This window comes from Sphingomonas sp., assembly GCF_036388435.1.
In the GTDB taxonomy this organism is placed as follows: domain Bacteria; phylum Pseudomonadota; class Alphaproteobacteria; order Sphingomonadales; family Sphingomonadaceae; genus Sphingomonas.
Map to the genome: position 1 here is coordinate 1 of NZ_DASVRV010000041.1, position 57,671 is coordinate 57,671.

Annotated in this window: 45 protein-coding genes and 1 tRNA gene (1 of these 46 running past the window's edge); 19 read left to right on the forward strand and 27 right to left on the reverse strand. The window is 70.1% G+C overall.

Translation table 11 applies throughout. From position 1 onward, the window contains the following. From VF592_RS08390 to VF592_RS08400, 3 genes are all read right to left on the reverse strand, one after another. On the reverse strand, positions 1 to 456 hold a 456-nt coding region (locus VF592_RS08390), incomplete at its 3' end, for an MBL fold metallo-hydrolase (RefSeq protein WP_331005214.1). A 5-nt stretch (positions 457 to 461) separates the two neighbouring features. Next, positions 462 to 896, reverse strand: coding sequence for a VOC family protein (locus tag VF592_RS08395; protein WP_331005166.1), 435 nt, complete (start codon positions 894 to 896; stop codon positions 462 to 464). Then, a complete protein-coding gene (locus VF592_RS08400; protein WP_331005167.1) occupies positions 893 to 1,627 on the reverse strand; it encodes an alpha/beta hydrolase in 735 nt (244 codons plus the stop codon). Before VF592_RS08400 ends, VF592_RS08395 begins: the two co-directional genes overlap by 4 nt. Positions 1,628 to 1,739: 112 nt before the next feature. On the opposite strand from VF592_RS08400, the gene VF592_RS08405 reads away from it, so the two are divergent. After that, on the forward strand, positions 1,740 to 5,108 hold the full coding sequence (locus VF592_RS08405; protein ID WP_331005168.1) for an amidohydrolase family protein: 3,369 nt from the start codon (positions 1,740 to 1,742) through the stop codon (positions 5,106 to 5,108). 209 nt (positions 5,109 to 5,317) lie between these two features. After that, positions 5,318 to 6,580, forward strand: coding sequence for a hypothetical protein (locus VF592_RS08410; protein ID WP_331005169.1), 1,263 nt, complete (start codon positions 5,318 to 5,320; stop codon positions 6,578 to 6,580). On the opposite strand, the gene paoC is transcribed toward VF592_RS08410, so the two are convergent. The 6 genes from paoC to VF592_RS08440 form a co-directional block, all read right to left on the reverse strand. Continuing rightward, positions 6,540 to 8,771, reverse strand: coding sequence for an aldehyde oxidoreductase molybdenum-binding subunit PaoC (gene paoC / locus VF592_RS08415; RefSeq protein ID WP_331005170.1), 2,232 nt, complete (start codon positions 8,769 to 8,771; stop codon positions 6,540 to 6,542). The two genes, VF592_RS08410 and paoC, sit on opposite strands and share 41 nt — an antisense overlap. 3 nt (positions 8,772 to 8,774) lie before the next feature. Then, positions 8,775 to 9,725, reverse strand: coding sequence for a xanthine dehydrogenase family protein subunit M (locus VF592_RS08420; protein WP_331005171.1), 951 nt, complete (start codon positions 9,723 to 9,725; stop codon positions 8,775 to 8,777). Beyond that, complete coding sequence (gene paoA, locus VF592_RS08425) at positions 9,722 to 10,360, reverse strand: aldehyde dehydrogenase iron-sulfur subunit PaoA (RefSeq protein ID WP_331005172.1); 639 nt, start codon at positions 10,358 to 10,360, stop codon at positions 9,722 to 9,724. The genes VF592_RS08420 and paoA overlap by 4 nt, the downstream gene beginning before the upstream one ends. 145 nt (positions 10,361 to 10,505) lie before the next feature. After that, positions 10,506 to 11,849: an SDR family oxidoreductase gene (locus tag VF592_RS08430; protein ID WP_331005173.1), complete on the reverse strand. Its 1,344-nt coding sequence runs from the start codon at positions 11,847 to 11,849 to the stop codon at positions 10,506 to 10,508. A 19-nt stretch (positions 11,850 to 11,868) separates the two neighbouring features. Then, positions 11,869 to 12,858: an SDR family oxidoreductase gene (locus tag VF592_RS08435; RefSeq protein ID WP_331005174.1), complete on the reverse strand. Its 990-nt coding sequence runs from the start codon at positions 12,856 to 12,858 to the stop codon at positions 11,869 to 11,871. A gap of 121 nt (positions 12,859 to 12,979) precedes the next feature. Beyond that, positions 12,980 to 16,078 (reverse strand): TonB-dependent receptor plug domain-containing protein, encoded by a 3,099-nt coding sequence (locus tag VF592_RS08440; protein WP_331005175.1) that lies wholly within the window; start codon positions 16,076 to 16,078, stop codon positions 12,980 to 12,982. Positions 16,079 to 16,382: 304 nt separating this feature from the next. On the opposite strand from VF592_RS08440, the gene VF592_RS08445 reads away from it, so the two are divergent. The 6 genes from VF592_RS08445 to dacB are packed head-to-tail and all read left to right on the forward strand — an operon-like array spanning position 16,383 to position 25,014. After that, the gene (locus VF592_RS08445; RefSeq protein WP_331005176.1) at positions 16,383 to 18,752 is read left to right on the forward strand and encodes a penicillin acylase family protein; all 2,370 of its coding nucleotides are present in this window, start codon (positions 16,383 to 16,385) and stop codon (positions 18,750 to 18,752) included. Then, on the forward strand, positions 18,749 to 20,362 hold the full coding sequence (locus VF592_RS08450; RefSeq protein ID WP_331005177.1) for an N-acyl-D-amino-acid deacylase family protein: 1,614 nt from the start codon (positions 18,749 to 18,751) through the stop codon (positions 20,360 to 20,362). Before VF592_RS08445 ends, VF592_RS08450 begins: the two co-directional genes overlap by 4 nt. Beyond that, positions 20,359 to 21,396: an N-acetyltransferase DgcN gene (gene dgcN, locus VF592_RS08455; RefSeq protein WP_331005178.1), complete on the forward strand. Its 1,038-nt coding sequence runs from the start codon at positions 20,359 to 20,361 to the stop codon at positions 21,394 to 21,396. Before VF592_RS08450 ends, dgcN begins: the two co-directional genes overlap by 4 nt. Beyond that, positions 21,354 to 22,346 (forward strand): N-acetyl-D-Glu racemase DgcA, encoded by a 993-nt coding sequence (gene dgcA, locus VF592_RS08460; RefSeq protein ID WP_331005179.1) that lies wholly within the window; start codon positions 21,354 to 21,356, stop codon positions 22,344 to 22,346. The genes dgcN and dgcA overlap by 43 nt, the downstream gene beginning before the upstream one ends. After that, positions 22,343 to 23,584: a dicarboxylate/amino acid:cation symporter gene (locus tag VF592_RS08465; RefSeq protein WP_331005180.1), complete on the forward strand. Its 1,242-nt coding sequence runs from the start codon at positions 22,343 to 22,345 to the stop codon at positions 23,582 to 23,584. The genes dgcA and VF592_RS08465 overlap by 4 nt, the downstream gene beginning before the upstream one ends. Beyond that, positions 23,581 to 25,014 (forward strand): D-alanyl-D-alanine carboxypeptidase/D-alanyl-D-alanine endopeptidase, encoded by a 1,434-nt coding sequence (gene dacB / locus VF592_RS08470; protein WP_331005181.1) that lies wholly within the window; start codon positions 23,581 to 23,583, stop codon positions 25,012 to 25,014. The genes VF592_RS08465 and dacB overlap by 4 nt, the downstream gene beginning before the upstream one ends. Here the strand turns inward: dacB and VF592_RS08475 are convergent. The 8 genes from VF592_RS08475 to VF592_RS08510 all read right to left on the reverse strand — a co-directional run bounded on the left by VF592_RS08475 (position 24,988) and on the right by VF592_RS08510 (position 36,793). Further along, entirely contained in the window at positions 24,988 to 26,025 is a 1,038-nt protein-coding gene (locus VF592_RS08475; RefSeq protein ID WP_331005182.1) for a serine hydrolase, read from the reverse strand. The genes dacB and VF592_RS08475 overlap by 27 nt on opposite strands. Then, on the reverse strand, positions 26,022 to 27,320 hold the full coding sequence (locus tag VF592_RS08480; RefSeq protein ID WP_331005183.1) for a serine hydrolase domain-containing protein: 1,299 nt from the start codon (positions 27,318 to 27,320) through the stop codon (positions 26,022 to 26,024). The genes VF592_RS08475 and VF592_RS08480 overlap by 4 nt, the downstream gene beginning before the upstream one ends. A gap of 120 nt (positions 27,321 to 27,440) precedes the next feature. Then, complete coding sequence (locus tag VF592_RS08485; protein WP_331005184.1) at positions 27,441 to 28,403, reverse strand: response regulator; 963 nt, start codon at positions 28,401 to 28,403, stop codon at positions 27,441 to 27,443. A gap of 326 nt (positions 28,404 to 28,729) precedes the next feature. Next, positions 28,730 to 31,039, reverse strand: a complete 2,310-nt coding sequence (locus VF592_RS08490; protein ID WP_331005185.1) for a glycoside hydrolase family 2 protein — start codon at positions 31,037 to 31,039, stop codon at positions 28,730 to 28,732. Further along, entirely contained in the window at positions 31,036 to 32,154 is a 1,119-nt protein-coding gene (locus VF592_RS08495; protein WP_331005186.1) for an arabinogalactan endo-1,4-beta-galactosidase, read from the reverse strand. Before VF592_RS08495 ends, VF592_RS08490 begins: the two co-directional genes overlap by 4 nt. Then, a complete protein-coding gene (locus VF592_RS08500) occupies positions 32,154 to 35,114 on the reverse strand; it encodes a TonB-dependent receptor (protein WP_331005187.1) in 2,961 nt (986 codons plus the stop codon). Before VF592_RS08500 ends, VF592_RS08495 begins: the two co-directional genes overlap by 1 nt. Before the next feature lie 87 nt (positions 35,115 to 35,201). Next, positions 35,202 to 36,266, reverse strand: a complete 1,065-nt coding sequence (locus tag VF592_RS08505) for a FecR family protein (protein ID WP_331005188.1) — start codon at positions 36,264 to 36,266, stop codon at positions 35,202 to 35,204. After that, the gene (locus VF592_RS08510; RefSeq protein WP_331005189.1) at positions 36,263 to 36,793 is read right to left on the reverse strand and encodes an RNA polymerase sigma factor; all 531 of its coding nucleotides are present in this window, start codon (positions 36,791 to 36,793) and stop codon (positions 36,263 to 36,265) included. Before VF592_RS08510 ends, VF592_RS08505 begins: the two co-directional genes overlap by 4 nt. A 218-nt stretch (positions 36,794 to 37,011) precedes the next feature. On the opposite strand from VF592_RS08510, the gene VF592_RS08515 reads away from it, so the two are divergent. After that, positions 37,012 to 38,010 (forward strand): M48 family metalloprotease, encoded by a 999-nt coding sequence (locus VF592_RS08515; protein WP_331005190.1) that lies wholly within the window; start codon positions 37,012 to 37,014, stop codon positions 38,008 to 38,010. 89 nt (positions 38,011 to 38,099) lie between these two features. Here the strand turns inward: VF592_RS08515 and VF592_RS08520 are convergent, their stop codons facing one another. Continuing rightward, complete coding sequence (locus VF592_RS08520; RefSeq protein WP_331005191.1) at positions 38,100 to 39,875, reverse strand: SLC13 family permease; 1,776 nt, start codon at positions 39,873 to 39,875, stop codon at positions 38,100 to 38,102. 236 nt (positions 39,876 to 40,111) lie between these two features. On the opposite strand from VF592_RS08520, the gene VF592_RS08525 reads away from it, so the two are divergent. After that, positions 40,112 to 41,041 carry a mechanosensitive ion channel gene (locus tag VF592_RS08525; protein ID WP_331005192.1) on the forward strand — a complete coding sequence of 310 codons (930 nt, stop codon included), beginning with the start codon at positions 40,112 to 40,114 and terminating at the stop codon, positions 41,039 to 41,041. 47 nt (positions 41,042 to 41,088) lie between these two features. Here VF592_RS08525 and VF592_RS08530 read toward each other — a convergent pair whose 3' ends face one another. Together VF592_RS08530 and VF592_RS08535 are read right to left on the reverse strand one after the other, a co-directional pair. Next, a complete protein-coding gene (locus VF592_RS08530) occupies positions 41,089 to 41,631 on the reverse strand; it encodes a pseudouridine synthase (protein WP_331005193.1) in 543 nt (180 codons plus the stop codon). A 40-nt stretch (positions 41,632 to 41,671) separates the two neighbouring features. After that, positions 41,672 to 43,291, reverse strand: coding sequence for an NAD(P)/FAD-dependent oxidoreductase (locus VF592_RS08535; protein ID WP_331005194.1), 1,620 nt, complete (start codon positions 43,289 to 43,291; stop codon positions 41,672 to 41,674). A gap of 246 nt (positions 43,292 to 43,537) precedes the next feature. Here VF592_RS08535 and VF592_RS08540 point away from each other — a divergent pair, with 246 nt between their 5' ends. From VF592_RS08540 to VF592_RS08555, 4 genes are all read left to right on the forward strand, one after another. Then, positions 43,538 to 43,897, forward strand: a complete 360-nt coding sequence (locus tag VF592_RS08540; protein WP_414714186.1) for a hypothetical protein — start codon at positions 43,538 to 43,540, stop codon at positions 43,895 to 43,897. A 109-nt stretch (positions 43,898 to 44,006) separates the two neighbouring features. After that, complete coding sequence (gene rsgA, locus VF592_RS08545) at positions 44,007 to 45,005, forward strand: ribosome small subunit-dependent GTPase A (RefSeq protein WP_331005196.1); 999 nt, start codon at positions 44,007 to 44,009, stop codon at positions 45,003 to 45,005. Between the two features lie 163 nt (positions 45,006 to 45,168). Next, positions 45,169 to 45,786 (forward strand): OB-fold-containig protein, encoded by a 618-nt coding sequence (locus VF592_RS08550; protein WP_331005197.1) that lies wholly within the window; start codon positions 45,169 to 45,171, stop codon positions 45,784 to 45,786. 34 nt (positions 45,787 to 45,820) lie between these two features. After that, positions 45,821 to 47,584, forward strand: coding sequence for a flotillin family protein (locus tag VF592_RS08555; protein WP_331005198.1), 1,764 nt, complete (start codon positions 45,821 to 45,823; stop codon positions 47,582 to 47,584). Between the two features lie 92 nt (positions 47,585 to 47,676). On the opposite strand, the gene VF592_RS08560 is transcribed toward VF592_RS08555, so the two are convergent. Next, the gene (locus VF592_RS08560; RefSeq protein WP_331005199.1) at positions 47,677 to 48,405 is read right to left on the reverse strand and encodes a glycosyltransferase; all 729 of its coding nucleotides are present in this window, start codon (positions 48,403 to 48,405) and stop codon (positions 47,677 to 47,679) included. After that, positions 48,402 to 48,983 carry a TIGR04282 family arsenosugar biosynthesis glycosyltransferase gene (locus VF592_RS08565; protein ID WP_331005200.1) on the reverse strand — a complete coding sequence of 194 codons (582 nt, stop codon included), beginning with the start codon at positions 48,981 to 48,983 and terminating at the stop codon, positions 48,402 to 48,404. Before VF592_RS08565 ends, VF592_RS08560 begins: the two co-directional genes overlap by 4 nt. 59 nt (positions 48,984 to 49,042) lie before the next feature. Between VF592_RS08565 and VF592_RS08570 the strand changes: the two genes are divergently transcribed. Together VF592_RS08570 and VF592_RS08575 are read left to right on the forward strand one after the other, a co-directional pair. Next, positions 49,043 to 49,915, forward strand: coding sequence for a sterol desaturase family protein (locus VF592_RS08570; protein ID WP_331005201.1), 873 nt, complete (start codon positions 49,043 to 49,045; stop codon positions 49,913 to 49,915). 13 nt (positions 49,916 to 49,928) lie between these two features. Beyond that, positions 49,929 to 50,456 (forward strand): vitamin K epoxide reductase family protein, encoded by a 528-nt coding sequence (locus VF592_RS08575; RefSeq protein ID WP_331005202.1) that lies wholly within the window; start codon positions 49,929 to 49,931, stop codon positions 50,454 to 50,456. Here the strand turns inward: VF592_RS08575 and VF592_RS08580 are convergent. Beyond that, positions 50,416 to 51,462 (reverse strand): SDR family oxidoreductase, encoded by a 1,047-nt coding sequence (locus VF592_RS08580; protein ID WP_331005203.1) that lies wholly within the window; start codon positions 51,460 to 51,462, stop codon positions 50,416 to 50,418. The genes VF592_RS08575 and VF592_RS08580 overlap by 41 nt on opposite strands. Positions 51,463 to 51,691: 229 nt before the next feature. On the opposite strand from VF592_RS08580, the gene VF592_RS08585 reads away from it, so the two are divergent. After that, a complete protein-coding gene (locus tag VF592_RS08585; RefSeq protein WP_331005204.1) occupies positions 51,692 to 52,672 on the forward strand; it encodes a radical SAM protein in 981 nt (326 codons plus the stop codon). 1 nt (position 52,673) lies between these two features. Here the strand turns inward: VF592_RS08585 and mtnP are convergent, their stop codons facing one another. The 3 genes from mtnP to VF592_RS08600 all read right to left on the reverse strand — a co-directional run bounded on the left by mtnP (position 52,674) and on the right by VF592_RS08600 (position 53,923). Beyond that, a complete protein-coding gene (mtnP, locus tag VF592_RS08590; protein ID WP_331005205.1) occupies positions 52,674 to 53,561 on the reverse strand; it encodes an S-methyl-5'-thioadenosine phosphorylase in 888 nt (295 codons plus the stop codon). A gap of 11 nt (positions 53,562 to 53,572) precedes the next feature. Then, the gene (locus VF592_RS08595) at positions 53,573 to 53,701 is read right to left on the reverse strand and encodes a hypothetical protein (protein ID WP_331005206.1); all 129 of its coding nucleotides are present in this window, start codon (positions 53,699 to 53,701) and stop codon (positions 53,573 to 53,575) included. Positions 53,702 to 53,848: 147 nt separating this feature from the next. Beyond that, a tRNA-Glu gene (locus tag VF592_RS08600) sits at positions 53,849 to 53,923 on the reverse strand. A gap of 208 nt (positions 53,924 to 54,131) precedes the next feature. Here VF592_RS08600 and VF592_RS08605 point away from each other — a divergent pair. Together VF592_RS08605 and VF592_RS08610 are read left to right on the forward strand one after the other, a co-directional pair. After that, a complete protein-coding gene (locus VF592_RS08605; RefSeq protein ID WP_331005207.1) occupies positions 54,132 to 54,992 on the forward strand; it encodes a hypothetical protein in 861 nt (286 codons plus the stop codon). Further along, the gene (locus tag VF592_RS08610) at positions 54,989 to 57,202 is read left to right on the forward strand and encodes a UvrD-helicase domain-containing protein (RefSeq protein WP_331005208.1); all 2,214 of its coding nucleotides are present in this window, start codon (positions 54,989 to 54,991) and stop codon (positions 57,200 to 57,202) included. Before VF592_RS08605 ends, VF592_RS08610 begins: the two co-directional genes overlap by 4 nt. A 19-nt stretch (positions 57,203 to 57,221) precedes the next feature. Here VF592_RS08610 and VF592_RS08615 read toward each other — a convergent pair whose 3' ends face one another. Further along, positions 57,222 to 57,671, reverse strand: the final stretch of a protein-coding gene (locus VF592_RS08615; protein WP_331005209.1) for a class II 3-deoxy-7-phosphoheptulonate synthase. 921 nt of this gene lie beyond the right edge of the window; 450 of the gene's 1,371 nt are visible here — the last part of the coding sequence; the start codon falls outside the window, past its right edge — the gene reads right to left on this strand; the stop codon is at positions 57,222 to 57,224.

Below are 57,671 nucleotides of genomic sequence, written 5' to 3' on the forward strand. Positions count from 1 at the left end.
GTTGCCGAACATCTGCGCCGCATCCCCCTCGAACAGCCGCCCGCACCCCATCGCGAACAGCGTGTCGCCGCTGAACAACAGGCCGGCCTCGGCGAAGTGGAAGACGATATGGCCGAGCGTATGGCCCGGCGTCTCGATCACCGTCGCCCGGTGCGCGCCGAGCATCACCTCGTCCCCCTCGGCGACGGTGCGGTCGAGCGTCGGGATGCGCGCCGCCTCCGCCGCCGGACCGGTCACGACGGCACCAAGCGCGCGGAGCTCGGCATTGCCGCCGACATGGTCGGGGTGCCAGTGCGTCGTCCATACCTGCCCGATCCGCCAGCCCCGCAACGCCGCCACGTCGAGCATCGGCCCGGCCTCGCCCGGATCGACCGCCAGCGTCTCGCCCGACACCGGATCATGGACCAGCCAGGCGTAATTGTCGCTCAGCACGGGGACACGGACGACCTCCAGCACCTGAGTCACCAGCTGCCGATATTGGGCATCGACGCCCAAGGCTCGGCGGGTTCGAGACGTCCGTCCTGCAGCAGCTCGATCGAGATGCCGTCGGGGGTCTTCACGAACGCCATATGCCCGTCACGCGGCGGGCGGTTGATCGTCACGCCGCCGTCCATCAGCCGCCGGCAGGTCTCGTAGATATTCTCGACCCGGTAGGCGAGATGGCCGAAATTGCGCCCGCCCGAATATACCTCCGGGTCCCAGTTGTGCGTCAGCTCGACCTCGGCGCGGGCGCGCTCGCCGGGTGCGTTCATGTCCTCCGGCGTGGCAAGGAAGATGAGGGTGAACCGGCCCTGCTCGCTCTCGATCCGCCGGACCTCCTTCAGCCCGAGCAGGTCGAAGAAGCGGATGGTCGCATCGGGGTCGGCGACGCGGATCATGGTGTGAAGGTAGATCATGCGGCAGCTCCGTTGGTGATTGACAGGATATCCTCGACCGCATCGACGAGCAGCGCGAGGTCGGCGTCGCGGGACAGGCGATGGTCGCCGTCCTTGACCAGCACGCACCGCACGTCGTTGGATCGCAGCATCGTGGCGAGCTGCGCGGTGCGGCTCCACGGCACGTCGGGATCGCGCTGGCCCTGGATGAAGCGCACGGGCATATCGACCGCGATCTCGCCGAACATGATGCGGTTGGCCTCGCCCGAGGACCAGAAGGCGCGGGTATAGACGGTCGACGCCGGACCGTAAGGATTAGGCCGCTCCAGCCGCCCGTGCTGGAGCAGGTACATTTTCTCGTCGGTCGAGAAGCCCCAGTCGGTGAAGTCCGGGGCGGGCGCGACCCCGACCAGCCCGACGACCCGATCGGGCCGCGCGACCGCGGCGAGCAGCATCAGCCACCCGCCCATCGACGAGCCCACCAGCACCACCGGTCCGGTCGCGACCGAGTCGATCATCGACAGCACGTCGTCGCGCCAGTCGACTAGGGTCCGGTCCTCGAAAGCGCCCTCGCTCCGCCCGCATCCGCCATAGTCGAAGCGCAGGAACGCGCGGCCACTCGCCCGTGCCCAGGCCTCCAGCGCGAGCGCCTTGGCGCCGCCCATGTCCGACGCATAGCCGGGCAGGAACAGGACGGTCGGCCCGCTACCCTCCGTCAGGTGATAGGCGAGGCGGGGGCGCGCGTCCGTCATGCCGCAAGCCCATAGCCGGTCGGGCGGGGAGCAGGGAAGGCCGGGTGTCCATGACCCGTTGCGAAAGCCGGTTCGCCCGGCGATACCGTGCCGCAAGATATAAGGGGATGTCATGAAGCACCGCACCATCGCGCTCGTCTCGTTCGCAGCGCTCGCCGCGCATCAGGTCGGGGCACAGGTCGCGCCGCCGCAGCCGCCGCGACCGGTCGAGGAGACGCAGGCACCCGAGGATCGGGTGATCCGCCCCGACGCGCAGCCCGCTCCCGCCGCGACGCCGACGCCCGCCTATGCCCCGGCGCCGGTGCCCGCTCCGTCGCCGACGCCCGCCGCCTGGAATGTCAACGCGCCGCTCGGCGCGACGGTGCGGCAGATGCCGATCCGCACCGATCAGGGGAGCTGGATGGACCTGGACGTCAGCCGCGACGGGCGGACGATCGCCTTTGCGCTGCTCGGTGACCTGTACACCATGCCGATCGAGGGCGGGACGCCGACGCGCATCGCCGAGGGGCTGGCCTGGGAGGTGCAGCCGCGCTTCTCGCCCGACGGGCGACGCATCGCCTTCACCTCCGACCGGGGCGGGGGCGACAATATCTGGATCATGAACCGCGACGGATCGGACAAGCGCCAGGTCACGACGGAGGAGTTCCGCCTGCTCAACCAGCCGAGCTGGAGCCCCGACGGGCGGTTTCTGGTCGCCAAGAAGCATTTCACCACCGGCCGCTCGCTCGGCACGGGCGAGGTTTGGATGTACCATGTGTCGGGCGGATCGGGCGTCCAGCTGGTCAAGAAGCCGAGCGAGACGCATCAAAAGGAGCTGGGCGAGCCCGTCTACGCCGCCGATGGCCGGTCGGTCTTCTACACCAGAAACGTCTCGCCCGGCCCGATCTTCGAATATGCGCAGGATTCGAACACCGACCTGTTCCACATCGAACGCTATGACCTCGACACGGGCGAGACGACGACCGCGGTGTCGGGCGAGGGCGGATCGGTCCGCCCGACCCCGTCGCCCGACGGCAAGCGCATCGCCTTTGTCCGGCGCGAGGCGACGCGGTCCAAGCTGTACGTCAAGGATCTGGCCAGCGGCGAGGAGCGCAAGATCTACGACGCGCTCGACCAGGACGTGCAGGAGACATGGGCGGTCACCGGCGTCTATCCGAACATGGCCTGGACGCCCGACAACCGATCGGTGCTGTTCTGGGCGGGGGGCAAGATCCGGCGGGTCGACGCCGACGGCACGAACGCGCGCGATATCCCGTTCCAGGTGAACGACACGCGCGGCGCGATCGCGGCGCCGCATCCGCAGGTGCAGGTGGCGCCCGACCGCTTTGCGACCGCCATGCCGCGCTTCGCGTCGGTGTCGCCGGACGGGCGGCAGGTGGTGTTCGAATCGCTGGGCAAGTTATGGCTGAAGCCGATGGCGGGCGGGGCGCCCAAGCGCCTGACGCGGACGGGCGACGCGGATGGCAGCGAGCTGTTCCCGACCTGGTCGCGCGACGGCAGGCTGATCGCCTTCGTCGCCTGGACCGACGCCGGGCTGGGCCGCATCCGCACCGTCGCGAGCGGCGGGGGGACGCCGCGCGACCTGACGACGACGCCGGGCCATTACGCCCGGCCGCGCTTCTCGCCCGACGGGCGCACCATCGTGTTCGAGCGGGGATCGGGCGGCGGGCTGACCTCGCCGCGCTGGTCGGAAGACCCGGGCGTCTACCGCGTCGCCGCCACGGGCGGGGTGCCCGTCCGCGTGGCGCGCGACATGGCGTCCCCCCAGTTCGGCGCGAGCGGCGAGCGGCTGTTCATGATCGCCGACGAGCGCAAGGACGGGAAGTCGACGCGCCAGCTCGTCAGCACGGACCTGTCGGGCGAGGGCAAGCGCGTCCATGCCTCCGGCGAGCTGACCAATGATTACGAAGTGGCACCCGACGGCCAGTTCGTCGCGTTCCGGCAGAATTACGAGGCGTTCGTCGTGCCGCTGATGCCCGGCGGGCAGGCGGTCGAGCTGGAGCCCAAGGCCAAGGCGCTGCCGGTGACCAAGGTCAGCACGGGCGGGGCCGATTACATCCACTGGTCGAACGACGGCGCGCGGCTGCACTGGAGCCTGGGGCCGACGGTCTATACCGTCGAGCGCGCCGCGTTGTTCGCCGACGCGCCGCGGCCCAAGAACGCGCCCGCCTTCGTGCCGCCGCGGTCGGGCGTGTCGCTGTCGATGGACGTCGCCGCCGCCAAGCGGCGCGGCACGGTCGCGCTGGTCGGGGCCAAGCTCGTCACCATGGCCGCCGACGATGGCGGGATCGTCGCTGACGGCGTGGTGATCGTCCGCGACGACCGCATCGTAGCGGTGGGCCCGCGCGGGTCGACGGCGATCCCGGCGGGGGCGACGGTGGTCGACGTGGCGGGCAAGACAATCATCCCCGGGCTGATCGACGCGCATGCGCATGGCCCGGCGGGGGAGGACGAGGTGGTGCCCCAGGCCAATTGGTCGATGATCCAGAACCTGGCGCTGGGCACCACGACGCTTCACGACCCGTCCAACCGATCGAGCGAGATATTCGCGGCCAAGGAGATGCAGCGCGCGGGGCTGATCCTGGCGCCCCGCATCTTCTCCACGGGCGAGATCGTCTATGGCGCCAAGTCGGCGTCGGTCTATGCCGAGATCAACGGGCTGGACGACGCGCTGGCCCATGTCCGCCGACTGAAGGCGCAGGGGGCGGGGAGCGTCAAGAACTACAACCAGCCCCGCCGCGAGCAGCGCCAGCAGGTCGTCGAGGCCGCCCGGCGCGAGGGGATGCAGGTCGTGGCGGAGGGCGGATCGCTGTTCGGCATGGACATGAACCTGATCGCCGACGGCAATTCGACGCTGGAGCATAATGTCCCGCTGGAGCGCTTCTACGACGACGTGCTGCAATTCTGGGCGCAGACCAACGTCAATTACACGCCGACCCTGGTCGTGTCCTATGGGGGGCTGGCGGGCGATCCCTATTGGCGGCAGGCGACCGACATCTACGCGCACCCGCTGCTCCGCGCGCACACGCCCCCGGCCCAGCTCAACGCCGCCGGGGCGCGACGGATCAAGGCGCCCGAATCGAACTTCGTCGACGACGACAATGCGCGCGAGGCGAAAAGGCTCGCCGACCGGGGCATATTAGTGTCGATCGGCGCGCATGGGCAGCAGGCGGGGATCGGCGCGCATTGGGAGCTGTGGAGCTTCGTGCGCGGCGGGATGACCCCGATCCAGGCGCTGCGGGCGGGCACGATCGTCCCTGCGCGGTCGCTGGGCATGGCGCGCGACATCGGTTCGCTGGAGGTCGGCAAGCTCGCCGACCTGGTGGTGCTCGACGCCGATCCGACCGTCGATATCCGCAACAGCGACAAGGTGAGCCGGGTCATGCTCGGCGGGCGGCTATACGATGCCGCGACGATGAACGAGGTCGCGACGGGCACCGCGAAGCGCCCGGCCTATTGGTGGGAGCAGGCGGGCCGGTGAGCCGGAAGTTCAATGGAAGTTCAGGCGTAAACGCCGCAATGACACACCGACCCGGTTGGGGTCGGCATGGCCTTGCCGGCATCGGGGCGAACGGACGGTGAGAAAGAACGATTCGAAGGGATAGGATGAACCCCGGTCTGTAGGACAGCCCCGATCGGCCGCGCGGGTTCATCGCGCGTTGTGGAAGATCGGCTATCCATCGCCGGGTGATGCGAATGGGAACAGCGACACCGTGGTGGGTCCCGGCGGCGGCCGCGCTGCTGACGAGCGCCCCGGCACTCGCCCGGACGGCGCAGACGCCGCGCGAGGCGCTGGCGCGGGATGCGGGGGAATATGCCGCGCGCCATGGAGTGTCGATCGACGAAGCGAGTTGGCGGTTGCGGGCGCAGGAGGAGACGCTCGCCGCGACCGACGCGATCGCCGCGCGGTTCGCCGACCGGCTGGCGGGGATCGCGGTGGAGCATGGTGCGGCCTATCGGATCAGCGTGCTGCTGACGGGGGACGCGCCGGTGGCCGGGGAGCGGATCGTCACGGGCGGCGGCGTCGTACCCGTGGTCTTCCGCACCGGCGCGGTCGCGACGCGCGGGCAGGTGGTCGCCGCGATCGAGCGCCATCAGGCCGATATTCGCGCCGCCTTGCCCCACGCCCCCGGCCTGGGGCTCGATCAGCGCACCGGCGAGATGGTCGTCACGCTCAACCGGGCGGATATCGACGCTCATGGCCATGACGCGTTGCTGACCGAGCTGACGCTGGCGACCGGGGTGCCCGTCCGGCTGCGCGCGGTGGACCGGCCCGACGCGGACAGCGCGGTCGAGGGCGGGGCGCGGCTGGTGGGGACGAGTCCGGCCGATGGGCGGCGTTATGCCTGCACCACGGGGTTCGTGGTCACCAACGGCGTCCAAGCGGGGGTCGTCACCGCCGCGCATTGCCCCGATGCGCTGAGCTATCTGGAGGGCGGCGGCCCCGAGGTGCCGCTGACGTTCATCGACGGCTGGGGCTGGGGCTATCAGGACGTGCAGCTTCACCTTGCCGACGCCGCGCTGCGCCCCTTCTTCTTTGCGGACAACGCCAAGACGCTGTCGCGGCCGGTGACCGGCGCGCGTCCGCTGCGGAGCACGCGCGCGGGCGACTTCGTGTGCCACCAGGGCGAGCGGAGCGGCTATAGCTGCGCCGAGGTCGAGCTGACCGACTTCGCGCCGTCGGGCGACCTGTGCGGCGGCGCGTGCACCCCGACCTGGGTGACGGTCGCCGGCCCCAAATGCCGCGGCGGCGACAGCGGCGGGCCCGTGTTCATCGGCACCACCGCGATCGGCCTGGTCAAGGGCGCGAGCTACCGCGCGGACGGCGGATGCAATTTCTATTATTACATGTCGACCGACTTCCTGCCGGAGGGGTGGAGCGTGCTGCGCCAGCCCTCCGCGTCGGCCCCGCCTACGCCACCTTCGACGAGAGCGGCGGCAGCCCCGCGATGATCTTGTCCAGCGTCAGCGGATAGTCGCGCACGCGCACCCCGCAGGCGTTGTACACGGCGTTGGCGACCGCGCCGCCGACGCCGCACATGCCCAGTTCGCCCACGCCCTTGGCCTTCATCGGCGACGACTTGTCGTCCGCCTCGTCGAGGAAGATCACGTCCTGGTGCGGGATGTCGGCATGGACCGGCACATGATATTCGGCGAGGTCGTGGTTGATGAAGCAGCCGAAGCGCGTGTCGACCACCGCTTCTTCCATCAATGCCGCGCCGACGCCCATGGTCATCGCGCCGATCACCTGGCTGCGCGCGGTCTTGGGATTGAGGATGCGCCCCGCCGCGCAGACCGCGAGCATCCGCCGGATGCGCACCTCGCCCGTTAGCGCGTCGACCCCGGCCTCGACGAAATGCGCGCCGAAGGTCGATTGCTGATAGGTCTTGCCCAGATCGCCATAGTCGAGAAAATCCTCGGCGGTGATCCCCGCATCGCCCGCCGCCTCGGCCAGGGGAACGCTGCGATTGCCCGACCGGACCTGACCGCCGACGAACTCGACATCGGCCGAGTTGAAGCCGAGCTTGGCCGCGACCGCCTCGCGCAGCTTGGCGCAGGCGGCATAGACGCCCGCCGTCGCGCTGTTGCCGCCCCATTGTCCGCCCGACCCGGACGACACGGGAAAGCTGGAATCGCCCAGCCGCACCACGACCTTGTCCACGGGAACGCCGAGCATCTCGGCGGCGGTCTGCGCGATGACCGTATAGCTGCCGGTCCCGATATCGGTCATGTCGGTGGAGACGGTGACGGCGCCGGTGCGGTCGACCGCGACGCGCGCGGCGGACTTCATGGTCAGATTGTTGCGGAAGGCGGAAGCCACGCCCATGCCGACCAGCCAGCGCCCGTCGCGCACCTGGGCCGGCTTCGCATTACGCTTCGACCAGCCGAAGCGGTCGGCGCCGGTGCGCAGGCAAGCGATCAAATTGCGTTGCGAGAAGCGGCGCTCGGGATGCTCGGGATCGACTTGGGTGTCGTTGACGATGCGGAGCTCCACCGGGTCCATGCCCAGTTTCTCGGCCAGTTCGTCCATCGCGACCTCGAGCGCCATCATGCCCGGCGCCTCGCCCGGCGCGCGCATCGCATTGCCCTCGGGCAGATGGAGCGTCGCGAGTTTCATCTCGACCAGCCGGTTCGCGCCGGCATAAAGCAGCCGCGTCTGCGAGGTCGCCGTCTCCGGCCCGCCGCCGGGCAGGTCGCCCGACGAACTCTCGTGCGAGATGGCGGTGATCCGCCCGTCGCGCTCGGCGCCCAGGCGCAGCCGCTGGACGGTGGCGGGGCGGTGGGTGGTGTTGTTGAACACCTGCTGCCGGGTGAGCGCGACCTTGACCGGGCGCTTGGCCACGCGCGCGGCGACCGCGGCCATCACCGTGTCGGAGCGGATCCACAATTTCGACCCGAAGCCGCCGCCGATATAGGGCGACAGGACGCGGATCTTGTCCTTGGGGATGAGCAGCGCCTGGCTGAGGTCGCGAACCGCCCAGTTGATCATCTGGTTCGACGTCCACAGCGTCAGCTCGTCACCCGTCCAGGCGGCGATGGAGGCGTGGGGCTCCATCATCGCATGGCTTTCGTCGGGGGTGGAATATTCGGCCTCGACCTTGACCGGCGCGCGGGCGAAGGCGCCGTCGAAATCGCCGATCTCGACGCGGGCGGGCGACGCGCTGCCCTCGCCGCTGCCGTCGCTGACCGGCTTGGCGGTGGGCAGGGCGGCGCGCAGGTCGTATTGGCCGTCGGCGCGGGCGTAATCGACGCGGATCAGCTTGGCGGCGGCGCGGGCCTGTTCGAAGCTTTCCGCGACGACGATCGCGATCGCCTGATCGAAATGCTCGATCTCCGGCCCGCCGAGCAGCGTCGCGGTGATCGCCTTGGGCTTGCCGAGCTTGCCGGCATTCTCGTGGGTGACGATCGCGACCACGCCGGGCGCGCGCTTCGCCTCGGCCAGGTCCATCGACCGGATGCGGCCGCGCGCGATCGCCGCGCCGACGATGAAGCCGTATGCCTGACCGGGGACGACATCGTGACGTTCATAGGCATAGGGCGCGAGCCCGGAGACCTTGAGCGGCCCATCGACCCGGTCGACCGGCTTGCCGACGACGGTCATGCGGTCGATGGGGTTGGTGGTGGCGGGCGTGTCAAACCGCATGGCTTATGCCTTCACTTGGGCGAACACGGCAGTCAGCGTGCGCTCGATCAGCGGCAGCTTGAACGCGTTCTGTTGGGTGGTGCGCGCGCCCGCGAACGCCGTGTCAGCGGTCGCCTTGGGACCCGCGCCGATCCGCGCCTCGGCCGCCTCGACGCGCCACGGCTTATGCGCCACGCCGCCGAAGGCGAGCCGCCCGCGCCCGCCGCGTTCGATCACCGCCGCGACGGAGATCAGCGCGAAGGCATAGGAGGCACGGTCGCGGACCTTTTGATAGATCTGCGTGCCGCCGATCGGCTTGGGCAGCGTCACGGCGGTGATCAGCTCGCCGGGCTGGAGATTGGTGTCGATGTGCGGCGTATCGCCGGGCAGGCGGTGGAAGTCGGCGATCGGGATGGCGCGGGTCTGCCCGTCGGGACGCACGGTCTCCACCGTGGCGTCGAGCACGCGCATCGCGACCGCCATGTCGCTGGGATGCGTCGCGATGCACTGGTCGCTGGTGCCGATGATCGCGAGGTTGCGGTTGAACCCGCCGATCGCCGCGCAGCCCGTGCCGGGCTTGCGCTTGTTGCACGGCTTCGTGGTGTCGTAGAAATAGGGACAGCGGGTCCGCTGGAGCAGATTGCCCGCCGTCGTCGCCTTGTTGCGGAGCTGCCCGCTGGCGCCCGACAGCAGCGCGCGCGAGAGGACGCCGTAATCGCGGCGGACGCGCGGGTCGCTCGCCAGGTCGGTGTTGCGCACCAGCGCGCCGATGCGCAGGCCGCCTGCCGGCGTTTCCTCGATCTTGTCGAGGCCGATGCGGTTCACGTCGATCAGATGGGCGGGCGTCTCGATCTGCAGCTTCATCAGGTCGAGCAGATTGGTCCCGCCCGCGATGAAACGCGCGCCGGGGGTCCTGGCCGCCGCCGCGGCGGCGGCCGCGGGCGTGGCGGCGCGTTCATAGGTGAAGGACTTCATGCGCGCGTTCCCGCCACCTCGACCATCGCCTCGACGATGTTCGAATAGGCACCGCAGCGGCACAGATTGCCGCTCATCCGCTCGCGCATCTCGTCGACGGTGGCGCCGGGCTTGCGGTTCAGATCGGTCGCGATGTGGCTCGGCACGCCTGCCTTGATCTCCTCGAGCATCCCCACCGCCGAGCAGATCTGCCCGGGGGTGCAATAGCCGCACTGAAACGCGTCATGCTTGACGAAGGCGGCCTGCATCGGGTGCAGCGCGCCGGGGCGGCCCAGCCCCTCGATCGTCGTGACCTCGTCGCCGTCGTGCATTACCGCGAGCGACAGGCAGCTGTTGATGCGGCGTCCCTCGACCAGCACCGTGCACGCGCCGCACTGGCCATGGTCGCAGCCCTTTTTCGAGCCGGTGAGCTTCAGATGCTCGCGCAGCGCGTCGAGCAGCGAGGTGCGCGGATCGATGTCGAGCGTGCGCGCCTGGCCGTTGACGGTCAGCGACACCGACATGGTCGCGGTCGTCTGGCCTCCCGCCGGCCGCTGGGCCTCCGCGCCGTCGGCCAAGCCGATGCCGGTCACCGCCACGCCGGCCATGCCAGCCCCGATCACGCCGCGCCGCGAGAAATCAAGATCGCCACCCATGAATTGAGATTCCCTTCGCGCCGCCCCTTATCATGGACCGGCGCGCGTGGAACAGAACGGACGGAAGCGGATGCGGGTCCATTCCCCCGCCTGGAAATATCCTGAAGCGGAATGTCCGGGCCGCCACTCCTTGACAGCCGCCCGTTCAGCCGGGCTTGCGCAGCAGCAGGTCGAGGCGGTCGATCCGCGCCGGTCTCGCGAGCAGCTCGTTCGACCGGGCCATGAGCAGCGCGGCGCCCTTGCCGGCCAGATGCGCCGCGCGCGCGGCCTCGTCCGGGAAGGTCTCGAAAATCTCGAACACCCGCCCGGTCCGGCGTACGCCGTACCAGCTGCGCGTGCCGGGCTCGTCCTGCACCTCGGCCAGGATGTTGCGGAGCAATTCGCGGACCTCGTCTTCGCGGCCCTGCCTGGCTTCAAGCGTGACGTGGAGTGCCTTGGCGAGCGACTCGCCGGCCGCGCCGCCCATCCTGGCGGGAGCATGGGGCTTGAGCTTCGCGCCGGCGAGGAGGGCGAGGCCGACGCCCAGCGCGGCGGCGCCGGCCGCGAGCGGGTGGAGCTTGGCTTCGGTGTAGAGGCTCGTCCTCATGACATGGCCTTCGTAGTTGCCGTGTTCCTCCAGCCGGTTGTTGGGACGGTCGAGGCCGTTATCCTCGAAGGAGCGAGCCGGCTCTCGGCCCGACGGGGTGGTCGGGATCAGCGCCGCCCCCAGCGGCCGGTCGATCGCGCCGGGCGCGAGATGCGCCGCCGCCGCCATGCCGCGCGCGCCGCCGCCGGCATAAAGGTCGCGGATCGGCCTGACGGCCGCGCCCAGGATCGCACGGGCCACGACCTCCGGGGCATAGACCGGCGGGACATGATGCGGCTCGGACGGCAGATAATTCTTGGCGTTGACCGGGAAGGGCGTGTCGATCTGGCCGGGCTTGACCAGCGTGACCGACACCGGTGCGCCTTCATCCTCCAGCTCCATGCGGAGCGCTTCGGTGAAACCCTTGATCGCGTGCTTGGTGGCCGCATAGGCGCCCTGGAGCGGGATGCCGCGCTCCCCCACCTCGCTGCCGATGTTTATCAGCGCGCCGCCATTGCGGGCCTTGAAGTGACGCACGGCCTCGAGCGAGCCATGGACCTGGCTCCAATAATTCACGTCCATCAGCCGGCGCTGATCCGCGATCGGCACCTGTTCGATCCGGCCATAGATGCCGGCGCCGGCATTGTTGACCCAGGTGTCGAACCCGCCGAACCGCCCGACCGCGATCTCGGCGACGCGGCGTACCTCATCCTCGACCGATACATCGGCGATGACGTGGATCGCCTGTCCGCCGGCCGTCACGATCTCCGACACGAGCTGCGCGAGCGCGTCGCCGCTGCGCGCGACCGCGACCACCCGGGCGCCCGCCTTGGCCGCCATGCGCGCGGTGGCGAGGCCGATGCCCGACGAGGCGCCGGTGATGACGATCACCTGGTCGGCGAGCGGCTTGAGCTTGAGCTTCATGGGTGGGTTCCGATCGGGGTCAGGCGGGCTGGCCGCCGCCGCCGGTGGCGCCGAAGATCTGCCCCGTCGAGAAGCTGAGCGCCGGGTCGGCCGCGGCGACGTAGAGCCCGGCGATCTCGGCGGGCTGGCCGGGCCGGCCGAGCGGCGCCTGCGATCCGAAGGTCTGGAGCTTCTCCGGCGTGGCGCCGCCCGAGACCTGAAGCGGGGTCCAGAAGGGGCCGGGGGCGACCGCGTTGACGCGGATGCCGCGTGGGGCGAGCTGCTTGGCCATCGACTTGGTGAAATTGAGCACGGCGGCGCGGGTCAGGGCGTAGTCGACCAGATCCTCCGACGGATCGCTCGCCTGTTCCGACGAGGTGTTCACCACGACCCCGCCCGGCCCCATCAGCGCGACGGCGGCCCTGGTGAGCCAGAAGGGAGCGTAGACGTTGGTCTTCATTGTGGCGTCGAAATCGGCGGACGAGATCGCGTCGATGGTGGGCTTGGTCTGCTGGCGCGCGGCGTTGTTGACGAGGATGTCGAGCCCGCCCAGCTCGCGCGCGGCCTGCGTCACGAGCTTGCGGCAGAACGCCTCCTCGCGCAGGTCGCCGGGGATGGCGACCGCCTTGCGGCCCGCGGCGCGGATCAGCTCCACCACCTCGCGCGCGTCCGGCTCCTCGGCGGGAAGGTAGTTGATCGCCACGTCCGCGCCCTCGCGGGCATAGGCGATTGCGGCGGCGCGGCCGATGCCGCTGTCGCCCCCGGTGATCAGCGCGCGCTTGCCCGCCAGGCGGCCCGAGCCCCGGTAGCTGGTCTCGCCGTGATCGGGGCGCGGCGTCATCTTGGAGGCGAGGCCCGGCCAGGGCTGGCGCTGCACGGGGAAGGGCGGCTTGGGATAGGCGGCGGCGCGCGGGGTCGTGGGGGCGCCGGGCGCCTTGGGCTCCTGTGCGGCGGCGGGCACGGCGGCGGCGGCGCCCGCGAGCGCGGCGCCCGCGACGAAGGTGCGGCGGCTGGTGTCGGTATCGGTCATGGGAAGCCTTCCGGGCGGATGTTGCGCCGGAAGAACGGGTTATGGGCAGGGGGGTTCCGCCGGGGCAGGGAAGGAGCGGATGCGGGCGGACGCCCCGCTCCGGTCCCGACGCCGTGACGGTTCAGCGTGTCCGCATGCGCACCCCGAGGCGGAAGGAGCGGCCGAGCAGGTCCGAATAGGTGCTGTTCGCCGCCAGGCCCGTCTCGGGCAGCAGCAGCGCGTCCTCGTCCAACAGGTTGGTGACGTTGAGGAACAGCTGCGCCTCCGTATCGCCCATGTCGATCTTGGCGGTCAGGTTGAGGTCGGCATAGAACACGCCCGACACATGATTGTCGTCATAGGTCGGGAACTGGGTGGTCGAGAGCGGGCACGAGCCGGCCTGGCATTCGATGCCGTTGGCGACGTACTTGCCCGCGCTGACGCCCCGGCCGACGCCTGTGATCGAGAAGCCGGGCGCGTCGTATGTCGCGCTGGCGCGGTAGATCCATTTGGGCGTGGTCGTCTGGCCGCCATTCACCCCGACCGAGTTGAGCACCGGATTGGTCGGAATGCCGCTGTCGAACAGATTGTCGATATAACGGGTGGCAACGCCGCGCAACGTGAAGTCGCCCTGGGCGGCGGCGAAGATCCGGTCCAGCGGCAGGCGGTAGGACGCGTCGATGTCGACGCCGCGGACCAGCTGGCTGGCGGCGTTGAACGGCTGGGTGCGGAAGACGAGATAGGGCTGGGCGGGATTGGTGGTGCGGATCGGGTCGGTGCTGTAGGCCTCGCAGAATTGCTGCTGGCCCTGGACGCACAGGTTGATGATGTCCTGCGCGCTGAAGGTGCTGATCGCGTTTTCGAGGTCGATGCGGAAATAATCCACCGACATGTTGAAGCCGGGCAGGAAGCGCGGCGAGAGCACCACGCCCGCATTCCACGAATCCGCCTTCTCGGCGCGCAGGGTCAGATTTCCCGTGGCGTTGGCCGAGTAGCTGAACGTCGCCGGCCCGTTCAACCCGTCGGTGGTGAAGGCGGGGTTGCGCACCGCGTCGCTGTTCGCGGTGCCGGCCTGGAACAGTTCGTTCAGATTGGGCGCGCGGATGTCGCGCGACCGCGTCACGCGGAAACGGAGGTCGTCGATCGGTCGCCAGGTCGCGCCCGCCTTCCACGTCGTGACATAGCCGGCGGTCGAATATTCGGTCGCGCGCGCCGCGCCGTTGAACTCCAGCCCCAGCCCGAGCGGCACCACCGCCTCGACATAGGCTTCGGTCACGTCGAAGCGGCCGTTGGTGGGCAGGTAGTTGCCGACGGACCAGCGGTTCGTCGTCGAAGGACGACCGGCGGCGTCCAGCGTGCTGAGCGGCTGGAACTCGGGCGGCACGAAGCCCCGGATCTTCTCCTCGCGATATTCCGCGCCGAGCGCGATGCTGACATCGCCCGCCCAGGTCGCGAAGGGGGTGACCGACACGTTGGCGCCCGTGACGAACTGCTCCACCACCTCGTCGCGGTACGGGTCGCCGAGGATGTAGGAGATCGCCGCGGGATCGGCGACGCCGACGCCCAGCCGGTTGAGCGGCACGCAGGCACGATCGTCGTTGGCGGTGGCCGCGTCGACGTTGACGAGGCACTGGATCGACCCGGCCGCATAGCCACCGCTATTGCCCGCGGGCGCGAACACCGCCGCGGTGGCGTTGTTGACGCGCACGTTGTTCATGATGTTGCGCAGCTGCTCGCGCAGGTCGGCGCGGCCATATTGACCATAAGCGTTCCACGTCGCGCGGCGGCCGAACAGGTCGGTCTCGCCCTCGGCGCCCAGCGCGTATCGTTGCACCTCGCGCTTGTTGTTGACCGCGCGGAAGGGCAGGTCGACCGCCGTCGTCGCGAGCGTCACGCCGGTGATGCCGGCGAGCCGCGCCGGCCCCAGCGTGTTGTACAGGAACGCGTTGCAGGTGAGCGGCGCCGCGCCGGCCGTCGCCGCCGCGCCGCAACCGGTGGCGTTCAGCGCGATGCCGGTCGACAGGTTCGGGCCCGCGTTGAAGAGGACCTCCTGCCGATTATACGACCCTTCGGCGAACAGCTCGATCCCGTCGGCGACCTCGTAGCTGAGCCGACCGAAGATGCCGTGGCGGTCGTCTTCGGGATCGAGCCCGATGCGCCGCCCCGAATCATTGACCCGCCAGTCGCCGCCCTGGGTCAGGGTCGGCGGGGCGGCCCCGGTCGGCGACGGAAAGGTGAGCGCGCCATATTGGAACTGCTGCACCGCGCCGTCCTGGCCGAAATAAAGGCCGCGCAACCGGTTCGCCACGCCGCCCGCCGAGCCGGTGACGAGGCCGCCCGGCGTCGAGTTCGCCGCGCCTACCTGGCGCCGGATCAGGAATTGCGGCGAGGTGCTGGTCGCCGTCCAGGCCGGATCCTGGATCCGCACAAAGCCCGTCTGGTTCCAGTCGCGATCCACCTCGAAAATGCCGTCGCGGTGCGCGAGCTCGGCGCTCAGGAGGATGTGGCCGCGGCCTTCCGCGCCGAAGGACAGGCCGCCCGCGACGCCGAACGAGTAGTTGAAGCCGTCGCCCTTGTCGGTGACGCCGCTGTCGACCTGGACCTTGAGCCCCCTATATTTCTTGTCGAGCACGAAATTGACCACGCCCGCCACCGCGTCCGAACCATAGGCCGCCGACGCGCCGCCGGTGACGACCTCGATGCTGCGCACCAATAATTGCGGAATGGTGTTGACGTCGACCAGCCCGGTGACGGTCGAGGGGACCGATCGCCGCCCGTCGAGCAGCACCAGCGTGCGGACCTCGCCCAGGTTGCGCAGGTTGAGCGCGTTGATGCCCGCCTGGCCGCTCGACAGGTTGAGGCGCGAATTGGCCGGGCGCGTCGACCCGGCGAGCGCGGGCAGCTGGTTCACGAAGTCGGCGATGTTGTTCGACGGCGAGCTGTTCTGGATCTCCTCGGCCGTCAGCACGGTGAGCGGCGTGGGCGCCTGGAACCCGTCGCGGACGATGCGCGTGCCGGTGACGACCACGTCCGTCGCCACGGCGGGGTTCGTTTCGGTCGGCTGCACGGTGGCCGCGCTCGACAGGCCTGTCCCCTCCTGCGGTGGGGGCGTATCCGCCGGCGACGCCACCGGCGTTTGCGCCGCGGCCGGCGCCGCGAGGCAGCCCGCGACCATCAGCGCGACCGCGCTCGACAGCGTTCCGAGATGCGGCGACCGCCGCCGGAGTCCGCGTTCACCCATGATCTTCCCCCTGTTTTCGCGCCGCACGGACGCCGCCGGGTGCCGCCCCGCCGCATCCGCTCACCGCCGGCCCGTCGCATCAACCGGTGCGACGGGTGACGACCGCCCCCACCCCATGAAGCTGCCGGATAGGGGCGAGCAGCGTCAAGGGCCGCCGGTGACGCCGGCGTAATAATTCGGCGGCCGTGATATTTTCGACAGGATGCCCGTCCGGCGCACCTATGCCGGGACGTGCGGGTGGCATAGGACGGTGGCGGAGACGCGCCGAAGCGTCCGCGATGACCGGGGAGGCTGAAGGATCGGGGTGCTAGGTCGTCGCGCCTTCCTGCTCGGTTCCGTAGCGACGCTGGCCTGGGGCGCGGCCGCGCGCGGGGGGCCTTTCCGGCTGGCGGCGGCGCGACGCGTCGCGTCGCCCGGCCTGTCGGCGCCGATCGAGATCGTCGATGACCGCTACGGCGTGCCGCACATCCGCGCCGCGTCCCGGGCGGACGCCTTTTTCGGCCAGGGCTATGTCGTCGCGCGCGACCGCCTGTTCCAGATCGACCTGGCGCAACGGCGCGAGCTCGGCCGGATGGCGGAGGCGTTCGGCCCCGATTTCGCCGAGCAGGACGCGGCGGCGCGGCTGTTCCATTATCGCGGCGACCTGGAAGCCGAGCTGGCGCGCGTGCCGCGCGAGGTGCTGGACTGCGCGCGCGCCTATGTCGACGGCGTCAACGCGCGCATCGCGGAGGTGGAGCGCGACCCGGCGCTGCTGCCGCCCGAATATGCGATCCTCGGTGTCCGGCCGCTCCGCTGGACCCTCGGCGCGCTGGTGCTGACGCGCGACGTGTCGGTGGGCAATGTCGACGACGAGATCCGCCGCGCCTGGCTGGCGGCGCTCGGGCTGCTCAATCTGGACGCGCTGGTCGCCCCGCTTCGCCCGGCGGGAACGCTGGCCGTCCCCGACGGGCTCGACGCGGCGGCGGTGTCGGACGCCGATCTGGGTGTCCTGCGCGGCGGCGGGCCGTCCTTCGGCCCCCGGACGCCGGTGATCACACCGGCCGTCACGCCCGCCGAGCGCGCCGGCGCGGGCTCCAACGCCTGGACGGTCGCGGGCCGCCGTACGGCGACGGGCCGCCCGATCCTGGCCAATGATCCGCATCTGGGGATCGGCGGGTTCGGGCCGCGCCATGTCGTCCACCTGACCGCGCCCGGCCTGGACGTGATCGGCGCGGGAGCGCCCGGACTGCCCGGGATCATGCAGGGGCATACCGACCGCTTCGCGTTCGGCCGCACCAATTTCCATATCGACCAGTCCGACCTGTTCGTCCTCGAACTCGATCCCGCCGATCCGGAGCGCTACCGCCACCAGGGTGGCTGGCGGCGGTTCGAACGCGTCGCGGTCGAGATCCCGGTCAGGGGAGCGCCCCCGCGCGCCGTCACCTTGCGCTACGCCGCCCAGGGTCCCGTCGTGTCGCACGACGCCGCGCGCCGCCGGGCCACCGCGCTCGCCGCCATCGCGCTGCGGCCGGGCGCGAGCGGTTCGTTCGCGATGATCGCGATCAACCTGGCGCGCGACTGGCCGTCGCTTCAGCGCGCGTTCCGGCTGCATCCGTCGCCGACGAACTTTCATTATGCCGATGTGGACGGCCATCATGGATGGCAGGTGATCGGCTTCGCGCCCGTCAGGAAGCGCGGCGACGGCCTGATGCCGGTGCCCGGCGACGGACGGTACGACTGGACGGGCATGCGCGGCCACGACACGCTGCCCAGCGACTACGACCCGGCCAAGGGCTGGTTCGCGTCGGCCAATCAGAACAACCTGCCCCCGACCACCCCGCGCGACCGCATCCCCGCCTATTCGTTCCGCGACCCCTACCGCTATGACCGGATCGTCGATGTGCTGTCGCGGCAGGAGCGGCACGGGCTGGCGGACAGTATCCGGCTGCAGCAGGACACGCTGTCGACGCCCGCGCTGCGGCTGCTGGCGCTGCTCCCCGATGCGCCTTCGGAGCGGGCGCGGCCCGCCGCCGCCATGCTCCGCGGCTGGAGCGCGCGGATCGACGGCGACAGCGCGCCCGCCGCGCTGTTCGAGCTGCTCTGGCGCGAGCTCGGCCGCCGCGTCCTGGCCGCGGTGGTGCCGCCCCGGGCCCGGGAACTCGTCGCGGAAATCGCCGCAGGCGCGTTGTTGCGGATGCTGGAGGGGAGGGACGCCCGGCTTCCGGCCGCCGCACGCGACGCGCTGGTCGACGGCGCGCTCGGGTCGGCCTGGGAGAGCGCGCGGCGGGAGATGGGCGACGATCCCGCCCGGTGGCGCTGGGCGACGCTCCACAAGGTGCGCATCGCCCACCCGCTGTCGCGCGTCCCGGCGATCGCCGCCGCCTTTCCGCCGATCGAGGGCGCCGGGTCGGGCGGGGACGGCTATACGGTCATGGCGCGCTGGGTCCCCGCGAACGACGGCTGGCGGACGGCGGGCGGGGCGAGCTACGCCCAGGTTATCGATGTCGGGGCATGGGACAATTCGGTGATGCTCAACCTGCCGGGCCAGTCCAACGACCCGCGCTCGCCTCACCACCGCGACCATTATGTCCCGTGGATCGCGGGCCGGATGCTGCCCATGCCCTTCAGCCGTGCGGCGGTGGACGCGGCGGCCGAAGCGCGCACCATATTGCGACCGGCGGGGCCGGGGGCATGAAGGTTCCCGGCCTGCTGCTCGCCGGCGCGGCGCTGTGCGCCGGGTCGGCCGCCCCGCCGCCGCGTGTCGACGTGGTGATCCGGGGCGGCACCATCCACAATGGCGCCGACCAGCCCGCGTTCCTGGGCGATGTGGAGGTGCGCGGCGACCGCATCGCCTATGTCGGCCCCGGCCGCGGCACGGCGGCGGTTCGCGTGATCGACGCGCGCGGCCGGATCGTCGCGCCGGGCTTCATCGACCCCCACACCCATCCCGACAGCTACCTCCGCGCGCCCGATCCGGCCAGACGGCTGACCCTGCCCTGGCTGGCGCAGGGGGTGTCCACGATCGTCGTCGGCGGCGACGGCCGGGGCACGCCCGACGTGGCGGCCGACTTGGCCGGGCTGGAGGCGAGCGGCATCGGCGTCAACGTCGCGGCGATGGTCGGCTTCGGCGCGATCCGCGCGCGGGTGCTGGGTCCGGTCGACCGGGCGCCCACTCCCGCCGAGCTGGGCCGGGAACGCGCGCTCGCCGCCGCGGCGATGTGCCAGGGGGCCCTGGGCCTCTCGACCGGGCTGTTCTACGCGCCGCAAAGCTATGCGCGCACCGACGAGGTGATCGCGGTCGCCGCCGAGGCGGGCCGGCGCGGCGGGCTGTACGACACGCACCAGCGCGACGAGTCGACCTATACGATCGGGCTGCTCGCCTCGACGCGCGAGGCGATCGCGATCGGCCGCGCGGCCGGCACGCCCGTGCACTTCTCGCACCTGAAGGCGCTCGGCGTGGACCTGCACGGTCAGGCCCCGGCCCTCGTCGCGGAGATCGCGGCGGCCAGGCGCACGGGGATGCGCGTCACCGCCGACCAATATCCCTGGCTGGCGTCGGGATCCAGCCTCGACGCGGCGCTGCTGCCGGGCTGGGCGGTGGACGGGGGCTACCAGGCGCTGATCGCGCGGCTGGACGATCCCGCGACGCTGGCGCGGATCAAGACCGGGATGCGCGACAATCTGCGCCGACGCGGCGGGGCGGACGCGATCCTGCTGACGAGCGCGGGTCGCCCCTGGAGCGGCCGGACGCTCGGCAGGGCGGCGGCCGGGTGGAGGGTCGATCCGGTCGACGCCGCGATCCGTATCCTGCGCGTCGCCAACGCGGCCGGCACCGGCGCGGCCGGGCCGGGGATCGCCAGCTTCAACATGGCCGACCGCGACGTCGACCTGATCATGGCGCAGCCCTGGGTCGTCACCGCTTCCGACGGATCGGACGGCCATCCGCGCCAATATGCCAGCTTTCCGCGCAAATACCGGACCTATGTGCGCGAGCGCGGGGTCGTGACGCTCGCCGACTTCATCCGCCGGTCGACGGGGCTGACGGCCGACATCTACGGCATCGCCGGGCGCGGTTACCTCAGGCCGGGCCACTATGCCGATATCGTCGTGTTCGATCCCGATCGCTATGCGCCGCGCGCCGATTACATCCGGCCCGACCGGCCGAGCGTCGGGGTGGACGCCCTTCTGGTCAATGGTCGCCTGGTGCTGGCGAACGGCGCCGCCACCGGCATCGCGGCGGGGCGCGCGCTGCTCAGGCCGCGTCCCGCCGGCTGCCCCCCACTCCCTGCCAAAGGTCCGCGATGATCCCTCCTCCCTTTCTCCTTTATCTCGGCCGCTCGGACGACGAGATCGGCCTGAAGACCTCGCGCGGGGTGGCGGTGTTTCGCCGCGGCGATTGCGTGGGCGAGTTCCGGCACGACGAATGCCGCTTCACGCTGGACCTGCCGCGTCTGACCATGGCGCAGGCGCGGGCCGCGGGCGCGCGGACGCTGGTGCTGGGGATCGCCAATCCCGGTGGCCGGCTGGGCGAGCCGCTGGTCGAGGACGCGCTCGGCGCGATCGCGGCGGGAATGAACGTCGCCTCCGGCCTCCATCAGCGGCTGCGCGACGAGCCCCGGCTGGTCCGGGCCGCCGCCGAAGCGGGGGTGACGCTGTTCGACGTGCGCGATCCGCCCGCGAACCTGCCGGTCGGCAACGGGCTGCCGCGCGCGGGGAGGCGGCTGCTGACGGTCGGCACCGACTGTTCGGTGGGTAAGATGTACGCGACGCTGGCGCTGCGCGACGCGCTCCGCCGCCGGGGCGTCGCGGCCGACTTCCGCGCCACGGGGCAGACGGGCATCCTGATCGCGGGCGCGGGCGTACCGCTCGACGCGGTGGTGGCCGATTTCATCTCGGGCGCGATCGAGGCGCTCAGCCCGGCGCGGCACGACGACGGCTGGGACCTGATCGAGGGGCAGGGGTCGTTGTTCCACCCCTCCTTCGCGGGCGTCTCCACCGGGCTGCTCCACGGCGCGCAGCCCGCCGCGATCCTGCTGTGCCACGACCCGTCGCGCCTGCGGATGCGCGGGCTGCCGCATTATCCGATGCCCGATCCGGCCGCGTGCCTGGCCGCGAACCTGTCGGTCGCGCGGCTGACCAGCCCGGACGTCCGCGCGGTCGGCGTCGCGCTCAACACGTCGGCGCTGGACGAGGCGGCCGCGCGCCGGTTGTGCGACGCGACGGCCGCCGAGCTCGCGCTGCCCTGCACCGATCCCCACCGCTTCGGGGCCGACCCGATCGTCGACGAGATGTTCCGATGCTTCGCACCCTCCGCGCCGTCCGCGACCGTTTCGGCCTGACGGCCCCGTTCCGCATCGCGCGCGGGGTGAAGACCGCGGCGGATGTCGTCACGGTCACGATCGGGCAGGGCGACGCCGTCGGCCGGGGCGAGGGCGTGCCCTATCCGCGCTATGGCGAGACGGTCGACGGCGCGCTCGCCGCGATCGAGGCCGTCCGACCGCTGATCGAGGCCGGGGAGGGGCGCGCGGCGATCGGCCGGGCAATGCCGCCCGGCGCGGCGCGCAACGCGCTGGACTGCGCGTTGTGGGACCTGGAGGCACGGATCGCCGGGACGACCGTGGCGGCGCTTTGCGGGCGGCCCGGCCCCGCGCCGCTCGCTTCCGCGATCACGATCGGCATCGACGCGCCCGGTGCCATGGCCGCGGTCGCGCGCCGGGCGGCGCCGGCGCCGCTGCTGAAGGTCAAGGTCGACGCCGTGGGCGCCGCCGATTGCATCCGCGCCGTCCGCGCCGCCGCGCCCGCGCCGCGGCTGATCGTCGACCCGAACGAGAGCTGGACGATCGACGACCTTCTGCGGATCGAGGACGTGCTGGTCGAGCAGCGCGTCCACCTGCTCGAACAGCCGCTGCCCGCCGGCGCGGACGAGGCGCTGGCCGGGCGGCGGTGGCGCGTGCCGCTTTGCGCCGACGAGTCGCTTCACGTGACGGACGATCTCGATGCGCTGGCGGGTCGCTACACCCATGTGAACGTCAAGCTGGACAAGACGGGCGGGCTGACCGAGGCGCTGGTGCTCGCCGAGGCGGCGCGGTCGCGGGGGTTCGGGTTGATGGTCGGGTGCATGATATGCTCCTCGCTCGGCATCGCGCCGGCGATGCTCGTCGCGGACGGGGCCGAGTTCGTCGACCTCGACGGCCCGCTCTGGCTGGCGGAGGACCGGCCGGGCGGGGCTGTCGACCGGGAGGGCGTGCTGTCGCCGCCCGCGCCGGGCTTCTGGGGCGGCGGGGCATGACCCCCCTGCGCCGCTGGTTCGCGGTGCCGCTCTGGAAGCGGGTGGTCGCCGGGCTCGTGCTCGGCATCGCGCTCGGCGCGCTCTGGCCCGAGGGCGCGGTGGCGATCCGCATCGTCGGCGAGCTGTTCGCGCGGCTGATCCGGATGCTGGTGGTGCCGGTGGTGCTCGTCACGGTGGCGGCGGGCATCGCGGCGCTCGGCGATCCGCGACGGCTGGGGCCGATCGGCGGGCGCGCGGTGGGGTTGTTCGCGCTGACCACGCTGATCGCGGTGTCGATCGGCATGGCGGCGGGACTGATCCTCCGCCCGGGCCAGGGGATCGCGCTCGCCGGTGTCGCGCCGCACCTGCTCGGCCGGCCCGTGAGCCCGACCGAGCAGCTGCTGGGCGTCATCCCCGTCAACATCGTCGACGCGCTCGCCAAGGGCGACATGCTCGCCATCCTGTTCATCGCGATATTGTTGGGCGTCGGCGCCGTCGTCTCGGGCGAGGCGGGCAGGCCCGTGACGGCGCTGCTCCAGTCGCTGAGCAGCGTGCTCCTCCAGATCGTGCGGATCGTCATGGAGGTCACGCCCTTTGGTGTCCTGGCGCTGATCGCGGGCGCGGTCGCCACCGGGGGCGCGGCGGTGTTCGTCAATATCGGCTGGCTGGCGCTGTGCGTGGTCCTGGCCTCGCTGGCGCAGATGGCGCTGGTCCATGCGCCGCTGATCCGGTTCCGGGCGAAGCTGCCGGTGGGGCGCTTCTATCGCGGGATCGCCGACGCGCTCGTGGTCGCCTTCTCGACCGCATCCTCGTCGGCGACGCTGCCCGTCGCGCTGCGGGTGGCAGGGGACGATCTGGGCGTGGCGCGGCCGATCGCGTCGACGGTGCTGCCGCTGGGGACCAGCATCGGCAAGGACGGGACGGCCATGTATGTCGGGCTGCTCGGCCAGTTCGCGCTCCAGGCGCTGGGCGTCGTTCCCGATGCTTCCATGCTGGCGATCATGCTGCTGACCGGCGCGCTGGCCGCGTTCGGGACCGCGCCGATCCCGTCCGCCTCGCTGTTCATGCTGGCCGCGATGGGCGTCGGGCCGGAGCAGACGGCGCTCGTCATCGGCCTCGTCCTGCCGTTCGACCGGCTGCTCGACATGACGCGCACCGTGCCCTCGGCTTCCGCCAACCTGACGGTCGCGACCCTGGTCGCGCGTGCGGAGGGCGCCCTCGACGAGCGGCGTTTTTACGGCCTAGACCGGCCGTCATGATCCGCACCGACCTTCTCCACGCGATCGCCCTGACCTTCCTCGCGGCGCCGCCGGTCCGGGCCGAGCCGGACCCGGCGGTCGCGGCGGCGCTGGCGACGGCGGCGCCGGGGACGCGCATCGGCCTGGTCGTCGTCGACGAGGGCGGGCGCGAGATCGTCGCGATCCGCCCCGACGAGCGCTTCATGCCCGCGTCCAACACCAAGATGTTCACCACCGCCGCCGCCTTTGCGATGCTGCCCACCGCCGGCCCCGACGATGCCGGGGCGACCGTCCGGCTGGAGGGCCGCGACGTGGTGCTGACGGGGCGGGGCGATGCGCGGCTGTCGAGCGCGGCGGATTGCCGGACCGACTGCCTCGTCGATCTGGCACGCGCGGTGGCGCGGCGCACCCGCGTGGTGGGCGACGTGGTGGGCGACGACAGCGCCTTTCCCGACGAACGCTGGCCCGCCGGGATGAGCTGGAACAACATGGCAGGGCGCTACGGCACCGCCATCTCCGCGCTGACGATCGACGACAATGTGCTGACGCTGGTGGTGCGACCCGGCGCGGCGGGCGCGGCGCCGACGATCCTGGGCGACGGTTACCACCGGATCGAGAACCGCGCGGTCACGGTTCTCGGCGCGGGCAAGGCGTCGCTTGATGTCGCCCGCCTGCCCGGCGGCGACGTGCTCCGCGTGGAGGGAACGGTCCCGGTCGACGCGGCGCCCGACACGCTGTTGGTCGGCCTCGACGATCCGGCCCACCGCGCGGCGTGGCGGCTCGCGGCCCTGTTGCGGGCGGAAGGGGTGCGGGTGACGGGCCGCGTCGTCGTGCGCCACCGGCCGATCGGTCCGTCGGACGATCTGCGGATGCGTGGACCGGCCCCGCCGCCGCGCCCGCCCGCGCCCGCGGTGCTCGCCCGCTTGGTCCCGCCGCCGCTCGCGGAGGATCTGCGCGTGACCAACAAGCTGAGCCAGAACCTCCATGCCGATCTGCTGCTTCGCCGCGTGGGCGCGGTCGGCGGCACGGGGTCGGTGGCCGATGGCCGGGCGGCGGTCGGCGCCATGCTCGACCGCGCGGGCGTGGCGCGCGGGGCCTATGACTTCGCCGACGGCTCGGGCATGTCGAGCTATAACCGCGTGTCGCCGCGGGCGACGGTGCGCTTCCTGCGTTGGGCCGGAACCCAGCCCTGGGGCGAGGCGTGGCGGGCGACGCTGCCCGTGGGCGGCGTCGACGGAACGCTGACGCGCCGGTTCCTGGGCACTGCGCTGGCGGGCAAGGTCTTCGCCAAGACGGGCACGCTCAACGCGACCAACGCGCTGTCGGGCCACATGATCGCGGCGAGCGGGCGGATGCTGACCTTTTCCGCGCTTGCCAACGACGTGCCGGGCGACGGGTCGGCGACGGCGGCGATCGACGCCGCGCTAGTCGCGGTCGCCGCCGCCAACTGAGGCGTCCCAGGCCGCGATCAGCGCCTCGCCGGTGGCCGGGCGCAGTTCGACGATGCCGCTGTCGGAGTGCCGGGTCGGATGAACGCGGTTGGTGAGCAGCGTCCAGGCGACGCCGCGGTCGAAGTCGATCCACAGCCCGGTGCCGGTGAACCCGGTATGCCCGATGGTTCCGGCCGAGCAGGCCTGTCCGCCCGACCAGCCCGGATGGCGCATCTCCCACCCGATCGTGCGGTGGCCGCCGACGGGCGCGCGGATCGCCGCCAGCGCGGCGGCCGACGCGCCGCTCCCGTCGAGCAGCCCCCGCGCGACGTCGAGCACGCCGTCCACGGTGCCGAACAGCCCGGCATGACCGGTCCGCCCGCCCATCGCGAAGCAGTTCTCGTCATGGACCTCGCCGCGCAGCATCCGCCCGCGCCACCGGCAGAACTCCGTCGCGACGGCGGGGCCGGGCGGCGGGCCCCAGGACAGCCCTTCGCCCAGCGGCAAGGCGTCCAGCCCCGCTCCCGTCAGCCGCTCCACCGCGATGCCGAGCAGGATGAAGTTGATGTCCGAATAAACGGGCGGACCCCGGCGCCATTCGCGCTGGAGCACGAAGGCGCGCAGGCGGGCGGGATCGTCGCCATAGGTGTAGATCGGCGCCACCGCGGGCAGGAAGCTGCGGTGGAGCAGGCAGTCGCGGAACGTCAACCTTCGCTCGGGCGCGTGCGCGACGTCGTACTGGCGCAGGTCGGGTATCGCGTCGGTCAGCGGCCGGTCCAGGTCGAGCCGGCCCTCGTCGGCCAGCCGCAGGACGAAGCTGGTCGTGGCGATCACCTTGGTGAGCGAGGCGAGGTCGAACCAATGGCCGCGCGTGAGCGGTTCGGCCTGGCGCGTCTTCGCCGCGAGCCCCGCGATGCGAACGGCCCGCGCGCCCCCGGCGGTGACGATCCCCAAGGCGGCGCCGGGAACGCGTCCGCCCGTCACCGACGCCAGCGCGGGGCCGAAGGCGGCATCGGCCGGACCGTCGATCATCCCGGCACCGACATATCCGAGCGGATGCGTGCCGGCTCGGGCGGGGGAGGTGGGGCCGTCGTCGACGGGCGGTCACCCTCCAGCCAGTCGGTGAACGGCAGGCCGTACAACATGTCGAACACCTCCAGCTGCAGCCGGGCCGCGCGGTGGCGGTTGCTGTTCCAGAGCATGGCGACGCCGCTCCGCTCGGCCGGGTCGAACAGCAGGAGCGATCCATAGCCGTCCACCGATCCCCGGTGCCCGACCAGGCGCCGCCCCGCATAGGTGAAACTGCGCCAGCCCAGCCCATAGGCGGCGTCGCCCAGCGCCCTGTCCGCCGCCGAACGGCGGCCGGTGGGCGGGGTCGCCACGCGGGGGCCGTGCACCGTCGCCAGCACGGACGGCGGCAGCACCGACGGCGCCGCGCCCATCTGCGCGCGCATCCACGTCACGAGGTCCTGGATCGATCCGTTGACGCCGCCCGCCGCCGGCACGCGGTAATAGGCGTCGTTCACGATCGTCGGCCGCCGCGCCAGCCGATGCGGCCGCGCCCAGCGGCGTGCGGTCTGAAGCCCCGCCCGCCCGACGCTGGCCCCCGTCATGCCGAGCGGCGCGAACAGCCGATCGCGGGCGGCGGCGGCATAGGGCCCGCCGGTGGCGCGCGCCACGATCTCGGCCGCAGCGTCGAACGCGATGTTCTGATAGGCGTAGCAGGTCGCGGGCGGGCAGAGGAGCGGCAAGCCGCCCATGGCCGCGCGCAGCGACCTGGGGTCCTCGCCCGCCTCCAGCCGATCGTCCCAGGCGTTGCGGACCAGCCCCGTGCGGTGGCTGAGCACATGCGCGACCGTGACGCCCCGCGGCCCGCCCGGAAGCCGCAAGGTCGTGGCCAGATCAGCGATCGGCGCGTCGAGCGAAAGCCGGCCCTCGGCGGCCAGTTTCGCGACCAGCGCCGTCGCGACGCCCTTCGACACCGACCCCCAGCGGAACACGGTGTCCGGCGTCACGGGCGCCCCCGACCCCGCCATCCGCTCGCCATAGCCCCGGATGAACCGCACCCGTTCCTGCTCGACCACGCCGATCGCGAAGCCCACCATGTCCGGGTCCTTCATCAGCAGCCCGATCCGCCGATCGAGCTGCGCCTGGTCGATCCGGGACGGCGCGGCCCTGGCCGCCGCGCGTGCGATCGCGGGCGCGTCCGCGGCAGGGGGCCGCACCGCCGCGAAGGTCAGGATCGCGGCTGCCGCCAGCAGCAAGGCGAGGAGCAGGAGCGCGATCCGCCGCCATCGCCGCCGGTCGCCGTTCGTCGATGGCTTCACCCGACGCGCGCCCCTTCAGCTGTCGACCAAGAACCGATCCTTAGGACGTTCGCCCCGCCCCCGCCAAGTGCCGCGTCGCCGGTCGCGCGGTCCGGGGCCCGCCGCCGGCGGGGCCGAGCATTAGGCGGCCAATGCCGGCCTGTTGTCGATCATGCTGCCGAGGATGTCGGAGATCGTCGCCAATTGCCGGGTGACCAGCGGGGTCACCAGCCGTACCTTCGTATCCAGAACGCACACGGCACCAAGGCGCGTGCCTTCCTCCGATACGATGGGTTGGCCCGCATAGGTGCGGAAGCCAGGCTCGCCGATGACGAAAGGGTTGCTCGAAAAGCGCTGATCGGCCCTTGCGTCCTGAACGACGAACAGGCTGCCGCTCGCGATGGTATGATTGCAGAATGCGTCGGCTCTCGGTCCGCTTTCCGCTTCATAGCCGAAGCAGGATTTGACCCACTGCGTGTTCTCGTCGATGAACGTGAGCAGGCATACGGGAAATCCCGTCACCTCCGCCGCGTGGCGGGTGATCAGGTCGAATTGGCGTTCGCGCACGGCATTGGCGAGCCGTTTACGCTGCAGCGCCACCAGCCGAGCCTTTTCGTCCAGCGGAATGGGGAACCCGAATCGAACGGACGAGGACAAGGGCATCGGGCGCGGGCCCGCCGTGCGCGGCCGGTCCGGCCGGAGCCCGGCATTCGCGATGCGCTGTCGGCTCGCCTCGGCGACCTGGTCGCAGGCATGGCTTACCTTTTTCAGAAAGGCCGAATGGTTTTCGGACAATTCCCGCTTGCTCAGGCACAGCGACGCGCCGAGCGCCTCGAGCTTGGATGCCATGGTGATGTTCTTGGTGGCCTGCTCGGACACCACGATCTTGCACAATCCCTTCATGCCCGACAGCATCTCGAGGAACGCGGCACCGTCGATATAGGGCATGCACAGATCGAGCGTCACCAGGTCCGGCGCCAGACGCTTCACCAGGTCGAGGCCGGATGCCGCATCGGCCGCTATCCCGACGATCTGGAAGCCGGGCCGCGAACCGAAAGCCGCTTCCAATATCGCCTGCGAGGTCCGTGAGTCGTCGACGATCACGACGCGCCTGACTGTCCGAGCATCGACGTCCATAAGAGGCGACCCTTCAATAAAACCCTGTGAGCTCGGCGCCATCCCCGACTGCGGGGGTGATACTTACAAGACGGCCGTGTGACCAAAAGCTTAAGCGAACCTGTACTCGGTTCGACCCAGTCGGCTCGGCCGCTCCTCGATCGGGCAGGCCGGGCCGGGGCTGCGGCTGTTCTCCGGCATGATGTCTCGACAGGCCAAAACAGGCCCGCATATGTGCGTGGCGATCGATACCGCGCGCGAAACATCGGGCGTTCCGAACGATCGATCCCGTTCTCGAAATTCGCCGACGATGTCTAACGCGACAGCTCTGCGACGCTCAGTCCAGCCGAACGCGCGATGATGTCGCCTTTTGCGCCGGACGCGTTGACCCGCACGAGGACGGAAGCGATCCCGGCCTCCGTCGTGGCGGCATCGGCGCCCACGATCTCGTACCCACCGCTCGCCTGAAAGGTGACGAGCGCCGCCCCGGTCGGCGCCGGGCGGCCTTGCGCGTCGACCAAGGCCGCCCGAGCGAAGATCAGGTCGCCTTTCGCCGGACGCACGCCGCCATGGTCTACCGCGAGGCGAAGCGCGGCAGGATTTCCCGGTGTCTCGACGACATGACGCGCGACGACGCGACCGGCAATATAGGCGGTGGCCTCGACCCGACCCGGCTCGAACCGGCCGGCGTCGAAGGTGATCGGCGGATGGGCGAGATTTCCCGATAAAGCATCGCGCACCGGTCGCCTGCGCCCGAGCGACCGGCCGTTGAGCGTCAGCTCCACCTCCTCGGCGTTGCTGAACACGCGGACCTTCGGGGTCGATGCGGGCGTCCAATAGCTCGCGATGCGCACCACCGGGCCGAGGTCGGCCGCCTGCGATCGCTCCCCCGGATCGCGCTGGCTCCGAAAGAACCAATAGGCGAATTTCGGCAACCGCTCGAGGCTCATCAGGCCCGACAATTCCAGGTCGTCGGCATAGCCGCGATTATAGTCGAACATCGCCCAATAACCGTCGGCGAAGGCGGGCGTGCGCCGGTTGTCGTCATGCGCCTCCTGGACGTTCAACGCCTGCTGGAGCAGCCGCGCCTCGCCGCCTCCGAGCGCCTGGCGGGACGTACGCTCCTCCGCCTTCAGCTCACCCCACGCCGCCTGGTTCAGGCCGGCATTCTGCGCGTAATATTCCCAGTCGCCATATTCGGACACGACATAGGGCCGGCCGGGCGCCTCGTAATGCTGCAACCGGTGCTGCCTGGCCTGCAGGAAGATGTCGTAGCCGTCATTCTGCCACCCCGCCGACCAGGCCTGGTCGCCCGGATATTCCTCATGCACGACCCGGTCGAACGCCTTGACGAGGTCGGGCGGCATCCCGCTTTCGTTGAGCGAGCATTCCCAGGCGATCACGCTGGGATGGTTGCGGTCGCGTCGGATCATGTCGCGGCAGGTGCGGATCACCTGGGCGCGAAAGGCGGGATCGGGATTGTGGAACTGCCAGCCCGGAATGGCGTCGATCAGGACCAGCCCGAGCGTGTCCGCGGCCGCCATGAAGGCGGGCGAATGCGGGTAATGCGACAGCCGGACATAGTCGAACCCGGCTTCCTTGATCAGCTTGGCGTCGCGGTAGTCGGCCTGGGGGGACAGCGCATATCCGACATAGGGATATTCCTGGTGCCGGTTGACGCCGCGCAGGAACATCCGTTCGCCGTTGATGACGAAACGATCGCCGTCGAAGCCGATCCGGCGGATCCCGACGGTCGTCTCCGTGCGGTCGATCCTGCCACCCTGGCCGCTCACCTCGGTGACCAGGCGGTAAAGGCTGGGTGAGCGTGGCGACCAGAGCCGGGGCGCGGCGAGGGCCAGCGTCTGCACGTTCCGTCCCGATGCGCCGGCCGCCAGCGTGAGGCTCGCCTCGGCGCGGGCGACGATCCGCTCGCCGCTATAGAGCCGGTGCGCGATCCGGACGCGCGATCCTCGTCCGCCAGTGTTGCGCGCATCCGCCGCCACTCGAATGGTCGCCGATGTCTTGTCGACCTGCGGATAGGTGACGAACAGCCCGCCGCCGGCGACGCGGTCGGCGTGCATCTCGTCGCTCAGATGCACCGGCGGTTTCACGAACAGGCGAACGCCCCGGTACAGCCCGCCATAGGTGTTGAAGTCGAGGTCCTTGAGCGGCTTGGGCCCCGTGACCGGGTTGTCGCGATTATCCAGCCGGATCAGCAGCTCGTTCGTCCCGCCCGGGCGCAGATGCGGGGTCAGGTCGATCGTGAAGGGGAGATAGCCGCCCAGATGCGTCGCGACCGGACGGCCGTTCAGGCTGACTGCGGCGACGTTCATCGCCGCCTCGACCCGCAGCATCACGGTCCGGCCGCGCCAGCCGCGGGGCGCCGCGAACCGCTTCCGGTAAAAGGCGATGCCCTGCCATTGATCGTTGACGATGCGCGGCTCGGTCCGCGTGGTGTGCGGCAGCGTGACGGTCGACCAGGCCAGCGCCGGATCGGGCTCGGCGCGGACCCCGCGCTCGATCCGCTGAAAGCGCCAATCGGCGTTGAAAGGCATCTCTTCGGCCACCGCCGTCAGCGGCGCAAGCAGGGCCAGCAGCGCGGCGATCAGGCGGAGAGGCGTCACGGCCGGCGGTACTGGTGCGCCAGGAAGTCGAAGGCGGGCAGCGCCTCGTGTCGCTTCAGGTCGAACCAGGCCGCGTTCTCCCAATTCGATCCCGTGCCCCAGCGCGTCTTGCACCGGGTCGATACCCAGGCCGGTTCCCAATAGACGGTGCCGATCCCGCCCCGGTCGACCACGGTCTGGGTCAGGTCGATCAGGTAGCGACGTTGTCCGGCCGGCGTCGCGGGATAGCCGGGAATGAGCGTGTCGGGGCCGAGCAGGTTGGGCAACCGGTCCGCGCCGTCGTTGGTGAACGGATAGGCGGTCTCGACCACGATCACGTCGGCCCTGTAGCGCGCCTTCACCCGCGCGATCGTCTCACCGAGTTGTGCGACGGTGCGCGTCGACCATTTGCGGTAATAGCTGATGCCGATCACGTCGTAATCGATCACCCCCGCGGCGGTCGCGTCCTCGAACCAGGGCTCGACATGCTCCGGCTGGGCGATGTGGAGCATCACGCGCGGGTTGATCCGCGCGACCTTGCCCGCGTCGCGGACGGCCTTGATGCCCGCGTTGAACAGCATGGCGTTGCGCGCCCAGTCGATGCGCCGATCCTTGACGCCGCCCATCAGCTCGGGATTGGTCTCGTTGCCGACCTGCACCATCTCGGGCATCAGCCCGGCCGCGTCGAGCCGGGCGAGGACGTCGCGGGTATAGTCGTACAGCGCCTCGGCCTGCGCCGCCGTGTCGAGCCTGGCCCAGGCCGCGGGCGCGATCTGCTTCTCCCCATCGGCCCAATCGTCCGAATAATGGAAATCGAGCAGCACCTGCATCCCCGCCGCCCGCGCGCGGCGGATGGTCTTTGTCACGTCGGCGAGGTCGCTGTACTTCGTCCAGGTCGCATCGTTCCAGATGCGCACGCGGACCAGATTGCCGCCGCGCGCCTTCAGGAGCGCGAACGGATCGACCGGCTTGCCGCCGGCCCGGAACACCGCCCCGCAATCCTCCATCTCGTTGACGTAGGACAGGTCCGCGCCGAGATAGAGCCCGCCCGCCGGCTTGGGCGCCAGCCGCGTTTGCGCGGTGGCCGAGGTGCCGGCGAGCAGCGCCAGGGCGAAGGCCGCAACCGCCCGCCGCATCAGAACCGGTATCCCACGCCCGCCAGGAAGCGGCGGCCGAACTTCTCGAACCGGCCCTGGAGCGCCCGGTCGCCATAATAGGTCTCGAACGGCTCGTCGGTCAGGTTGTTGGCCTGCACCAGCAGCTGCAGGCCCTTCAGCGCCGATCCGTCGCCGAACTCGTAGCTGGTCTGGAAGTCGAGCACGCCCTCCGGCGCGGTGAAGAGAATGCGGTCGGTATCGCCCAGCTCGGTCGCGTAGCTGCTGCGATAGCGATAGGCGATCCGCGCCTCGAAGCCCGACTTGCTGTAGTAGAGCGTGGCGTTGCCGACATGCTTGGACAGGCCCGGCAACTGGATCGTGCCGATCGCGTTGTCGTTCTCCTCCACCGTGATGCTGCTGTCGGTATAGCTGTAATTGAGATAGACGCCGAATCCGTCGAACGGCGCGGGCAGGAAGGTGAGCGCCTTCTGGAACAGCACCTCGAAGCCCTTGATCGTTCCGCCCCGACCATTGACCGGCTGGCGGAAGGTGCCTTCCAGATCGGGTCCGCCGCCCGGATTGGGGACGAAGATCGGCGTGACCTGCGGCACGATATAGGTGCCGAGATCCTTGTAGAAGCCCGACACGGTCAGCGCGCTGTCGCGGTCGAAATACCATTCGACCGTGGCATCGAGCTGCTTGGCGCGGAACGGTTCGAGCAGCGGGTTGCCGCCGAACGCCGCGGGCGTGCCGAAGGTGAAGACGCCGAAACCCGCGTTGAGATCGTCGAGCGGCGCACGCGCCAGCGCCTCGCTGGCGGCGAAGCGCAACTGCAGCTTGTCGGTCGGCTTGAAGGTCAGGTTGAGGTTGGGCAGCCAGTCGGTGAACTGGTTGCGCACCGCCACCGGCGACAGGGTGGTGACGACGGAGAGATCGGGCTGCTCCGTCTGGTCCAGGCGGCTGCTGCGCGACAGCGTCTCCGTGCGGATGACGCGCAGGCCGAGATTGCCGGTGAAGGGCAGGCCGAAGACGTTGCCGTCCAGGTCGACCTGCGCGTAACCGGCATGGGTCTTCTCGGCCACCTCCCAGCTCGACGTCTCGTCGAACTGCGACGTCGTCGGGACGATCGGGCCGAAGAGCTGCTCGACCGCAGGCAGGATCTTGAGCGACTGGACCGACGGCAGTCCGGCATAGCTGCCCGGGAAGCGGTATGGCTCGTTGAGCAGCGCGGTGGGCACCGGCGTCCGCGCGGCGAGGTCGATGAAGCCGAATTGCGTGCGCGTGGTGAAGTCCTTGGTGCGGTCGGTATAGCGTCCGCCGAACCGGAGCGCGCTGAGCGGACCGCGTCCGATCTCGCGGCGCACGTCGAAGCTCGCGCTCAGCAGCTCGTCGTTGATCCTGGGCGCTCCGCCGCCATTTCCGGGAATCTGGAAGTCGGCGACACGGTTGAGCGCGGGATCGGTCAGGTCGATGTCGAAGCCGATCGCGGCCGCCCGGCCGGCGGTGGTCCCGAAGGTGGAGGTGGGCCGGACGCCGAACGGTTCGGTGCGCAGCGTCAGGAACTGCTGGTCCCGGCGCGTGGTCGAATAACCCACATCGGCGAGGATCTCCCACCCTTCCGGCCGCCACGCGGCGTTCAGCCCCCCTGCATAGAGATCGTCCTCGAAGAAGAACAACTCGTTCACTCCGCGGACGATCTGGCCGAAGGACTCGTTGCCCGGGAACACGGTCGTGGTGATCCCGGTGACATAGCCGTTGGCGACCGTCGGATCGGTGAAGACGTTGCCGAAGGGCAGGTTCTCGACGCGGAACCCGCGTTGCGTCTCGTCGAATTTCACATGGCTGTAGAAGAAGTCGCCGTTGATCTCGAAGCTGCCGCTCGGGCGCCACTGGACCGCCGCGAGCGCACCGTGGCGGATGTCGTCGCCGCCGCGCGCGAGGCCCTCGAAGCCGAACGGGATCTGATCCTCGCCCTGGCCGTCGCCGTCGATGTCGGCGAAGCTGTTTGTGTAACGGAAGACGTTGGTGCGGACCGTGGCGACCGACTGGCGCCGACCGGAATAGCCGATGGCCAGCCCGAGCGTATCGTCGGCGAACTGACCGACATAGGAGGCGCTGACGATATAACCGAGCGCGTCGGTATCGGTCACGTCGCCCGCTAGATCGCTGTAGATGCCGCGCGCGTTGAGCGCGATCCGGGTGCTGCCGATGTCGAGCGGACGCAGCGTCTTCAGGTCCACCTGGCCGGCGATCGCGCCCTCGACCTGCGCGGCGGTCGGCGACTTGAAGACGGAGGCGCCGGTCAGCAGTTCGGCGGGATATTGCTCGTACCGGATGTTGCGGCTGCCCTCCGCCGAGACGATCTCGCGCCCGTTGAGGAGCGTGTTGACCAGGTTCGGCCCTAGCCCGCGGATCGAGATCTGGGTGCCGTTGCCGCGGTCCCGGTTGGTGGCCAGACCGGGCAGCCGCGCGAGCGACTCCGCGATGCTCGCCTCGGGCAGCTTGCCCAGATCCTCGGCGGACAGCACCTCCTGGACGCGGTCGGCGTTGCGCTTGGCGTTGATCGCGGTGCGGAGCGACTGGCGATAGCCGGTCACGATCACCTCTTCCCCCGCCGGCTCCTCGGCGGGCGACTGCGGTGCGGGCGCTTCCCCCTGGAACCCGACGGCCGCGGCCTGGACGAAGCCGCCTTCGATCACCAGCGTCCCCTGGGCGCTGGTCCGCACCAGCAGCCCGCTGCCGCGCAGCAGCAGCGTCAGCGCCGCGTCGGCGGTCATCCGGCCGCGGACCGGTGCCGCGCGCTTGCCGGCGACCAGCCGCGGCGAGAAGACGATCTCGCGCCCCGTCTGCCGCCCGAACTGCGCGAGCGCGGTCCCCAGATCCTGCGCCGGGATGTCGATCGCCACGCCGGGCGCATTCTGCGCCGTGACGGGCGCCGCGCCCGCGCAGATCACCGCCGCGCCCGCCAGCGCCAGTGCCCGAAAGCCGTATATCCCCATGCGATCTCTCCCCTCATCCACGGCGCTTGGCGGCCGTCTCAGGTCAAGAAACGCGGGTCCGGCGAAAACCCGCACCAATTATCCGATTTATTTTTCGCCGGCTCTGGCGGAGCGGTCGACATCGTTTCGCGCGACGATCTCGATGCCCCCGGCGGTCGGGATGGCCGCGACGGGAAGCACCTCCGCGATCACCCGGACGAACCGCTCCGGCGCACCGGTCCTGAACACGCCGCTGACGCGCAGCGCCGCGAGCCGGCGATCGGTCACGACGATCCGGCGCGGCGAATAGCGGTTGAGCTCGCGCGCGGCCTCGGCGAGCGTGACGTCCTCCAATGCGATCAGGCCGTCGCGCCACAGCAGCGCGGCCCGGGTGTCGACCGCCGCGACGGTACCGGCCGCGATCCCCGTGGCGGTGAACGCCTGTCCCGCGCGCAGGATGGTGGGCGGCTTGGCCCCGGCCCGGGGCGACCGCTTGTCGGTGACCGCGATACGCCCCTCCACCAGCGCGACCTTGAGTCCGCGCCCTTCCATCCGGACGTCGAACACCGTGCCGAGCGCCATCACCTCGCGGCCCGCGGCGTGAACGACGAAGGGGCGACGAGCATCCTTGGCGACGTCGAACGACGCCTGGCCCCGGAGCAGCCGCACCGTGCGATGCGCGCCCTTGTACGCGACCTCGATCGCGGTGTCGGTATTGAGCGTGACGGCCGTGCCGTCCTGCAGCGTTATGCCCAGCCGCTCGCCCCGGCGGGTCGCGAAGCTCGTACCCGGCGTCGGGCCCGCCTGCGCGACAGCCGGGGCGGTCGCCGCCGGGCGCTGCGATCCACGGACCGCGATCAGCGTCGCCGCCGGCAGCCCGAGCAGCGCGACGCCGGCGGCCAGGCGCATCCAGTTCGAAGGGGCGGGCGACGCCGCCAGGGCGGCGCCGCGCATCGCGTGCAGATGCGGATCGTCCACGTCGTCGAACAGGGCCCACACACCCTCGGCGCGTGTCCAGGCGGCCCGGTGGTCGCGCGACGTCGCCAGCCAGTCGTCGAACGCGGCGCGTTCCGACGGGTTCAGCGCGCCCATGTCGTGCCGCACCCGCCAGCGCGCCGCGGCGATGTCCGGCGACGTCGGCCCGACCGGATCCTGACCTTCAACGAGCCTCATCTGTCGTCCCGCAATCGCATGAGATGCGCGACGGCGCGCGCCATGTGCTTCTCGACCGCGCTGACCGATATGCCCAGCCGCACGGCCACGTCCTGATAGCGCAGCCCTTCCATCCGCCGGAGCACGAAGACGTTTCGTGTCCGCTCCGGCAGTTCGAGCAGCGCGGCGCCCGCCCGACGCAGTCGTTCCTGCCCCTCAACAACGCGGTCCGCGGCGAAATCCTCACCTCCGTGGCGATTGCCGTCGAACAGCTCGTGACGATCGGCCTCGCGGACCCGCCGCCGCCGGCCCCGGTCGCGCAACACGTTGGCCGCGGTTTCGAACACATACCCGCCCAGCTTCTCGATCCGGTCCAGATCGCCGCGCCGCGACAGCCGCACGAAAACGTCCTGCACCAGATCCTCCGCCTCGGACCGATCCACCCGCCGCTCGAAAAAGCGCAGCAGCGAAGGGCGGAACCGCTCGATCCCGGCCGGCGCCTGTTCCGCGGGGGCTGAGCAACGCGGACTGGCGGGCGATCGCGACAAATTCTTATCTCTACAATCTTGCGGCCTCGGTCGGCACCAAATCAGAAAGGTGGTTCAAGCTTCTTCTATCCTCGGGGTCAACCGTCGGGCGTCGGCCGGCTGCGAAGCGGTCCGGCGTCGCTGCGGAGTCCGCCACCGCCCTAGCCGATGGCGGCGGCCTGGATCGCGCGGCGCCGAAAGGGTATCCCCGACGAGACCATCAACGGAGGGACGCGCTCATGAAGACGATCGTTGCAGGTCTACTGGTCATCACGGCGACCGCGGGGCCGGCGGAGGCTCAGCTGGGGAGGCGGACGGCGCAATCCATCTCTCCCACGGATAAACAGCAGGGTGCGGCCGCCCATCCTCAGCTGATCGCCCAGTTCGGCGGCGCGTATGCGGGACCACAAGCGAGGTTCGTCGAACGCGTGGGCAGGCGGGTCGCCCTCCAGTCCGGGCTGTCCAATGCGGGTGGGGACTTCGTCGTCACCGTCCTGAACTCGCCCGTCGAGAACGCCTTGGCGATCCCTGGCGGCTATATCTACATCACGCGCCAGCTTCTGGCGCTGATGAATTCGGAAGCGGAGCTGGCCTCGGTGCTCGGCCACGAGGTCGGCCACGTCGCGGCGCGGCATGCCGCCGGCCGCAACACGCGCTCGACGATCGGATCGCTTCTGGCGGCCGGTGCCGGGGCGTTGACGAAAAGCGATCTGGCCAGTCGCGTGGTCGGCACCGGTGCCCAGCTCTACACGCTGCGTTATGGACGGAACCAGGAATATGAGGCCGACACGCTCGGGGTGCGCTACATGACGGCGGCGGGCTATGACCCCTATGCCGCCGCCGATATCCTCAGCGCGCTGGACGCATCGTCGAGCCTGACGGCACAGGCGTCCGGAACCGGTGGGCGGTCGCTGCCAAGCTGGGTCTCGACCCACCCGAACGGGGAGGACCGGGTCCGGCGCGCGGCCCAACTGGCCGCCGCGAGCGGGCGACCGGAAACCGCGCCGCCGCAGGACACCGCGTTCCTGCGGATGCTCGACGGCCTCCCCTATGGGGCCGCGGGGGAGAGGAAGGTGATCCGTGTCGTGACGGTCGGACCGGGGGACAGCGTCGCATCGCTGGCCGCCCGCATGGCGCTTCCACAGCTCCAGCGGGAGCGTTTCATCACGCTCAACGGGCTGGATCCGGCGCAGCCGCTCAAGGTCGGAACGCTGGTCAAGCTCGTCGTCGCCGCATGAGCCGGTGCGTTCGCGGGACGGTCAAGTCGGTCGGCGCCCTCAACGGTCGTCCGGTATGGAGCAGCGGGAAGGCCGATCCACCTGATCGCTCATCGTAGCGGCCAGGCCCATATGACCAGCGGTGTGCCGACCAGCACGACCAATAGCGACAGCGGGGCGCCGAGCCGGGCATAGTCGCCGAACCGATAGCCGCCCGGCCCGAATACCAGCGTGTTGCACTGGTGGCCGATGGGGGTGAGGAAGTCGCATCCCGCCCCGATCGCCGTCGCGATCAGGAACGCCTCGGGCCTGTAGCCGAGATCGTGGGCGAACACCGCCGCGATCGGCGCCATCACCAGCACGGTCGCCGCGTTGTTGAGGAAGGGCGTGACCGCCATGGCCACCACCAGGATCAGCGCGACGGCTCCCCAGGGCGGCAGCGTGGCGGCGAAATGCGCCAGTGCGGTCGCGATCACGTCGGACGCGCCGGTCGTGCGCAGTGTGTCGCTCACCGGGATCAGGGCGCCCAGCATGATCAGGATCGGCCATTCGACGCCCTCATAGGCGTCGCGCAGCGGCAGCGTGCCGCTCGCCATCACCAGCCCCGCCGCCGCGAAAAAGGCGACCGCTACCGGCACATAACCGCTGGCCGTGGCCGCCATCGCCACCGCCAGGATCCCCAGCGGAATCCACCCGCGGCCGGAGCTTCCCAGCCGGAGCGACCGTTCGGCCAAGGGCAGCGTGCCCAGGTCCCGCATCCGTTCCGGCAGCTGGCTGAGCGGGCCCTGCAGGACGATCACGTCGCCGGCCCGCAGCGCGATCTCGCCCAATTGCCTGGTCAGCCGCTGCCCGGCCCGCGACACCGCGATCAGGTTCACGCCGTAACGCTGCTGGAGCAGCATGCGCCCGGCGGTCTGTCCCACCAGCGCCGAATTGGCGGTCACCACCGCCTCGATGACGCCGATCTCCTCCTTCGCACTCCCTTCCGGCAGGTCGCGCCCCTGCCCGGCCAGGGCCAGCCGGTCGCGCGCGATTACCCGCTCCAACATATCCGGACCGCCGCCGAGGATCAGGGTATCGCCCGCCCGCAGCCGAAGCTGCGGGTCGACGGCGGTGTGCGCCCCTGCCCGCAGGACGCCGGTGATCGTCACCTCATGATCGTGGCGGTCGGCAAAGGCGGCGACCGTCTCGCCGACCGCCGGCGATCCTTCGTCCAGGGTCGCCTCGGTGACATAGCCCCTGATGTCCAACGCCTCGCCCATCGTCGGCGCGGCGCGGCGGTCGCGGGGCAGCAGCCGGTAGCCGAAGCGCAGGAAGACGAGCCCGACGACCAGCAGCCCCAGGCCGGTCGGGAGATAGTCGAACATGCGGAACGGCTCGCCCGTCATCTGCTCGCGCACCCGGCTGACGATGATGTTGGGCGAGGTGCCCACCAGGGTGGTGAGCCCGCCGAGCAGCGAGGCGAACGACATCGGCATCAGGAAGACCGACGGACTGACGTCCTTCTTCCTGGCGACCTGAAAGGCGGCGGGCATCAGCATCGCCAGCGCGCCGACATTCTTCACCAACCCCGACGCGACGCCGACCGCCGCCGCGAGGATCAGCAGATGCGAGCGCACGCGCGTGACACGCTTGGACAGGAAGGCGAGCGCGACCTCGATCACGCCCGATCGCTGCATGGCCGCGGATATCACCAGCGCCGAACCGACGATGATGACGATGTCGTCCGAAAAGCCGGTAAAGGCCTGTTCAGGCTTCACCAGCCCCAGGGCAAGCCCCGCCAGCAAGGCGATGATCGCGGTGACGTCGTACCGAAACCTGCCCCACAGGAAAAGGCCCATCATCCCGACCAGAAGGGCGATCGACAGCAGTTGCGGCGTCGTCACGACCGCCCGTCCGACTTGTGGTCCCGCCCGATCGAGGCGACGGGGTCACGAGGCGCAGGGTCAGGGTCGGCGGGAAGTTCGAAAGTCGTGCCGTCCATCGACGGGCAACGGTTCGGATCGGTTTTGGTCGCAAGGGCGGTCGTGGAGCGACAGGCGGGCTGCGCCGTTTGGCATGGCAGCATCCGGGCGATCGCCGCCGCCGCGGCCGGCCAGCGTCCGAGAAAGGGAAAACGCGCATGAACGTCCTGCCTATCCTGCTCGCCCGGCTGCAGGAGATGCTCGCGGGCTTCATCCGGGTCCTGCCGCAGCTCGCCATCGCCATGGTGGCCCTGTCGCTGACCTGGTTCGTGGCGCGGTTCGCGCGCCGCATCGCCGATCGCCTGCTGGGCCGGACCGAGGTGCGCGGCACCCTCATCAACCTCACGGAAACGCTGATCGGCGTGATCATCTGGGTCGTCGGCCTGATGATCGCGAGTTCGATCGTCCTGCCGGGCGTGACCCCGGCCAATCTGCTGGCCGTGCTGGGGCTGGGATCGGTCGCGGTCGGCTTCGCGTTCAAGGACATATTCGAGAATTTCCTGGCCGGGGTGCTGATCATGCTCCGGCGGAAGATGCGGATCGGCGACATGATTGAATGCGAGAGCGTGGCCGGCAAGGTGGAGCATATCACGCTGCGCGACACCCATCTGCGCCACCTGAGCAACGAGCTGGTGCTGGTGCCCAACGCCTATCTGTTCAAGAACCCGGTCAAGATCCTGACCGAAGAGGCCAAGCGTCGCCACCAGGTGGAGGTCGGCGTCGGCTATGATGTCGATCTGGACGAGGCGCACCGGGTGATCGAGGCCGCGGTGCGCGGTGCCGACGGCGTCGACGGCGAGCAGCGGATCGACGTCTTCGCCAAGGAGTTCGGCGACAGCTCGATCAACTTCCTCGTGCGCTGGTGGGCGGGGTCGAAGCCCTATGACGCACACCGGTCGCGCGACGCGGTGGTGCGGGCGGTCAAGCGCGCGCTCGACGAGGCCGGCATGGAGCTTCCCTATCCCTATCGAACGCTCACGTTCAAGGAGCCGCTCCCGCTCGCCCGCGCGCACGGCAGGCACGTCGCGCGGAACGGGTCGGCCGAGCGCGACACGCAGCCGCCAAGCGATGGCGGCGACGGCTTCTGACGGCCGACGTCGTATCGCCTGCCCGCACCTAACCGGCCGGGTGCCCGTCAGGCGCGGCGATGCTCGCCCGGCGCCACCCCGTCGAGCGTCCAGTCGCCGACCCGCCACCGCACCAGCCTCAGCGTCGGATGGCCGATCGCCGCCGTCATCCGGCGTACCTGCCGGTTCCGTCCTTCGCGGATCGTGAGCCGGAGCCAGCAATCGGGCACCGTCCTGCGAAAGCGCACGGGCGGGTCGCGGGCCCAGAGAAGCGGAGCGGCGACACGCTCGGCGGCGGCCGGTCGGGTCATGCCGTCCGTCAGGCGGACGCCCTGCCGAAGCGACGCGAGGCCCGCCTCGTCCACATCGCCTTCCACCTGCACGAGATAGGTCTTGGGCAGCTTGAACCGGGGATCGGCGATCCGCGCCTGGAGCCGGCCATCGTCGGTCAGCAGGAGCAGCCCCTCGCTGTCGCGATCGAGCCGCCCCGCCGGATAGACGCCGGGCATGTCGATGTAATCCGACAGCGTCGGCCGGGCAGGGCCGGTCGCGCCCTTGTCGGTGAACTGGCACAGCACGCCGTACGGCTTGTTGAACAGGATCAGCGTCATCGCGCGCGGGGACCGGGGCGGCGATCCTCGGCGACGGCCTTCACGCGGGACGGCACAGGCTCGTCGCCACCGCCTCGGCGACCTTGATCCCGTCCACCGCCGCCGACAGGATGCCGCCGGCATAGCCGGCCCCCTCGCCGGCCGGAAAGAGGCCAGCGGTGTTCAGGCTCTGAAAGTCCGGCCCGCGGGTGAAGCGCACGGGCGAGGAGGTGCGCGTCTCTACGCCGGTCATCACCACGTCGGGATGGTCGTAGCCCGGGATCTGGCGCCCGAACACCGGCAGCGCCTCGCGCATCGCGGCGACCGCGAAGTCGGGCAGGCAGTCGGCCAGGTCGGTCGGCCGCACCCCCGGCCGGTAGGACGGGACGACCGAGCCCAGCGCCGTCGACGGCCGGCCCGCCAGGAAATCGCCGACTCGCTGCGCCGGCGCATGATAGCTCGATCCGCCCGCCACGAACGCCCGCGACTCCCAGTGGCGCTGCAGGGCCAGGCCGGCGAGCGGATCGCCGGGATAGTCGCGCGCGGGATCGATCGCGACGACGAAGCCGGAATTCGCGTTGCGCTCGTTGCGCGAATATTGGCTCATGCCGTTGGTCGCGACCCGCCCCTCCTCCGAGGTCGCCGCGACCACCGTGCCGCCGGGGCACATGCAGAAGCTGTAGACGGTGCGGCCGTTCGAGCAATGGTGCGAAAGATGGTACTCGGCCGCGCCCAATATGGGATGGCCCGCATTGTGGCCGAAGCGCGCCCGGTCGATCCAGGATTGCGGATGCTCGATGCGGACGCCGATCGAAAAGGGCTTGGCCTCGACATGGACGCCCGCCGCGTGGAGCATCCCGAACGTGTCGCGCGCGCTGTGCCCGATCGCCAGCACGACGCGCTCCGCTTCCAGATAGTCGCCCGAATGGAGGTGGAGCCCGCGAACCCGGCGCACGCCGCCGGCGTCGGTCTCGACATCTATGCCGTCGACGCGCTGCCCGAAGCGGTATTCGCCGCCCAGGGCCTCGATCGACGCGCGCATGGCCTCGACCATCGTCACCAGACGAAAGGTGCCGATATGCGGATGCGCCTCCGTCAGTATCTCCGGCGGAGCGCCCGCCTTTACGAACTCGGTCAGCACCTTGCGGTCGAGGTGGCGGGGTTCCTTGATGCGGCTGTAGAGCTTGCCGTCGGAAAAGGTGCCGGCACCCCCCTCGCCGAACTGGACGTTGGATTCAGGGTCGAGGATGCTCTTGCGCCACAGCCCCCAAGTGTCCTTGGTCCGTTCGCGCACCACCTTGCCGCGGTCGAGGATGATGGGCCGGAACCCCATCTGGGCGAGGATCAGGGCCGCGAACAGCCCGCACGGACCGGCGCCGATCACCACCGGGCGCGGACTGCCCTGCACGGCCCGGCCGACATGGCGGTAGCTGGTGTCGGGCGTGCGCTGGACGTCGCGGTCCTTGCGCACCCGGGCGAGCACCGCCGTCTCGTCCCTGAGCGTCACGTCCACCGTGTAGACGAGAAGGATATTGGTCTTGTCGCGCGCGTCGTTGCCGCGGCGCACGACCTGGTGCCGCACCAGGTCGCGCGGGCCGATCCGCAGCCGCTGGCGGATGGCGGCCGGCAGCGCCTCGTCGGCATGGTGGAGCGGTAAGGAGATATTGGTCAGGCGCAGCATGGCGGGGGATGTAGCGACGGGCCGGGCGCGACGCCAATCACGGTTCGGCCAGGTGCCGGGATCTGCTCGCGGTTCCGACGACTCGAAACCGGTCCGGGCCCGGATGAGCCGCGACATGCGGCCGTCGGCGCACATGATCGCGGCCGGATCGAACGACGTCGCTATTGGATGGACCGCGCTCTGCGGTATGCGGGGCGGGCGACGCTCGGCTATGCGCCGGGCGCAGGTCGGATGGTGACTGTCATGATGGCCCGTATTGCGGCGGAATGGGACGGCGCGGTCGTGCGCACCTGGTTGGAGCGCCGCGTGGTCGCCGCGCGCGCCGATCAGGTCGTGGCGGAGCGAGGCGGTCGCGACCGCCAGGACGATTGCGACAAGGCGACCGCCGAGGAAATGGTCTGCTCGCTCGTCGCGGGGAGCAAGTGCGACTTTTCCCAAGCATCCCTGTTGGACCATCTGCGGGCGCTGCTGGATCGTCACGAATATGTCTGGCGGGGGGTGTATGACGATACACGGTTCGACAGGCATGTCCGCGCGTTCATCAAGAAACTGGTCAGGATGACCAAGGCCAATGACGGATTCGAGAATATGGCGCATTACCAATGAAACCCCGCCGCTATCGACTATAAGCCGGGTCGTATCCGCCCATGAGGCATGAAGCCCCGGACGGGATGACCACCGACCGGGTGGTGATGAGAGACGCCGCCGCAGCCCTATGAAACCGACCCGTCAGACCCTTCAGGACCTCGGCTGGACCATCCATTTCAGCGCGCAGGTCTCGATCGAGGAAGCCGCGCTCTACCATCCGGTCCGCGTGATCGCCGTTCATCGCGGCAAGATCGTCGTGTCGGGCGAAGGACCGCCCCGGTCGATCACGTCCTATATTCCCGGCGCCGGACCGTCGGACGATCATCCGACGGTGGGCGACTGGCTGCTGGTCGACGGCGACACGCAGCAGCCCATCCGGGTTCTCAAGCGGTTGAACCTGTTCAAACGGCGTGCGCCGGGCGATCCGCGCAACGAGCAGATGATCGCCGCCAATGTCGATACCGCCTTCATCCTGTCCTCCTGCAACCAGGATTTCAGCGTCGCGCGGTTGGAGCGTTATCTCGTCCTGGCGCGCGAGGTGGGGGTCCAGGCGGTCGTGGTCCTCACCAAGACCGATCTGACCGACACCCCGGAAGCCTTTGCGGCGGCGGCCCGCGCGATCGAGCCGGGGCTGGCGGTCGAAACCGTGGATGCGCGCGACCCTGCCGCCGTCGCCCATCTCGCGGGCTGGTGCGGCCCGGGCAAGACCGTCGCGTTGCTCGGGTCGTCGGGAGTCGGAAAGTCCACACTCGTCAACACGCTGCGAGGCTCGGACAGCATCGCCACCCAGGCGATCCGCGCGAATGACGGAACGGGCCGGCACACGACCACCGTTCGCGAGATGCACCGCCTGGAACATGGGGGCTGGCTGCTCGACCTGCCCGGCATGCGGGAATTGCAGCTGACCGAGGCGACCGCCGGCATCGCGGAGATCTTCGATGATTTCGCCGTGACGGCGCAGGACTGCCGGTTTTCGAACTGTTCGCACGGGGGCGAGCCGGGCTGCGCCATCCGGGCCGCCATCGAAACGGGCGCGCTGACGTCGGCCCGCTTCGAACGCTGGCGGACCCTGGAAGCCGGGGAACGTGCCAACGCTTCTCGCCTTGCGAGGCGGCGACCCTCGTAGCGCCGATCCGCGGGTCCGGTGCGGCACTGCGCGGGCGAGCATGCCGCGATACCGTGCCCGGACCCGGCGAACCGACGCCTCGGCGGGCCGGCGGTGGCGCGGGTTCACGACTTGCGCGGTGGTTCGGCCTGACATCGCAGGAACTCCATGATAGCTTCCCGCGATGGTCGCGCAGCTCCTGACACCCGCCTATCTGCCGTTCGCGATCGCGTTCGTGGTGATGATCGGGATCGGACTGATCGAGGCGATCGGCCTGGGCGTCGGACATCTCGATCTGGAAGCGGAAATCGGCGCGGATGCGGATGGCGGCGTGCTCGACTGGCTGGGGCTTGGGGACGATCTGCCCATCCTGATCTGGCTGACCTCGCTGCTCGGCTGCTTCACCCTTGCCGGCACCGCGATCCAGCAGGTCGCGACCTCGTTTTACGGAGCGCCGCTCCCCTGGAGGCCGGCATCGGGCGCCGCGTTCGTCGTCGGCGCGCTGCTCAACACGCTCGCCGCCAACGGCCTGGCCCGCATCATGCCCGGCTTCGAGACGACGGTCATCTCGACCGACGACCTGCTCCGCTGTCGCGGCACCATGTTGGAGGGCACCGCCCGCCGCGGATCGCCCGCACGGGCGAAGGTCGTCGACCGGTACGGCCAGGCGCATTTCATCATGGTCGAGCCGCACGACGACGGCGACGTGATCTCACCGGGCGAGACGGCGCTGCTGGTCCGCCGCGAGGGCAAATTGTTCTTCGCGCTGCCCGACGGGAACACGCTTCTTCAATCGATCTGATACATATCGACACGCATCACCGGGGGAGGGTCTCATGCCCGCATCGCTTCTGAACATACTCATCTATGCCGGCATCGTCCTGGTCGCCCTGACGGTGATCGGCATCATCCTGACCCGGCTGTACCGCCGCGCGACCAAGGACGTGGCGCTAATCCGCACGGGCTTCGGCGGCGAGAAGGTGGTGCTCAACGGCGGCATCATGGTCATCCCCGTGCTGCACGAACTGATGCAGGTGCGGCTGACGACGGTGAAGCTGGAGGTGTCCCGTCTGAACAAGGACGCGCTGATCACGCTCGACAAGCTGCGCGTCGACGTGGTCGGGCTGTTCCACATCAAGGTGAAGCCCGACGCCGAATCGATCGCCGCGGCCGCGCAGACGCTGGGCGATTCGGTCAACAGCCCCGATGCGGTGAAGTCGCTGCTCGACGGCAAGCTCGTGTCCGCGTTGCGCTCGGTCGCGGCGACGATGACGATGGAGCACCTCCACGCCAATCGCGCCGACTTCATCCAGAAGGTGCAGGAGGCGCTGATGACCGATCTGGACATGAACGGCTTTCAGCTGGAATCGGTCAGCATCACCCATTTCGACCAGACCGCGTTCGAGCATTTCAACGAGAACAACGCATTCGACGCCGAGGGCCTGACCGTGCTCACCCGCACGATCGAGGAGCGCAAGAAGATCCGCAACGACATCGTCGCGACCAACCGCGTCGAGATCGAACAGCGCAACCTCGACGCCAACAACCAGTCGCTGGAGATCGCCCAGGCCGCCGAACAGGCGCGGCTGTTGCAAGAGCAGACGCTGTCGGCCCGCCGCGCCGAACAGGCGACGGCGATCGCGACCGCCGAGGCCGAGCAGACCCGGCTCGCGGAGATCGCGCGGATCACCGCGACCCAGGCGCAGACCGTGGCCCAGACCGAGGCGGACAAGATCGTCCAGACCGCGACCATCGCACGCGACGGCGCGATCCAGACCGCCACCATCGAGCGCGACCGCACCATCGAGATCGCGCGGATCACGACCGCGGTGCAGACCGCCCAGAAGTCGGAGGAGGAGTCGACCGCGACCGCCGCCGCCAACGAAGCGCGCGCGCTCGCCGTCCGTGCGGAGGAGAGCGTCGCCACGGCCAAGGCGACCGAGATCGCCAATCGCAACAAGAACGTCGCCGTCATCGCCGCCACCCAGCGCGCGCAGGAGGAGGCGGTCGGCATCACCGTCGCGGCATCGGCCGAGAAGGAAGCCGCCGAGGCCCGCGCGAGCGCGCTGCGCACCGAGGCGACCGCGGAGGCCGATGCCGAAAAGGCCCGTGCCGAGGGCCGCGAGGCCGCGTTCAAGGTCGATGCCGCGGGCCAGGCGTCGCTGAACGAAGCGACCAACCTTCTCAACGAGGGGCAGACCGCCCTCCTGGTGCGCAGGGCGATGCTGGAGGCGCTGCCCGCGATCATCGCGGCGGCGAGCAAGCCGATGGAGAATATCGACCGGATCAGCATCCTGGACGCGCGCGGCCTTCACGGCGACGGCGCCGGCGCCGGCGACGGAGCGACCGGGGGCGGTCAGGGCAATCTGGCCGATGCCGCGGTCGCCGCCGCGATGCGCTACCGCGTCGGCGGCCCGCTGATCGACGGGCTGATGGCCGAACTCGGCATGAACGGCGGCTCGCTGAATGCGATGCTTGCAGGAAGCGGCGGCGCGGACGCCGGCCACCAGAGCGCCCTGACGACCGCGCCTCGGACAAAGCCCCTGAACGGTTCCGGCCTGAACGGTTCCGGCCTGACCGCGAGCGAGACGTCCGGCTGACGCCCCGGCCGACGCGTCGCGGCAGGCGGGTCGATCGCCCACATCTGCGCCTTGATGGACGCCGTCGGCGTGATTCGGTTCGGAACTCCGCTTCAGCGTATGTCGGGATAGCGGTCGCCCAGCCGGGTGCGCAGGCCCACCGCCCACCGGATGCCGACCGTGAGGTAGATCCAGTTCGCCTTCCACTCGCCCCAGGCGGCGATGCGGCGATCGGAGGTGAGGATCACGCGATTGACCAGCCGCACCCGGCCGAAGCGCGCCATCTTCACGCACAGATCGGCTTCCTCCATCACGGTCATGCCCGGATCGCACCCGCCCGCGGCCAGGAAGTCGGCGCGGCGGAAGAACATGGCATGATCCCCGAACAGCAGCCGCACCCCGCGCAGGAACAGATGCGGCCGCAGCAGCAGCGGCGCGTACCAGGTCTTGATCCAATTGTGGAACGAGGTCGCCCAGCGCACCTTTTCCGGGCCGCTCAGGAGCGGGGTGAAGCCGGCGAGCGCCACGCGCGGATCGGCGAGCGTGCGGCGGATCACCGCCACCATGTCGTCGGGGGGTGCGGTGTCGGAATGGAGCACGCAGACGAGCGGGCTCGCCACCTCGGCCACGCCGCGATTGATCTGGGTCGCGCGGCCGCGCTGGTGGTGCTCGACCACCGCGAGGCCCAGCGACCGCGCGAGCGCGACGGTGCCGTCGCCGCTTCCGCCGTCGACCACCAGCACCTCGGCCGGGGCCGGATCGAGCGCGGCGAGCAGGCGTGCCAGCCGGGGCAGCGTCGTGGCCTCGTCCAGCGTCGGTATGACGATCGCGACCCCGGTCACGGCAGGAGGTCCGGCCAGCGGGCGATGTCTTCGGGCCGGTCGCAATCGGCCAGACGGGGCAGCAGCATCGGCCGGGCGCCGGCCTCGGCAAGGCGGGCCAGCGTCTGGTCGAACACCGCGTCCGTTCCCCAGGCGACGCTGCGGAACACCGCCTCGATCGGGCGGGCCAGGCCGAGCAGCCAATAGCCGCCATCCTCCGCCGGGCCGATCGCCGCCGCATGGGTGGCGAGCGCGTCGGCCGCCCGGATCAGCAGGTCGGGGCCGAGGTCGGGCGCGTCGGCGCCGATGAACAGCGTCGGATAGGGCGGGCCGGCGCGCGCCAGCCGCTCGCCGAGATCGCCCTCGCCCTGGTCGACGACCTCGACGGTGCCCAGCCACTCGGCAAAGGCGGCGATGGGCGCCCCGGTCACCCGCAATTGGTGGGGCAGGCCCGACGCCCGCACCGCCCTCAGCGTGCGCTCCGTCAGAAGCCGGTGCATCGCCGCCGCGCCCTCGGGTCCGAGCGCCGGGATCAGCCGCGTCTTGGCCCGGCCGGGCTCGGGGAAACGGGTGAAGATCACGACGCGCGGAACTGTCATGCGGCGCCGATAGCATCATCGCCCGCAACCCGCACCGCTGCTCGGCGGTTGTGGGGGACGTGGCACGCAGGCTCGACAGGGATCAGGCGGTGATGATGGCGGGCGGCGCGGCGATCGGGCTGGCGCTGCTGGCGATCCTCATGGGCGAGAAGCGTCGGCCCCTGCGCGCGGCGACCCAGGCCGAACCGAGGCGCAGCGCCGTCAATCTGGCGCTCGGCGCGATGAGCATGGCGGTCGTCATCCTGGTCGAAACGCCGCTGACGCGACCGCTCGCCGAACGCGCGGCGGCCAGGCGGACCGGCATCGCCCAGCGGCTGCCCGCGCCGGCATGGGTGCGCGATGGGACGGCGGTGCTGCTGATGGACTACACGGTCTATCTCTGGCACGTCGCGACCCACAAGCTGCCCTTCCTGTGGCGGTTTCACCTGGTTCACCATGTCGACATGGACCTGGATACGACCACGGCGCTGCGCTTCCATGCCGCCGACATGGCGATCTCCGCGCCCTATCGCGCGATGCAGGTCGCGCTGCTGGGGGTTAGCCCCCGTGCGTTTCGCGTCTGGCGGGCCTGGTTCTTTCTGTCGGTCTGGTTCCACCACAGCAATCTCGCCCTGCCCGAGGGCTGGGAACGGGTGCTTGCGCGAATCTTCACCACGCCGCGGATGCACGGCATCCATCATGCGGCCGTTCGCGGCCGGACGGATTCGAACTGGTCGAGCGGTCTTGCGATCTGGGACCATCTCCACGGCACCTTTCGCCTCGACCTGTCGCAGGACGCGATCGCGATCGGCGTGCCCGGTTATCGTGATCCGGGAGAGATCGGCATCGGCGCCTCGCTACGCATGCCCTTCGCGCCGGAACGCAATGCCTGGGCGACGCCGCCGCGCGACGGGGCCGGGTCCTTATCCCATTTCCCCACCAGCCAAGCATGAAGGAGCCCGGAGCATGACCGTCGAACTACTCTCCCCGCCGCAGCTCAGCGAGGAACTACGCCAGGGCACAAGCCCTGACCTGACGCGCCGTCGCGTCGGCATCGGCCTGTCCTTCGCGGGCGCGTTCATCGCGGCGGCGGTGGCCGCCTATCAGACAGGTATCTCGAAGCGGCTGCCCGATATCCTGCCGGGCAAGATCTGGGACGCGGAAAAGGTCGACGCGTCCAATTACGCCTATGCGAATCTCCAGCAACCCGACGGGCCGATGATGCTGGTCAATTACGGCCTGACCGCGATGGCGATCGCCGCGGGAGGGAAGGACCGCGCGCGCCAGAACCCGGCGCTGCCCGTCGCCGCCGCGGCCAAGGCGGCGGCCGACCTGGCGCTGTGCAGCGCGATGGCTGCGCTGGAATGGCGCGAGAACCGGAAACTGTGCAGCTGGTGCCAGGTCGCGACAGCCATTTCCGGCGTGACGCTCGCGCTCACCCTTCCCGAAGCGGTCAAGGCGCTGCGCGGACCCGAGCCCGAGACGGCCCGCTAGGAACCAAGCCCGCCGCGCCCGCGAAGTCGATCAGCCGCCGCAGAAAGGCGGCGTCGGTCGGCGGGCAGGCGCGACCGATGAACGCGCGGGCGTTGCCGTCGTCGAAACGCGGGTCACGCTGAAAATAATTGGCATAAAGGCCCGTGACGCGGGCGTGCAGACGGCGCTCGCTCCTGGGTAGCGCGGAGATGTCGAAGCGCGCCGGATCGACGAGGGTCGGTGCGACCAGATGCGGGACGGACGCGATCACGTCCCGGAGCAACTCGACCGGCACCGGCCCGCCGGAGACCAGGTGATAGGTGCGGCCCGCCGCCTCGTCGATCCGCTCGGCCAGGTCGCACAGCCCCGCGGTGACATGGTCGATGGGCACGAAATCGATGGTGGCGTGCGGATGGGCGGGAATGACGCGCACGCGGCCCGTCGCGATCAGCCTGAAGGCGGCATAGATCGTGTCGAAACTGCGGATCGCGCCGCTGCTCCATCCGCCGACGACGACGCTGGGCCGCGCGACCGCCGCGGCTATGCCGCTCGCGCGCACCAGCGCTTCGGCTTGCGCCTTGCTCGCCTCGTAACCGTTGGCGAAGGGATAGCGCTCGTCGCGCGGGTCCTCCGCGACCGGCCCGTCGCGCGTGCCGCAGACATAGGCGGTGCTGACATGGAGAAACTTCATGCCGCCTGCCCGTGCCAGGGCGAGGACGCGCGCGGTGCCGTCGACGTTGATCGCCCGGTGGACCGCTGCGGCGGCGTCGAACTGGGTCACGGCGGCGCAGTGGACGATCAGCTCGTGACCGCCCGCGACCGCCTGCCACATGGCCTCGTTCCAGCCGAGCGACTCCCGGCCGAGGTCGCCGTCGAGCAACGTCACGCCTTCCACCAGCCGACCGTCGTTGCGCCGTACCGCGCGGTTGCGGTTGATGAGTGCGGTCACGTGGTGCCCGCGATCGACCAGCCGTCCGGCGACCTCGCCCCCCAGCAGTCCGGCGGCTCCCGTCAACAGGATCTTCAAGAACGACCTTCCATCATCGGCGCCGCGTTCCCGCCCTCGCCATGGGGCAGCGAGGTGGCGCAGCCGGCCGGCACCTTGAGACATGCCGGCGGGCGCCGTTGTCGACGGTCACGAACGTCCTGTCGAGTGTCGGGGGCCGTGCGAGATCGCACCGGCACGACTCGACCGGCTTCGACCGGGTCGGGCGGCGATGCTGGCCTGGGTGCGACGGGACCGCTAGACGGGCAGGATGGCCCGCTTCCCCGATCCCGCCGGCTCGCCGTTCCGCGTCAGGGCGGCGCTTCCGCTCGCGCCGGGGAAGTTTCGCGATCCGGCGGTGACCGCCGGCGGCGAGCCGCGCGCCACCGTGGCGATGACCGGACTGGCCACGCTCTGGTTCAACACGGGCACGCTCTGCAATCTGGCCTGCGCGACCTGCTATATCGAGAGTTCGCCGACCAACGACGCCCTGGTCTATCTGTCGGCGGCGGAGGTGGCGGGGTATCTCGACGAGATCGCCGCCGGACGCCTGCCGACCCAGGAGATCGGGCTCACCGGTGGGGAGCCGTTCATGAACCGGGAGATCATCCCGATCCTCGAGGATTGCCTCGCGCGCGGCTTCGCGGTGCTGGTGCTGACCAACGCCATGCGGCCGATGCGCCGGCACGAGGCCGCGCTGCTCGCGTTGCGCGCGCGTCATGGCGACCGGCTCACCTTGCGCGTCAGTCTCGACCATCACAGCCGCGCGGTCCACGAGGCGGAACGGGGCCTGGGCAGCTGGGACAAGGCGATGGACGGCCTGCGCTGGCTGGCGGTTCATGGTTTCCGCATCGCGGTCGCGGGTCGCCAGCTCGGTGCCGAGACGCTGGCCGACGCGCGCATCGGCTATGCCGCGTCGCTCACCCGGGCGGGCATCGCGCTCGACGTCGCCGATCCCGAGCGGCTGGTGCTTTTTCCCGAGATGGACGCCGGCGCCGACACGCCCGAGATCAGCGAGCGCTGCTGGTCGATCCTCGGCAAGTCGCCCGGCTCGGTGATGTGCGCGTCGAGCCGCATGGTCGTGAAGCGGCGCGGCGCAGCCGCCCCCAGCGTCGCCGCCTGCACCTTGCTGCCCTATCATCCCGAATTCGATCTGGGGCGCACGCTGGCGGCGGCGAGCCGGCCCGTCGCGCTCAACCATCCCCATTGCGCCCGCTTCTGCGTGCTCGGCGGGGCGAGTTGCAGCGGCTAGGCTATTCCGCCCGCGCGCCGACGACCCGCCTCACGATCGCGTCCAGCCTGGCGACCATGGCCGGATCATAATGCCGGCGATCGGTCAGCAGCGACCGGTCGAGCACCGTATCGATCGGCGACGCTTCACGCCGCTCGGGCAGGGCATGGGCGAGTTCGACCACCAGTCGCCGGGCGATGTCGGCATTCGCGGCGAGTTGCGCGATCACGTCACCGACTTCGACATGGGCGGTGTTCTCGCGCCAGCAGTCATAATCGGTGACCATGCCCACCAGCGCATAGGGCAGCTCCGCCTCGCGGGCGAGCTTGGCTTCCGGCATGGCGGTCATGCCGATCACGTCGCAGCCCCATTGCCGGTAGAGCGCGCTTTCCGCCCTGGTCGAGAAATGCGGGCCTTCCATGGCCAGGTAGGTGCCGCCCTCGGCCACCTCGGCGCCCGCCAGGCTGGCGGCGGCGGCCGCGAACAGGGACAGGCGCGGGCAGACCGGTTCGGCCATCGACACGTGCGCGACCATCCCCGGGCCGAAGAAGCTCGCGTCCCGGTGCACGGTACGGTCGATGAACTGGTCGACCACCACGAACCGTCCCGGCGCCAGTTCCTCCCGCAGCGATCCGACCGACGAAATGGCGAGCAGGTCGGTGCAGCCGGCGCGTTTGAGGGCGTCGATATTCGCGCGCATATTGACCGCGCTCGGCGGAAGATGGTGCCCGCGCCCGTGGCGGGGCAGGAACACGAAGCGGACGGGGCCGATCCGCCCGCGCAGCAGGCTGTCGGACGGTCTGCCCCAGGGCGTGTCGACGTCGAGCCATTCCGGCTCGGCGAGCCCCTCGATCGCATATAGGCCCGATCCGCCGATAACGCCGATCGTCCAGGAATCATGGTTCGCCATAGTCGCCTCTTTCACAGCGGTGCGGTCCGGAACCGCCGGCTCGCTACGAACGATCCGGTCGATCCGCCGATCGAATGCGCGACGGCGAAGCCGGGCAACGCGATTTTCCGATGGGCGGTGATGATGTGCGACACGATCATGGAAGCGATCCGTCCCTATCTGTCCAGGCGCATCGTCAGCAGAACCGGGCAGAGCACAATGCCGTGCACCGACCGACGATCAACCGGGTATGATGTCACGAAGACCGAGCGGCTGATCTCCGCGAAACCCCGCACCCGGAACGACGCTGGTGACCCCTACGAGAATCGAACTCGTGCTTTCGCCGTGAGAGGGCGACGTCCTAACCGCTAGACGAAGGGGCCATGAGCGGGAAGCGGCGCGGATACGGGGTGGGCGGAGGTTCGTCAAGCTGCCGTCTCCGAACGCCGGCGTAACCGGTTTTCGTCGGGCGGCGTCGTGCCGGGGCATGTCGGGACAGAAGATATGTCCGAAACGGAGATGATTTCCAAGCACGTCGCGCCGCTTCTCCATAGCGGTATGCAAGCGGTTGAGGCGAGGATCGGGGGCAGGGTGAGCGGTCAGGCGATTTGGGCTGAATGGGATGACGGCGATCTCATCCAGCAGGGCGATCTCGTTCGCCGCCGCCCCGATGCGACGGCATCGCCTGTGTGGGGCCTGATCATCACGGCGGATTGCGACATCGCGCAGAACAAGGCCGGCAACCGGTACACCTGGATCCGGATCGTGTCGGGCGCGGACTATCTGTGTTCGACCTGGGCGCCCGATCAGTTGCGCCGGTTGGTGGAAAAGCAGGCGCGCGTAGCGGCGGAAGGGCTCGGCGCGCGCCTCAGACGATCGGATCCGGAACTGACGCCGCTCACCGGCGAAGGGCTGTGCCGGTGGCTGGAACAGGACGACCCGACCACGATCTGGGCGGCCGTCGCGCCCGAGGGGAAAGCGGACGCCAAGCTGCTCCGGATCATGCAGGCGCTCCATGCCGCGACCGATCCGCTCTCGACCTGTTCCCCCATGGATCGACTGCGCCGGGCCTGGACCCTGCTCGGGCGAAGCGCGGCGGAGCAGGCGGGGATGATCGGCGAGGCCTTGAAGGGGGATCGCGGTTTTCCGGACTTCTTTCTGCTGCCGGAACTGCCCCAGACCGACGGGTTCGGGTTCGTCATCCTCCTGCGCGACATAGCTTCGGTCGACGCCGATGCGGTCTTCGGCGCGGAACTGGAGGCACGACTGGCGGACCGGCCGGACGGCTTTCATCGGTTCGGGCGCCTGCAGGACGGCGTCCGCTTCGCCGTCACGCAGAAGCTCGCCTTTCTCTTCTCGCGTATCGGCATGCCGACTTCGTTCGAGGACGCCTGCGCCGCGGCCGCCGATCTGCTGGTGCATCAGATGAACTTTCAGGAGGGGTCGGCATGAGCCACGGTGCGTTGGTGATCGATCGGGACGCGTTGAGCGCGCTGGACGCGGCCTTGATCGAGGATAGCTGGTTTTCGGCTTTCCGGCTGCCCGACAACACGGACGGCCTGCGCCGGGTCGAGCAGGGGGGCAACATCTACCTGCTGTCCGCCGCGGCGAGCGACGAGAGCGGCTTGCTGGTGATCGACCTTGGTCCGGAAGGTCCGCTGCTCGGCATGCCGAAACGGCGTTGCGCCTTTGAACGGATCCTGCGGGTCGCGATGCGCCATTTCGACCGGAACGTCGCGCTGCCGATCCAGTGCCAGGCCTATCATGACGGCTGTCTTCTTTCCATCTACGGACAGCCGCCCGCGCGCAACTCGCGCCAGCGGATCTACTTCGATCAGGCGCCGGACGGCAGCGGCAACGTGTTCGCCTATGCCATGACGATCGAGCCGCGCGCGCTCAGCGACACCGTGGCCGACATGGCCGTCTATCGCGCGGCCATCGCCGGCTACCAGGACGCGGCGCTGGCCGAGGTCGCCCGGACCGATGCCGTCGGCAGTTACGGCATCCTGTTGTCGGAGCCGCTCGGCTTTCATCTCGCCGGCACAGCGTCGCTGGCCGAATGGTATGAAAGGCGTCTCAGCGAGGAGCAGGTCCGCTTCGTCGACAAGGGCCATGACAAACCGATCAGGCTGCGTGGCGCGGCCGGCACCGGCAAGACGCAGGCGATGGCGGTGAAATGTCTGCGCGACCTGTACCTCGATCATGACGGCGGCGGCGACAAGCGGTTCGCCTTCCTGACGCACAGCTCCGCGCTGGCCCATGACGTGGTACGCGGCATGTTCTTCGCGCTCGACCCGTCCGAACGCTGGGCCGAGCTCAGGACGGCCGACGGACAGAACAAGCTCTGGATCGGAACGCTGTACGAACTGGCGCAGGAACAGCTCGGCTATGTCAAAAAGGGCCTGAAGCCGCTTTCGCTCGACGGCCGCGAAGGTCGCGAGCTGCAGCGGATGATGATCAACGAGGAAGTGGAGGTCGCGCTGCGCGATCCCAGGCTGGCGCGGGGGCTGGTTCCCGCCTGTCCCGAGCTTGGCGGCCGGATGAAGGATGCGGGCCGGCGTGCGGCACTGATCGAGGAACTGATGAACGAGTTCGCCTGCGTGCTTGATGCCGAGAACATCAAACGTGGTACGCCGGATGCCGACCGATACGTCAGGGGCGCGCGCGAACCCTGGCAGATGTCGCTGGAGACGGTCGACGAGCGTCAGCTCGTGATCGAGCTTCACGATCTCTACCGGTCCGCCCTGAAGCGCGAGAAGCTGCTGAGCATGGATCAGATGGTGGCCGATTTCGATCGCTATCTGTCGACGCACGAATGGTCGCAACTGCGCGAGCGGGACGGATTCGACGTCGTCTTCGTCGACGAATATCATTATTTCACCCGGGTGGAGGCGATGACGCTTCACAACCTCTTCAAGACCCGCGCCGAATGCGAAGGCCGTCTGCCGCTGATCATGGCCTATGACCTCAAGCAGAGCACCAACGACGCGGCGCTGGGCGGCGGTCTCGAACGGTTCCGCAATCCGGGCGTCGGCGAGTCGGTGCCGGTCGATCTGAAGCAGGTATTCCGCTCGACGCCGCAGATCGCGGCGTTCCTCCAGGCCCTGGACGGCTCCTTTCCGGCGCTCGATCTGGAAGGCGAGTTCCAGCTGCATTCCGGCTTTTCCGGCAACGACGACGGCCCGTTTCCGACCTATCGGGTGTTCGAAACCGATACCAAGCTGATCGACGATATCTTCAGGGAGGCGGTCCAGCGCGCGCGCGCGGTCGAAGGCGGCGGAAGCCAGGTGGCCGTTCTGTGCCTGAACGATCAGCTTTTCGATACCTATCGCAAGGCGTCGAGGATCAGCAGCATGTACGTGGCGATCACCACGCGCGAAGACCTGCGCGAGCTGCGCTATGCGCGGACGCGCTGCGTATTCAGCATGCCGGAATATGTGGCCGGCCTGCAATTCGACACGGTGTTCCTGATCCATGCCGATACGGCCGATCTGGCGGACGACTATGTCAGCCAGGGCGCGCGACGCCGTTACGTGTCACGGCTGTATCTGGGCGCCAGCCGCGCCGCGCACCGTTTGAAGATCGCCAGTTCCGAGCAGCGCGGCGGGATCAGCAACGTCCTGGCGGCCCCGATCGCGAATTGCACCCTGGTACGGGCCTGACGAAGGGGCGCGGCCGCATTCAGGCCGCCTTGCGCCGCTCCGCCATCTCCGCGTTCAGCATTTCCGCGAGCAGGAACGCCAGCTCCAGCGACTGACCCGCGTTCAGTCGCGGGTCGCAATGGGTGTGATAGCGGTCGGACAGCGACTGGTCGGTCACGTCGACCGCGCCGCCGGTGCATTCGGTGACGTTGCGGCCGGTCATCTCCGCATGGATGCCGCCGGCATGGGTGCCTTCGCCGCGGTGGACGGCGAAAAAGGCGCGGACCTCGCTCAGGATGCGGTCGAAGGGGCGCGTCTTGTAGCCGCTGGCCGACTGGACGGTGTTGCCGTGCATGGGATCGCAGCTCCACACGGCCGGATGTCCCTCGCGCGTGACGGCGCGGATCAGGCGGGGGAGGTGCTGCTCGACCTTGTCATGGCCATAGCGGGTGATGAGGGTGACGCGGCCGGGGGCGCGGGCGGGATTGAG

What these genes read in the sequence shown, in the direction of transcription:
- VF592_RS08540 (WP_414714186.1), top strand. Translation starts at nt 43,538, where the DNA reads ATGGCCCGTATTGCGGCGGAATGGGACGGCGCGGTCGTGCGCACCTGG.
- VF592_RS08405 (WP_331005168.1), top strand. Translation starts at nt 1,740, where the DNA reads ATGAAGCACCGCACCATCGCGCTCGTCTCGTTCGCAGCGCTCGCCGCG.
- VF592_RS08575 (WP_331005202.1), top strand. Translation starts at nt 49,929, where the DNA reads ATGACCGTCGAACTACTCTCCCCGCCGCAGCTCAGCGAGGAACTACGC.
- VF592_RS08550 (WP_331005197.1), top strand. Translation starts at nt 45,169, where the DNA reads ATGGTCGCGCAGCTCCTGACACCCGCCTATCTGCCGTTCGCGATCGCG.
- VF592_RS08430 (WP_331005173.1), bottom strand. Translation starts at nt 11,849, where the DNA reads ATGAAGCTCAAGCTCAAGCCGCTCGCCGACCAGGTGATCGTCATCACC.
- mtnP (WP_331005205.1), bottom strand. Translation starts at nt 53,561, where the DNA reads ATGGCGAACCATGATTCCTGGACGATCGGCGTTATCGGCGGATCGGGC.
- VF592_RS08495 (WP_331005186.1), bottom strand. Translation starts at nt 32,154, where the DNA reads ATGCGGCGGGCGGTTGCGGCCTTCGCCCTGGCGCTGCTCGCCGGCACC.
- VF592_RS08535 (WP_331005194.1), bottom strand. Translation starts at nt 43,291, where the DNA reads ATGCTGCGCCTGACCAATATCTCCTTACCGCTCCACCATGCCGACGAG.
- dgcN (WP_331005178.1), top strand. Translation starts at nt 20,359, where the DNA reads ATGATCCCTCCTCCCTTTCTCCTTTATCTCGGCCGCTCGGACGACGAG.
- VF592_RS08465 (WP_331005180.1), top strand. Translation starts at nt 22,343, where the DNA reads ATGACCCCCCTGCGCCGCTGGTTCGCGGTGCCGCTCTGGAAGCGGGTG.
- VF592_RS08555 (WP_331005198.1), top strand. Translation starts at nt 45,821, where the DNA reads ATGCCCGCATCGCTTCTGAACATACTCATCTATGCCGGCATCGTCCTG.
- VF592_RS08595 (WP_331005206.1), bottom strand. Translation starts at nt 53,701, where the DNA reads ATGATCGTGTCGCACATCATCACCGCCCATCGGAAAATCGCGTTGCCC.
- VF592_RS08395 (WP_331005166.1), bottom strand. Translation starts at nt 896, where the DNA reads ATGATCTACCTTCACACCATGATCCGCGTCGCCGACCCCGATGCGACC.
- VF592_RS08400 (WP_331005167.1), bottom strand. Translation starts at nt 1,627, where the DNA reads ATGACGGACGCGCGCCCCCGCCTCGCCTATCACCTGACGGAGGGTAGC.
- VF592_RS08450 (WP_331005177.1), top strand. Translation starts at nt 18,749, where the DNA reads ATGAAGGTTCCCGGCCTGCTGCTCGCCGGCGCGGCGCTGTGCGCCGGG.
- VF592_RS08475 (WP_331005182.1), bottom strand. Translation starts at nt 26,025, where the DNA reads ATGATCGACGGTCCGGCCGATGCCGCCTTCGGCCCCGCGCTGGCGTCG.
- dgcA (WP_331005179.1), top strand. Translation starts at nt 21,354, where the DNA reads ATGCTTCGCACCCTCCGCGCCGTCCGCGACCGTTTCGGCCTGACGGCC.
- VF592_RS08530 (WP_331005193.1), bottom strand. Translation starts at nt 41,631, where the DNA reads ATGACGCTGATCCTGTTCAACAAGCCGTACGGCGTGCTGTGCCAGTTC.
- paoC (WP_331005170.1), bottom strand. Translation starts at nt 8,771, where the DNA reads ATGCGGTTTGACACGCCCGCCACCACCAACCCCATCGACCGCATGACC.
- VF592_RS08420 (WP_331005171.1), bottom strand. Translation starts at nt 9,725, where the DNA reads ATGAAGTCCTTCACCTATGAACGCGCCGCCACGCCCGCGGCCGCCGCC.
- VF592_RS08410 (WP_331005169.1), top strand. Translation starts at nt 5,318, where the DNA reads ATGCGAATGGGAACAGCGACACCGTGGTGGGTCCCGGCGGCGGCCGCG.
- VF592_RS08525 (WP_331005192.1), top strand. Translation starts at nt 40,112, where the DNA reads ATGAACGTCCTGCCTATCCTGCTCGCCCGGCTGCAGGAGATGCTCGCG.
- dacB (WP_331005181.1), top strand. Translation starts at nt 23,581, where the DNA reads ATGATCCGCACCGACCTTCTCCACGCGATCGCCCTGACCTTCCTCGCG.
- VF592_RS08515 (WP_331005190.1), top strand. Translation starts at nt 37,012, where the DNA reads ATGAAGACGATCGTTGCAGGTCTACTGGTCATCACGGCGACCGCGGGG.
- VF592_RS08500 (WP_331005187.1), bottom strand. Translation starts at nt 35,114, where the DNA reads ATGGGGATATACGGCTTTCGGGCACTGGCGCTGGCGGGCGCGGCGGTG.
- VF592_RS08440 (WP_331005175.1), bottom strand. Translation starts at nt 16,078, where the DNA reads ATGGGTGAACGCGGACTCCGGCGGCGGTCGCCGCATCTCGGAACGCTG.
- VF592_RS08435 (WP_331005174.1), bottom strand. Translation starts at nt 12,858, where the DNA reads ATGACCGATACCGACACCAGCCGCCGCACCTTCGTCGCGGGCGCCGCG.
- VF592_RS08585 (WP_331005204.1), top strand. Translation starts at nt 51,692, where the DNA reads ATGGCCCGCTTCCCCGATCCCGCCGGCTCGCCGTTCCGCGTCAGGGCG.
- VF592_RS08505 (WP_331005188.1), bottom strand. Translation starts at nt 36,266, where the DNA reads ATGAGGCTCGTTGAAGGTCAGGATCCGGTCGGGCCGACGTCGCCGGAC.
- paoA (WP_331005172.1), bottom strand. Translation starts at nt 10,360, where the DNA reads ATGGGTGGCGATCTTGATTTCTCGCGGCGCGGCGTGATCGGGGCTGGC.
- VF592_RS08565 (WP_331005200.1), bottom strand. Translation starts at nt 48,983, where the DNA reads ATGACAGTTCCGCGCGTCGTGATCTTCACCCGTTTCCCCGAGCCCGGC.
- rsgA (WP_331005196.1), top strand. Translation starts at nt 44,007, where the DNA reads ATGAAACCGACCCGTCAGACCCTTCAGGACCTCGGCTGGACCATCCAT.
- VF592_RS08610 (WP_331005208.1), top strand. Translation starts at nt 54,989, where the DNA reads ATGAGCCACGGTGCGTTGGTGATCGATCGGGACGCGTTGAGCGCGCTG.